The sequence below is a fragment of the Sciscionella sediminilitoris genome (assembly GCF_000737195.2).
Classification (GTDB): domain Bacteria; phylum Actinomycetota; class Actinomycetes; order Mycobacteriales; family Pseudonocardiaceae; genus Sciscionella; species Sciscionella sediminilitoris.
The window spans coordinates 56,156-112,675 of the sequence record NZ_JALM01000009.1; the positions used below are offsets into that span (position 1 = coordinate 56,156).

52 protein-coding genes (2 of these 52 only partly in view) are annotated in these 56,520 nt (G+C 68.9%); 31 read left to right on the forward strand and 21 right to left on the reverse strand.

From position 1 onward, the window contains the following. The 4 genes from AD72_RS03565 to AD72_RS03580 all read right to left on the reverse strand — a co-directional run. Positions 1-462, reverse strand: partial view of a 2-hydroxy-3-oxopropionate reductase gene (locus AD72_RS03565; RefSeq protein ID WP_031464919.1) — the 5' portion only. Its footprint begins 426 nt before the window's first position; 462 of the gene's 888 nt are visible here — the first part of the coding sequence; it begins with the start codon at positions 460-462; its stop codon lies off the left edge, out of view. Positions 463-482: 20 nt separating this feature from the next. Further along, entirely contained in the window at positions 483-1,289 is an 807-nt protein-coding gene (locus AD72_RS03570) for a hydroxypyruvate isomerase family protein (RefSeq protein ID WP_031464920.1), read from the reverse strand. Positions 1,290-1,378: 89 nt separating this feature from the next. Then, on the reverse strand, positions 1,379-2,959 hold the full coding sequence (gene aceB, locus AD72_RS03575; protein WP_031464921.1) for a malate synthase A: 1,581 nt from the start codon (positions 2,957-2,959) through the stop codon (positions 1,379-1,381). Between the two features lie 89 nt (positions 2,960-3,048). Then, positions 3,049-4,491, reverse strand: coding sequence for an FAD-binding oxidoreductase (locus tag AD72_RS03580; protein WP_082468763.1), 1,443 nt, complete (start codon positions 4,489-4,491; stop codon positions 3,049-3,051). A 105-nt stretch (positions 4,492-4,596) separates the two neighbouring features. Here AD72_RS03580 and AD72_RS03585 point away from each other — a divergent pair, with 105 nt between their 5' ends. Continuing rightward, on the forward strand, positions 4,597-5,487 hold the full coding sequence (locus AD72_RS03585; protein WP_031464923.1) for a LysR family transcriptional regulator: 891 nt from the start codon (positions 4,597-4,599) through the stop codon (positions 5,485-5,487). On the opposite strand, the gene AD72_RS03590 is transcribed toward AD72_RS03585, so the two are convergent. After that, the gene (locus tag AD72_RS03590; protein WP_031464924.1) at positions 5,488-7,473 is read right to left on the reverse strand and encodes an alpha/beta hydrolase family protein; all 1,986 of its coding nucleotides are present in this window, start codon (positions 7,471-7,473) and stop codon (positions 5,488-5,490) included. A gap of 177 nt (positions 7,474-7,650) precedes the next feature. On the opposite strand from AD72_RS03590, the gene AD72_RS03595 reads away from it, so the two are divergent. The 7 genes from AD72_RS03595 to AD72_RS03625 all read left to right on the forward strand — a co-directional run bounded on the left by AD72_RS03595 (position 7,651) and on the right by AD72_RS03625 (position 19,009). After that, a complete protein-coding gene (locus AD72_RS03595) occupies positions 7,651-9,738 on the forward strand; it encodes a prolyl oligopeptidase family serine peptidase (RefSeq protein ID WP_031464925.1) in 2,088 nt (695 codons plus the stop codon). 58 nt (positions 9,739-9,796) lie between these two features. Continuing rightward, complete coding sequence (locus AD72_RS03600) at positions 9,797-10,675, forward strand: hypothetical protein (protein WP_031464926.1); 879 nt, start codon at positions 9,797-9,799, stop codon at positions 10,673-10,675. Next, positions 10,675-12,453, forward strand: coding sequence for a GMC family oxidoreductase N-terminal domain-containing protein (locus tag AD72_RS03605; RefSeq protein ID WP_031464927.1), 1,779 nt, complete (start codon positions 10,675-10,677; stop codon positions 12,451-12,453). The genes AD72_RS03600 and AD72_RS03605 overlap by 1 nt, the downstream gene beginning before the upstream one ends. A gap of 17 nt (positions 12,454-12,470) precedes the next feature. Beyond that, on the forward strand, positions 12,471-14,000 hold the full coding sequence (locus AD72_RS03610; protein ID WP_031464928.1) for an acyl-CoA synthetase: 1,530 nt from the start codon (positions 12,471-12,473) through the stop codon (positions 13,998-14,000). Between the two features lie 115 nt (positions 14,001-14,115). Next, complete coding sequence (locus AD72_RS03615; protein ID WP_051897835.1) at positions 14,116-15,726, forward strand: sigma-54-dependent Fis family transcriptional regulator; 1,611 nt, start codon at positions 14,116-14,118, stop codon at positions 15,724-15,726. A 121-nt stretch (positions 15,727-15,847) separates the two neighbouring features. Beyond that, complete coding sequence (locus AD72_RS03620; RefSeq protein WP_031464930.1) at positions 15,848-17,719, forward strand: FAD-dependent oxidoreductase; 1,872 nt, start codon at positions 15,848-15,850, stop codon at positions 17,717-17,719. 33 nt (positions 17,720-17,752) lie between these two features. Then, on the forward strand, positions 17,753-19,009 hold the full coding sequence (locus AD72_RS03625; protein ID WP_031464931.1) for a hypothetical protein: 1,257 nt from the start codon (positions 17,753-17,755) through the stop codon (positions 19,007-19,009). 42 nt (positions 19,010-19,051) lie between these two features. Here AD72_RS03625 and AD72_RS03630 read toward each other — a convergent pair whose 3' ends face one another. Beyond that, positions 19,052-19,648: a TetR/AcrR family transcriptional regulator gene (locus AD72_RS03630; RefSeq protein ID WP_031464932.1), complete on the reverse strand. Its 597-nt coding sequence runs from the start codon at positions 19,646-19,648 to the stop codon at positions 19,052-19,054. Between the two features lie 75 nt (positions 19,649-19,723). Here AD72_RS03630 and AD72_RS03635 point away from each other — a divergent pair, with 75 nt between their 5' ends. Continuing rightward, complete coding sequence (locus tag AD72_RS03635; protein WP_031464933.1) at positions 19,724-21,220, forward strand: carboxylesterase/lipase family protein; 1,497 nt, start codon at positions 19,724-19,726, stop codon at positions 21,218-21,220. Here AD72_RS03635 and AD72_RS03640 read toward each other — a convergent pair. Further along, positions 21,157-21,630, reverse strand: a complete 474-nt coding sequence (locus tag AD72_RS03640; RefSeq protein WP_231644721.1) for an amidohydrolase family protein — start codon at positions 21,628-21,630, stop codon at positions 21,157-21,159. The two genes, AD72_RS03635 and AD72_RS03640, sit on opposite strands and share 64 nt — an antisense overlap. Positions 21,631-21,650: 20 nt before the next feature. Between AD72_RS03640 and AD72_RS03645 the strand changes: the two genes are divergently transcribed. Then, on the forward strand, positions 21,651-22,580 hold the full coding sequence (locus tag AD72_RS03645; RefSeq protein WP_031464935.1) for a LysR family transcriptional regulator: 930 nt from the start codon (positions 21,651-21,653) through the stop codon (positions 22,578-22,580). Here the strand turns inward: AD72_RS03645 and AD72_RS03650 are convergent. The 3 genes from AD72_RS03650 to AD72_RS03660 form a co-directional block, all read right to left on the reverse strand. After that, on the reverse strand, positions 22,573-24,039 hold the full coding sequence (locus tag AD72_RS03650) for an aldehyde dehydrogenase family protein (RefSeq protein WP_231644722.1): 1,467 nt from the start codon (positions 24,037-24,039) through the stop codon (positions 22,573-22,575). The genes AD72_RS03645 and AD72_RS03650 overlap by 8 nt on opposite strands. Positions 24,040-24,065: 26 nt before the next feature. Then, complete coding sequence (locus AD72_RS03655) at positions 24,066-25,079, reverse strand: amidohydrolase family protein (RefSeq protein ID WP_031464937.1); 1,014 nt, start codon at positions 25,077-25,079, stop codon at positions 24,066-24,068. Positions 25,080-25,153: 74 nt separating this feature from the next. Further along, positions 25,154-25,957 carry a GntR family transcriptional regulator gene (locus tag AD72_RS03660; RefSeq protein WP_037344755.1) on the reverse strand — a complete coding sequence of 268 codons (804 nt, stop codon included), beginning with the start codon at positions 25,955-25,957 and terminating at the stop codon, positions 25,154-25,156. A 171-nt stretch (positions 25,958-26,128) separates the two neighbouring features. Here AD72_RS03660 and AD72_RS03665 point away from each other — a divergent pair, with 171 nt between their 5' ends. The 3 genes from AD72_RS03665 to AD72_RS03675 are packed head-to-tail and all read left to right on the forward strand — an operon-like array spanning position 26,129 to position 30,118. Continuing rightward, a complete protein-coding gene (locus AD72_RS03665) occupies positions 26,129-27,145 on the forward strand; it encodes an N-acetylglucosamine kinase (protein WP_156365034.1) in 1,017 nt (338 codons plus the stop codon). After that, entirely contained in the window at positions 27,132-28,058 is a 927-nt protein-coding gene (locus AD72_RS03670; RefSeq protein ID WP_156365035.1) for a DMT family transporter, read from the forward strand. The genes AD72_RS03665 and AD72_RS03670 overlap by 14 nt, the downstream gene beginning before the upstream one ends. Before the next feature lie 5 nt (positions 28,059-28,063). Further along, positions 28,064-30,118 (forward strand): glycoside hydrolase family 36 protein, encoded by a 2,055-nt coding sequence (locus AD72_RS03675; RefSeq protein ID WP_231644729.1) that lies wholly within the window; start codon positions 28,064-28,066, stop codon positions 30,116-30,118. On the opposite strand, the gene AD72_RS03680 is transcribed toward AD72_RS03675, so the two are convergent. After that, complete coding sequence (locus AD72_RS03680; protein WP_037344758.1) at positions 30,078-30,542, reverse strand: hypothetical protein; 465 nt, start codon at positions 30,540-30,542, stop codon at positions 30,078-30,080. The two genes, AD72_RS03675 and AD72_RS03680, sit on opposite strands and share 41 nt — an antisense overlap. 80 nt (positions 30,543-30,622) lie before the next feature. Continuing rightward, entirely contained in the window at positions 30,623-31,465 is an 843-nt protein-coding gene (locus AD72_RS03685) for an alpha/beta fold hydrolase (protein ID WP_031464943.1), read from the reverse strand. Between the two features lie 105 nt (positions 31,466-31,570). Between AD72_RS03685 and AD72_RS03690 the strand changes: the two genes are divergently transcribed. After that, positions 31,571-32,143, forward strand: a complete 573-nt coding sequence (locus AD72_RS03690) for a TetR/AcrR family transcriptional regulator (RefSeq protein WP_343123694.1) — start codon at positions 31,571-31,573, stop codon at positions 32,141-32,143. Between the two features lie 25 nt (positions 32,144-32,168). Here the strand turns inward: AD72_RS03690 and AD72_RS03695 are convergent, their stop codons facing one another. Further along, the gene (locus AD72_RS03695) at positions 32,169-32,621 is read right to left on the reverse strand and encodes an Lrp/AsnC family transcriptional regulator (protein WP_031464945.1); all 453 of its coding nucleotides are present in this window, start codon (positions 32,619-32,621) and stop codon (positions 32,169-32,171) included. An 81-nt stretch (positions 32,622-32,702) separates the two neighbouring features. On the opposite strand from AD72_RS03695, the gene AD72_RS03700 reads away from it, so the two are divergent. Further along, complete coding sequence (locus AD72_RS03700; RefSeq protein ID WP_031464946.1) at positions 32,703-34,130, forward strand: pyridoxal phosphate-dependent decarboxylase family protein; 1,428 nt, start codon at positions 32,703-32,705, stop codon at positions 34,128-34,130. Here AD72_RS03700 and AD72_RS03705 read toward each other — a convergent pair. Then, on the reverse strand, positions 34,127-34,708 hold the full coding sequence (locus tag AD72_RS03705) for a TetR/AcrR family transcriptional regulator (protein WP_031464947.1): 582 nt from the start codon (positions 34,706-34,708) through the stop codon (positions 34,127-34,129). The two genes, AD72_RS03700 and AD72_RS03705, sit on opposite strands and share 4 nt — an antisense overlap. Positions 34,709-34,842: 134 nt before the next feature. On the opposite strand from AD72_RS03705, the gene AD72_RS03710 reads away from it, so the two are divergent. Next, positions 34,843-35,694, forward strand: a complete 852-nt coding sequence (locus tag AD72_RS03710; protein ID WP_031464948.1) for an NAD(P)H-binding protein — start codon at positions 34,843-34,845, stop codon at positions 35,692-35,694. Here the strand turns inward: AD72_RS03710 and AD72_RS03715 are convergent. Together AD72_RS03715 and AD72_RS03720 are read right to left on the reverse strand one after the other, a co-directional pair. After that, positions 35,691-36,356 carry a TenA family protein gene (locus AD72_RS03715; protein WP_031464949.1) on the reverse strand — a complete coding sequence of 222 codons (666 nt, stop codon included), beginning with the start codon at positions 36,354-36,356 and terminating at the stop codon, positions 35,691-35,693. The two genes, AD72_RS03710 and AD72_RS03715, sit on opposite strands and share 4 nt — an antisense overlap. 7 nt (positions 36,357-36,363) lie before the next feature. Next, positions 36,364-37,539, reverse strand: a complete 1,176-nt coding sequence (locus AD72_RS03720) for an MFS transporter (RefSeq protein WP_031464950.1) — start codon at positions 37,537-37,539, stop codon at positions 36,364-36,366. Between the two features lie 84 nt (positions 37,540-37,623). On the opposite strand from AD72_RS03720, the gene AD72_RS03725 reads away from it, so the two are divergent. After that, positions 37,624-38,061 carry a winged helix-turn-helix transcriptional regulator gene (locus AD72_RS03725; protein ID WP_031464951.1) on the forward strand — a complete coding sequence of 146 codons (438 nt, stop codon included), beginning with the start codon at positions 37,624-37,626 and terminating at the stop codon, positions 38,059-38,061. A gap of 86 nt (positions 38,062-38,147) precedes the next feature. Beyond that, entirely contained in the window at positions 38,148-39,086 is a 939-nt protein-coding gene (locus AD72_RS03730; protein ID WP_031464952.1) for a LysR substrate-binding domain-containing protein, read from the forward strand. A 6-nt stretch (positions 39,087-39,092) separates the two neighbouring features. Here AD72_RS03730 and AD72_RS03735 read toward each other — a convergent pair whose 3' ends face one another. Further along, the gene (locus tag AD72_RS03735) at positions 39,093-40,334 is read right to left on the reverse strand and encodes an MFS transporter (RefSeq protein ID WP_051897837.1); all 1,242 of its coding nucleotides are present in this window, start codon (positions 40,332-40,334) and stop codon (positions 39,093-39,095) included. A 204-nt stretch (positions 40,335-40,538) separates the two neighbouring features. Here AD72_RS03735 and AD72_RS03740 point away from each other — a divergent pair, with 204 nt between their 5' ends. Genes AD72_RS03740 through AD72_RS03765 form a run of 6 tightly spaced genes read left to right on the forward strand, consistent with a single transcriptional unit; the run spans position 40,539 to position 45,670 of the window. Next, a complete protein-coding gene (locus tag AD72_RS03740; protein ID WP_051897839.1) occupies positions 40,539-40,931 on the forward strand; it encodes a hypothetical protein in 393 nt (130 codons plus the stop codon). Between the two features lie 25 nt (positions 40,932-40,956). Further along, positions 40,957-42,162, forward strand: coding sequence for an aromatic ring-hydroxylating oxygenase subunit alpha (locus AD72_RS03745; RefSeq protein WP_031464955.1), 1,206 nt, complete (start codon positions 40,957-40,959; stop codon positions 42,160-42,162). Further along, complete coding sequence (locus AD72_RS03750) at positions 42,159-42,485, forward strand: non-heme iron oxygenase ferredoxin subunit (RefSeq protein WP_031464956.1); 327 nt, start codon at positions 42,159-42,161, stop codon at positions 42,483-42,485. Before AD72_RS03745 ends, AD72_RS03750 begins: the two co-directional genes overlap by 4 nt. After that, positions 42,478-43,638 (forward strand): NAD(P)/FAD-dependent oxidoreductase, encoded by a 1,161-nt coding sequence (locus tag AD72_RS03755; protein ID WP_051897841.1) that lies wholly within the window; start codon positions 42,478-42,480, stop codon positions 43,636-43,638. Before AD72_RS03750 ends, AD72_RS03755 begins: the two co-directional genes overlap by 8 nt. Further along, on the forward strand, positions 43,635-44,171 hold the full coding sequence (locus tag AD72_RS03760; protein WP_031464958.1) for a peptidylprolyl isomerase: 537 nt from the start codon (positions 43,635-43,637) through the stop codon (positions 44,169-44,171). Before AD72_RS03755 ends, AD72_RS03760 begins: the two co-directional genes overlap by 4 nt. After that, complete coding sequence (locus AD72_RS03765) at positions 44,168-45,670, forward strand: FAD-binding oxidoreductase (protein ID WP_031464959.1); 1,503 nt, start codon at positions 44,168-44,170, stop codon at positions 45,668-45,670. The genes AD72_RS03760 and AD72_RS03765 overlap by 4 nt, the downstream gene beginning before the upstream one ends. On the opposite strand, the gene AD72_RS03770 is transcribed toward AD72_RS03765, so the two are convergent. Continuing rightward, on the reverse strand, positions 45,667-46,338 hold the full coding sequence (locus tag AD72_RS03770; protein WP_031464960.1) for a DNA alkylation repair protein: 672 nt from the start codon (positions 46,336-46,338) through the stop codon (positions 45,667-45,669). The genes AD72_RS03765 and AD72_RS03770 overlap by 4 nt on opposite strands. Before the next feature lie 47 nt (positions 46,339-46,385). Here AD72_RS03770 and AD72_RS03775 point away from each other — a divergent pair, with 47 nt between their 5' ends. Then, positions 46,386-47,225 carry an LLM class F420-dependent oxidoreductase gene (locus AD72_RS03775; protein WP_031464961.1) on the forward strand — a complete coding sequence of 280 codons (840 nt, stop codon included), beginning with the start codon at positions 46,386-46,388 and terminating at the stop codon, positions 47,223-47,225. A 6-nt stretch (positions 47,226-47,231) separates the two neighbouring features. Here AD72_RS03775 and AD72_RS03780 read toward each other — a convergent pair whose 3' ends face one another. Both AD72_RS03780 and AD72_RS03785 read right to left on the reverse strand, forming a co-directional pair. Further along, a complete protein-coding gene (locus tag AD72_RS03780) occupies positions 47,232-48,590 on the reverse strand; it encodes a TIGR01777 family oxidoreductase (protein WP_031464962.1) in 1,359 nt (452 codons plus the stop codon). A 4-nt stretch (positions 48,591-48,594) separates the two neighbouring features. Further along, complete coding sequence (locus tag AD72_RS03785) at positions 48,595-49,077, reverse strand: MarR family winged helix-turn-helix transcriptional regulator (protein WP_031464963.1); 483 nt, start codon at positions 49,075-49,077, stop codon at positions 48,595-48,597. Between the two features lie 172 nt (positions 49,078-49,249). Here AD72_RS03785 and AD72_RS03790 point away from each other — a divergent pair, with 172 nt between their 5' ends. Together AD72_RS03790 and AD72_RS03795 are read left to right on the forward strand one after the other, a co-directional pair. Then, a complete protein-coding gene (locus tag AD72_RS03790; protein WP_051897843.1) occupies positions 49,250-50,449 on the forward strand; it encodes an FAD-dependent oxidoreductase in 1,200 nt (399 codons plus the stop codon). Between the two features lie 37 nt (positions 50,450-50,486). Further along, on the forward strand, positions 50,487-51,854 hold the full coding sequence (locus tag AD72_RS03795; protein ID WP_031464965.1) for a cryptochrome/photolyase family protein: 1,368 nt from the start codon (positions 50,487-50,489) through the stop codon (positions 51,852-51,854). A gap of 22 nt (positions 51,855-51,876) precedes the next feature. On the opposite strand, the gene AD72_RS03800 is transcribed toward AD72_RS03795, so the two are convergent. Next, positions 51,877-53,094, reverse strand: coding sequence for an SAM-dependent methyltransferase (locus AD72_RS03800; protein ID WP_037344763.1), 1,218 nt, complete (start codon positions 53,092-53,094; stop codon positions 51,877-51,879). A 124-nt stretch (positions 53,095-53,218) separates the two neighbouring features. Here AD72_RS03800 and AD72_RS03805 point away from each other — a divergent pair, with 124 nt between their 5' ends. The 4 genes in view from AD72_RS03805 to AD72_RS03820 are tightly spaced (at most 1 nt apart) and all read left to right on the forward strand, a layout consistent with a single transcriptional unit that may run on beyond the window. Then, positions 53,219-53,863, forward strand: coding sequence for an alpha/beta family hydrolase (locus AD72_RS03805; protein WP_231644723.1), 645 nt, complete (start codon positions 53,219-53,221; stop codon positions 53,861-53,863). Further along, positions 53,854-55,122, forward strand: coding sequence for an NAD(P)/FAD-dependent oxidoreductase (locus AD72_RS03810; RefSeq protein WP_031464968.1), 1,269 nt, complete (start codon positions 53,854-53,856; stop codon positions 55,120-55,122). The genes AD72_RS03805 and AD72_RS03810 overlap by 10 nt, the downstream gene beginning before the upstream one ends. Next, positions 55,119-55,862 carry a DUF1365 domain-containing protein gene (locus AD72_RS03815; RefSeq protein WP_031464969.1) on the forward strand — a complete coding sequence of 248 codons (744 nt, stop codon included), beginning with the start codon at positions 55,119-55,121 and terminating at the stop codon, positions 55,860-55,862. Before AD72_RS03810 ends, AD72_RS03815 begins: the two co-directional genes overlap by 4 nt. Position 55,863: 1 nt before the next feature. Then, positions 55,864-56,520 carry the 5' portion of an SAM-dependent methyltransferase gene (locus tag AD72_RS03820; RefSeq protein WP_031464970.1) on the forward strand. Its footprint extends 546 nt past the window's final position, so only the first 657 of its 1,203 coding nucleotides appear in the window; the start codon lies at positions 55,864-55,866; its stop codon lies beyond the right edge, outside the window.

Below are 56,520 nucleotides of genomic sequence, written 5' to 3' on the forward strand. Positions count from 1 at the left end.
GACCGTCTCCAGTACCGGGCGGGCGGCCTCGACATCCGCTTCCGCGCCGCCGACCATGATCGACAGCGCCCCGTCGATCGCGCCCTGCTCGCCGCCGCTGACCGGGGCGTCCACCACCCGCACCCCGGAGCGCGCGCCCGCCTCGGCCAGTTCCCTGCTGACATCCGGGCGGATGGTGCTGCAGTCGATGAGCAGGGTGCCGTCCTTCGCGTTGGCCAGCACCCCGTCCGGGCCCTGCACCACCTCGGCCACATCCGGGGAATCGGGCAGCATGGTCAGCACGATGTCCGCCTCCCGTACCGCCTCGGCGACCGAACCCGCGGCCTGCCCGCCCTGTTCGGCGAGCTTGCGCACCGCGGCCTCGCTGCGGTTGTAGCCCAGTACCCGGTAACCGGCCCCGGCCAGGTTGGCGGCCATCGGCGCGCCCATGATGCCGAGTCCGATGAATCCCACAGTGGTCATAACGCTGCATCTCCTCGCTGTCAGTGCTCGGGCAACCAGCCGAAGCTATCGGCGCTCGGCCCGGAAGGCGAGTACTCCAAACCGATCCGGCCCCGGTACCCCGCTTCGCCGAGCAGTCGCAGGTGTTTCTCGATCGCCAGTTCCCCGGTGCCCGGCTGGTGCCGTCCCGGGGCGTCGGCCAGCTGCACATGGCCGATCCGCGTGGAATGCTCGGCGATCACCTGTTCCACATCGTCCCCGTTGACCGCGAGGTGGTAGAGATCGGCGAGCAGCCGCGCGTTCTCGATTCCCGCCTGCGCGAGGCGGTCCAGCACCGCGACCGCGTCCGCCGCGGTGCGCAGTGGGTAGGCGTCCACGCCGGAAACCGGTTCGAGCACGACGGTTCCGCCGATCGGTTCGACCGCGCGCGCCGCCGCCTGCAGGTTCACCAGCGCCAGATCGTCCTGTACCTCCGGATCCGCGCCCTCGGCACGGTTGCCGTAGAGCGCGTTGAACACCCGGCAGCCGGTCGCCGCGCCGATCCGCGCGACCTGTTCGGTGTTGGCCAGGAACTCCGCACCGCGACCGGGAACCGACAGCACGCCCCGGTCCCCGGCGGGCATGTCCCCCGCGAAGAAGTTCAGCCCGGTCAGCTCGGTGCCCGCCGCGCGCAAGGCCTCGAGGAACGCGTCCACCTCGGCCTCGGCGGCGACCGGTTCGCGGAACGGCCACCAGAACTCCACCGCGGAGAACCCTGCCCGCTTCGCCGCGGCCGGCCGCTCGAGCAGCGGCAGCTCGGTGAACAGGATGGAGCAGTTCACGGCGAACCGGTCACGATCGATCCCCATCGCGCACGCCCTTTCAGATCGCCATTTTCGTATTGCGGAATCAAGATTCTGTGATTCGAAACAACGATAGGGCGTGTGCGGGTGAGCCGTCAACCGATCCGCTGGTAGGCGGGCAAGGTCAGGAAGTCGGCGAAGTCCTCGGCAAGGGCCACCTCGCCGAAGATCTCCACCGCGGTCGCCAGCCGGTCCCCGGGGATTTCCGCGGCCAGTTCCGCCCTGGTCTCCGCCAGGATCTCGCGCACCAGTCCGGCGGTGAGCACCGCACCGGTGTCCAGCCGGGTGCCGTTGTGCACCCACTGCCAGAGCTGCGAACGGGAGATCTCCGCGGTGGCCGCGTCCTCCATGAGGTTGTGGATCGCGGCCGCGCCGTTGCCGCCGAGCCAGGACGCGATGTAGCGCACCCCGACATCCACCGCGGAACGCACGCCACGCTCGGTCGCCTGCCCCGGAGTCGCCGCGACATCCAGCAGTTCCTCCGCGGTGACCTCGACATCCTCGCGCAACCGGTCCAGCTGGTTGGGCCGGTCGCCGAGCACCGCACCGAACTCCGCGGCACAGATCTCCACCAGGTCGGGATGGGCGACCCAGGAACCGTCGAATCCGGCCGTGGCCTCCCTGCGCTTGTCCTCGTGCACCTTGCCCAGTGCCCGCTCGGTGACGGCTGGATCGCGCCGGTTCGGGATGAAGGCGGCCATCCCGCCGATCGCGTGGGCGCCGCGCCGGTGACAGGTGCGCACCAGCAGTTCGGTGTAGGCGCGCATGAACGGCGCGGTCATGGTGACCCCGTCCCGGTCCGGGAGCACGAATCGTTCGCCCGCGTCCCGGAAGTACTTGATCACGCTGAACAGATAGTCCCACCGGCCCGCGTTCAGCCCGGAGGCGTACTCGCGCAGTTCGTACAGGATCTCGTCCATCTCGAAGGCCGCGGGAATCGTTTCGATCAGCACCGTGGCCCGCACGCTCCCGCGCGGGATGCCGAGCGCGGCCTCCGCGTGCGCGAACACCTCGGCCCAGAGCCGGGCCTCGCGGTGGCTTTCCATCTTCGGCAGGTAGAAGTACGGGCCGCTGCCGTGTTCGAGCAGGTAGGCGGCATTGTGGAAGAAGTAGAGGCCGAAGTCGACCAGCGCACCGACCGCGGACCGGCCGCCGATCTCGATATTGCGCTCATCGAGGTGCCAGCCGCGTGGCCGCACCACGATGGCCGGTCGCTGCTGCCCCTCGTGCAGTGCGTAGTGCTTGCCCTCCGGGCTGTCGTAGGTGATCTCCCCGCGCACGGCGTCGTACAGATTGCGCTGCCCGCCGAGCACGTTCGCCCAGTGCGGGGTGTTCGAATCCTCCAGATCGGCCAGCCACACCTTGGCTCCCGAGTTGAGCGCGTTCACCGTCATCTTCCGGTCCGTGGGCCCGGTGATCTCCACCCGCCGGTCGCGCAGGGCGGGCGGGGCGGGTGCCACCTGCCACTGTCCCTCGCGGATGCTCCTGGTCTCCTCGAGCCAGTCCAGCCGCCCGGTCTCGGCGACCTGCGCCCGCCGCCGCGCCCGCGCCGCCAGCAGTTCCGCGCGGGTCCCGGCGAAGGCCTCGTGCAGTTCGGCCAGGAAACGCAGCGCCTCCGGGCTCCGGATCTCCTCGGTTGCCTCGACTTCGGCTCCCACCACGCGAACATCGGACACGATCGACACCTCACCTAGTAATTCTGCATAGCGGACAGTGATTTCTACTATGCGAAAATACTCCGCTCGCCGGGTGGGCGCCAACCAGGTCAGTCCACCGGGATGCTCAGCGGGTGGTGGAACACGTTGCGCGGGTCGTAGGCGCGCTTGATCTCCTTGAGCCGCCCGAAGTTCGCGCCGTAGTAGCTGGCGAACAGGTCGCGGCCGTTGTCCGCCTCGTGCCGGTCGTCATCGCCGATGTAGCCGCCGGTGGTCACCGGGTAGAACAGCTCGTAGCAGTCGTTGAGCCAGGGCAGCCGGGCCGTTCCCGCGTCGGAGGCCTCGTTGTCGTCGTCCTCGCTCTCGATCCACACCGACATGCCCATCAGCCAGGGGCAGCCCCGGTTCTTGATCGCGGTGTCCTCGGCATCGCGATCGTGCTCCGGGTCCATGGCGAGCAGCTGCACCCGGACCCCGGTGGTGGGCTGGGTGGCGGCCAGTTCGCCGAACGCGTGGATGAACTCGGGGCCGAACTTCTCCGGCACGAACCCGGCCTTGATCTTCATGAACCGGGAGTGCTCCTGGCCTTCGCGGTGGATGTTCTCCAGCCGCTGGTACCAGGGTGCCGAGGTCTGGCGCAGCCCCAGATCCCGGACGGATTCGAGGAACGACATCGGCTCGATCACCTCGGTCGTCGGAGCGGGCAGCTTCGCTTTCAGGTCGGCGATCGCCGCCTCGCGCTCCTGCGGGCTGTCGGTCATGATCGAACCGGCCACCTCGAGATAGCCGAGCCACACGATCACCATCGGGTTCACGGTCACCGGCGCGGCGAGGGTGTAGTCCTGGATCGCGGTGAACACGCTGTCGAAATCGATATCGCTGAGCGCGTACCGCAGTTCGAAGTTCGCCGGTGCCTTCGGTGCCGGGTTCAGGGTGATCCACAGTTTGGTGATCACACCGAAGGAGCCGGTTCCGTTGCCGCGCAACGCCCAGTACAGATCCGGGTTCTCCACCGCGTTCGCGATGCGCACCGTGCCATCGGCGGTGACCACTTCGAACTGGCGGACCCGGTCGGTGAGGATGCCGAAGGTGCGCGCGTAGTGGCCGTAGCCGCCGCACTGCGCCTGGCCGCCCACCCCGACGCTGACGCAGGAACCCATCGGCGCCATGAGGCCGCCGTTTTCGTACGCCGCAAGATAAAGCTGGCCGAGCAGCGCACCGCCCTCGACCACCGCGGTGCGGCCCTGGACGTCGATGTCGATCCGGTTCATCTTGATCATGTCGATGACCAGGGCGTGCCCGTCCGGGCCGCCGAGGCTGCCGCCCTCGAAGGAATGCCCGCCCGAGCGAATCGCGATCTGGTCCACCCCGGCCTCGGCGGCCAGCCGCAGAATCTGCTGTACCTCGGCGGTGGTGCGCGGCTGTACCACGCCCGCCGGGCTGTACCGGGTGAGAATGTTCCACGCCGCCTTGGCCTCGGCGTAGTTCTCCTCGCCCTCGAATGCCGTTTCCAGTTCCGGCATATGTTCCCGCAGCAGCGCTCGCATTCCCATTTTCTGCTCCCTTCTCGCTGGCCCCGCTTCCAGTGTGGGCGCGAGCTGAGCAAAAACCTAATGAATGTCGACAACCTAGAAGATAAAGTCGGCTAATCTAGTGTTATGCCCGAAGCGATTCCGTTCACCCTCGCCCAGCTGCAGTATTTCGTCGCGGTGGCGGAGACCGGCACGATGACCGATGCCGCGCACCGGGTGAGCACCACGCAGCCCGCCCTGTCCACCGCGATGTCCCGGCTGGAGCGCCAGCTCGGCTGCCAGTTGTTCGTCCGGCATCACGCCAAGGGGGTTTCGGTGACCGCGGCCGGTCAGGAGCTGCTGGTGCTGGCGCGCGGGGTGCTGCGCCAGGCGGAGGAGCTGGCGGTCAGCAGCCGCCAGTTGCAGACCGGTCTTTCCGGAACCCTGCGCGTGGGGTGTTTCCCCACGCTGATGCCGGCCTTCCTGCCGCCGGTGCTGCACGCGCTGCGCGCAGAGCATCCGGAGCTCACCGTCGCCGTGCACGAGGCCGATACCGCGGACCTCATGACGGCACTGCGCGAGGGCGGGGTGGAAGTGGCCGTGGCCTACGGACTGGGGATCGGGGAGCAGGTCGAGTTCCGCCCGGTCACCCGGCAGCGGCCCTATGTGCTCGTCCCCGAGGATGATCCGGTGGCCCGGCAGAAGAAGGTCCGCCTCGGGAAACTCGCCGCGCGGCCGCTGGTGCTGCTGGACCTTCCCGAACCGCGCTCGTTCGTGGAGCAGGCGCTGCACCTGGTGATCGACAAGGTGCCGGATGTCCTGCGCACCACCAGTCAGGACGGGGTGCGCGCGCTGGTCGCGGCCGGGCTCGGGTTCAGCATCATGAATCAGCGCAGCGCGGACACTACCGGGGTGTGCGCCGTGGAGATCGAGGACCGCCTCGATCCGGTGGCGATCGGGCTGGCCACGCCCTCCGGGGTCACGCAGACGCGGCGCGCCCGGGTCTTCACCGAGCGGTTCGCCGCGCTGCACGGCTGATCAGTGTCCGTTCGGCGGCATGTGTTCGGTGAACCAGCCGAGGATCCGGGTGAGCAGATCGGTGACCGCGGGATAGGCGCGCACCCCGTGTCCCTCGCCCGGGTACACGACCAGTGCCGATTCCACGCCCCGGTCGAGCAGCGCATGGTGGAACTCCAGCGCCTGGCCGGGCGGGGTGCACCGATCCCTGGCCCCGGCCACGTTCAGGCAAGGGGTGCGGACCTTGCTGGCCTGCAGCACCGGGCTGCGGGTGTGCGCGGATGATCCGGGCTGTTCCGGGTCCGCGCGCAGGAAGGCATTGCCCCAGCCGTTGATGTTGCTGGTGAACGACTGGCTGTACCAGTCGGTGACCGGGGCGATGGGCACCGCGGCCGCGAACCGCTGATCCTGGGTGACCAGCCAGGAGGACATGAAGCCGCCGTAGCTTCCGCCGATCAGGCCGACACGTTCCGGATCGGCGATACCCTGTTCGGCCAGCCAGTCGATACCCGCGAGGAAATCACCGGTATCGGCCCCGCCCATGTCCCCGACGACCTGCTCGGCGAACTTCTGCCCGCGGCCGCCGCTGCCCCGCGGGTTCGGGTTGAGCACCGCGTAACCGTGCGCGACCAGCAGCGGCACCCACGGATAGTTGAGCGACCAGGTGTTGCGGAATGCCCAGATGGGCCCGCCGTGCACGTTCACCACCAGCGGATGCGGTCCCTCGCCCCGCGGGGTGCAGAGCATGCCGTCGATCTCCAGCCCATCGGCGGCCCGCCAGGTGACCGGCCGGGCGGTACCGGCGACCGAGGACAGGTAGTCGGTGCCCGGACCGGCCACCGAACCGAGCACCGTGTCCGTTGAGCCATCGGTGCTGATCAGTTCCTGGGGCAGGGCATAGGATTCGCGGATCGTGACGACCCGGCCGTCCGCGGTGAACGTGCCGTCCGGATAGAACCAGCTTCCCCCGCACGCGTCTCCGGTGGCGAACACCTCGGTCACCGTTTCGGTCGGCACCTCCGCGATTCCGGCGACCGAGTCCATCCGCCGCAGCCCGAGGAAACCGAGCCGCCGCTCGTCGAGCCACTGCAGCCGGGTGACATCCGTGCCCGCCGTGTCGATGCGGTGCCGCGCCCCGGTTTCCAGTTCGATGACCGAGAGCTCGCCCGCGAGGATCCAGCGGTCACTGCACACCGCCTCGGCGATCGCGGCGTAGCGGCCGTCCGGGGAACCCGCCGGAAGGCCGAGCTGCACCTCGCTGCGCAGCAGTTCCCTGCTCGTCCCGGTGGCCGGGTCGATGTGGTGCAGCGCGGCGCCGTACCAGGAATCCTCGCTCGGGTCGTCCGAGGCGATCGCGAGCACCCCGGCGGGGCCCGCCCAGCCCGCTTCCCAGCAGTTCAGCCCGTCCGGGGAAATCCGCCGCACCGCACCGGTCTCCACGGTGTAGAGCCACAGGCCGCGCCAGGCGTCCTCGGTTGCGCCGGTGTCCACTTCCGGTAACCAGTCCGCGGCGGGGGCATCGGTCGCCGTGGTGATCGTCCCGGAGCCCTGGCCACCGGAAAGGTCGGCGCCGAGCCCGGCGACCCCGAGCAGAATGTGCCGCCCGTCCGGGGACCAGTGCGCGTACTCCACCGTTCCGGGCACCGTCGGCGTGCCGACCGCTTCACCGAAGTCGTTGTCCCGCAACAGGAACAGCTGGAACTCGCCGGGTGTGGCGCGGTCGGCGAGGAAGGCGAGCGCCGAGCCGTCCGGGGCGAACCTCGCGGAGCGAGCCGATCCGGTTCCCGCGGAGACCGGCCGGAGCTCGCCGTCGCCGGTGTAGATCCCGGTGCGCGGATGGCCGGCGAGCCGATCGAACACCAGGCCGGTCACCGCGACCCGCGTCCCGTCCCGGGAGACCTCGGGCTCGCGCAGCGCGTGCGGCCGCCCGAACGCGGGCTCGTGCAGCCGCCGCAGATGCTCGGCGACCGCGGCAAACTCGGTGGTGTCTCGCAGATCGGCTTTCATGTGATCCCTCTCGGCACGGTGCGGGTGGGATCCACCTTCGCCGATCGGGCCCGCTGTGCGCCACCGACAGGTGTCTGCTGCCCACCGCGCGGGGTTCGACAATCGTCGCGCCGGCTCCCCGAAGCATCCGGCGACTGTCGCTGGCCGTGACCGCCGGCAGCTGCCTACCGTGCTGGTATGGCGTGGAACGGACGGCGAACGATACCCGAGGAACGACTGGAATACCCGGCGGCACGGACGGTCGATGCGCGGGAAGAGCTTCCCGGCGCCGAGTTCCCCGATCCGTATCGCTGGCTGGAGGACGAATCGGCGGAAGCACGGGACTGGCAGCAGGCGCAGAACGCGCTGACCGACCGGATCATCGAGAGCTGGCCACACCTGGACGCGTTGCGCGCCTCGGTGGATCACTGCGTTGCCGATGGCACCGGTTCACCGAACTGGATGGTCGATCCGGTGCCGTGTTTCGCGGGCGGGCGCTGGTTCCGTCTGGACCGGGTTCCCGAACCGGACTACCCGGACCGCGCGGTGCTGGTGGTCTCCGATGCGCCCAGTGGTCCGGGGCGGGTGCTGTACGACCCGAACCCCGAGGCCGGGCAGGTGTCCTGGTTCGCGCCTTCCCCGGACGGCCGGATCGTCGCGTTCGCCGTCTGCACGCAGGGTTCCGAACTCGGCGAGATCCGGTTGCTCGAGGTCGGAACGGGGCAGCGCCTGGCCGACCGGATACCGCACCGCACCATGGGGCCATTGGTCACCCCGCAATGGCTGCCGGACAGCACCGGGTTCTTCTACACCGCGGGCGACACCGCCGCCGAGACCTTCGCGTTCCACGTGTACTTCCACCGGGTCGGCGCGGAACCGGCGGCTGAGCCCGAACCGGTCGATGTCGAGCACGGTCCGGTCGTGCAGGTCGCCGCGGACGGTGCACACGCCGTGCTGACCGGGGTCTGGCCGCTGCCGCGGTACGTCTGCGAACTGCCGGAACGGAAGTGGCGCCCGTTCGTGCGGGGACTCGATGCCACGGTGGCCGGTCTGATCGACGGGGACCGCTATGTCGCGGTCACCAATCACGAGGCGCCGCGCGGCCGGGTCATCGCGATCCCGTTCGACAGTCCCGATCCCGGGGATCCGGGCACCTGGCGGGAGCTGGTCGCCGAATCGACGCGGGTGCTCGGCCATGTCCGGCTGATCGGTGACCGCCTCGTGGTGACCGGCTCCGTGGACGCCGAGGCCCGCGCCTGGGTGTTCGACCGCGGTGGCCGAGAGTTGGAGGAGATACCGCTTCCCGGGGCCGGTGCGCTTCCCGCCGATGTGCTGCCGAATGCCGCCATGGCACCCGAAGGGCACCCGGAGGAGTTCGTTTTCCTGTTCTCCACCCCGACGACATCCCCGGGCCTGTACCGCTACCGCCCGGGATCGGGGCGCTTGCAGACCTTGCGCGAGCCCCGGGTCACGCTGCCCGGGGCGGGCGTTTCGCTGCGCTGGGCCCGATCCGCGGACGGTACCGCGGTGCCGTATCACCTGGTGCTCCCGGCGAACGCCGAAGGACCGGTGCCCACGCTCATCACCGCCTACGGTGGCGGCGGGGTCGCCTGGCCCGCCCAGTTTCCCGGCCCGGTCGCCGCCTTCCTCGCGGCCGGTGGCGCGCTGGCCATCTCGCACCAGCGCGGCGGCGGGGACCTCGGCTCCGACTGGGCCGAGGCCGGGCGCCGCACGCACAAACAGAACAGCCTCGACGATCTCTACTCGATCGCCGAGCACCTCATCGAATCCGGTGTCACCACCGCGGAACGGCTCGCCATGACCGGGTGGAGCAATGGCGGATTCCTGGCGGGCGCCGCGATCACCCAGCGCCCCGAACTGTGGGCCGCGGTCGTGCCGCAGTGCCCGCTGCTGGACATCATCGGCGCGCATCGCCACCCCTACGGGAAGTTCGCCGTCTGCGCGGAATACGGCGATCTGGACGATCCCGGGGAGGTGGCCCGGCTCGCGCGGATGTCGCCGTATCAGCTCGTCGAGGACCAGGGCGTGGCCTATCCCGCCGTCTACGTGCATGCCGGGGACGCCGATATCGCCTGCCCACCGGGGCCGATCCGCAAATTCATCGCGCGCATGCAGGCCGCGGACGGGAACACCGCCCCCGCGCTGCTGCGGGTCTGGGACCGGGTCGGGCACGGGGTGGCCTCGGGCCGCACGGAAAGCGTCACCCACGCCACGCACTGGCTGGCCTTCCTCATGCGAGTGCTGGGGATGGTCCCCCGGCAGTGAACGGCGACTGTTTCAACTTGGAACAGTCACCGGCGCGGCCGCATCGGATACTCGGCCGATGGACGAGGCACGGACCTGGGACCGGCGGGGATTTCTGACCCGGATCGGGTTGTTCGGCGCGGCCGGTGCCGGCGGGTTGTTGGCCGCACCCGCCGCAGCCGCTCCGCGCGGCCCGATCGAGGATGTCGTCGGGCTGCTGCGGCCGGTGCTCGACGAGCTCGCACGGGACACCATGACGGGACTGTCGGTGTTCGTGTGCCCCGGACCGGACGCGCACTCGCTCGCACAGGGAACCCGGCGCGGCGAACCGGGGGCGGTGGAGGCGGGAACACCGCGGTTCCTGCTGGACGCGCTGAACAAGTTCATGCCGCTGCCGGACGAGTTGCTGCGCCCGGCGGTGGCCGCACTGGTGACGGCGCTCTCGGACGCGGGCGTGCACCTGCCGATCCTGGACGGCCTGCCGAACGTGGTGGCCACCCTGGACAAGGCGCTGGCGAAACTGTTGCAGAACAATGCGACCGTTCCGCTTCCGGTGGTCGCGGCCGCGCTGCTGAATCTGGTGGCGACCGGGGTGAAACCGGCCGCGGCCACGGGACCGCTCGGTTCACCGTTCTCCCGGCTTTCCTTCGCGGAGAAGGCCACGGTGTTCTCGGTGATCGAGGCCCCGCTGCCGGATCTGGTCGCGGTGCTGGATGTGAACCTGCCGCAGCCGTTCAAGGCCTCCCTTTCCGGGCTGCTGAAGTTCCTCGGCGGGGCGCTGCTGGAGTTCGCCGCGTTCGGCTCGTACAGCGAGTTCGCCGTGTTCGATCCGGTGCACCGGAGGCTCACCGCGCGCCCGGTCGGCTGGACGCTTTCCGGATATCAGCCGGACGGACCGGTCGAGGGCTGGGACGAATTCCTCGGCTATTACCAGGGACGGCAGGAGGTACGTGGCTGATGCGGGATGTGATCGTGGTCGGGGCGGGAGCCGGTGGACCGGTGGTGGCCAAGGAACTGGCCGCGAAAGGGCTCGATGTGCTGCTGCTGGAGGCCGGGCCGAGACACGCGGACCCGCGCGCGGAGTGGACGAGTTTCGAGAACGATGCGAACAATCCGCTCACCGGGTTTCTCCGGCTCGGCCCCACGGACCGGACCCGGCCCGCGTGGTTCCGGGAGCTGCCGCAGAATTCGTTCGTATGGCAGGTTTCCGGGGTCGGCGGGACGACGCAGCATTTCTACGGGAATTATCCCCGGCCGTATCCCGGCGTGTTCGCGGACTACACCGGAGCGGACGCGGGGGCCTACGACACGAAACACCGCTTCCCGTTCGGATTCCGCGAACTACTGCCGTATCTGGAATGGGTCGAGGCCACCGCACCGGTCGCCACGGCCGCCATGGGACACAAGGAACAGACCTTCTTCCGGGGCTGCGAATCCCTCGGCCTTCCGGTGCAGACCACCAAAACCACCCGCGAAGCCTCGTATCGCCCGCAGCAGAACGCGGTACTGCAACCACACGGAACGGCGGGCCGCAGCACGGACACCGAACTGCTGCGCTATCCACAGGCGACCGGATGCACGTTCTGCGGCTACTGTTTCCAGGGCTGCATGCGCCCGGTCGGTGCGCCGCGCAACCAGTACGCGAAACGGTCCACCGACAATTCGTATGTGCCGATGGCGCTGACCGCCGATGCGTGGGCGCGGGGCGGGAAACCGATCACGCTGATCGCCGATGCCTACGTCACCCGGATCCACGCGGAGACCAGGAAAGGCACACTGACCGCGAACGGGGTCACCTGGAAGGACAACACCACCGAGACCGAGCACCGCGAGGACGCCCGCGTGGTCGTGCTCGCCGGTGGCTGTGTGGAGAACCCGAGACTGTGGCTCAACAGCGGGCTGCCGAACCCGAACGACTGGGTCGGGCGCGGGGTCACGGACCATTTCCTCGACTGGGTGGTCGGGGTGTTCGACGATCCGGTCGGCAATCCGAAAGGCGTCGGTTCGGCCGCGCGCGCCGATTTCCCCGCGAAGGGCGGACTGGAGAACGTCGGTGTGCCACCGGCCCTGCACGCGTTCGCGATGAACTTCTCGGACAGCGGTATCCACGGGCAGTATGCGAACGGGCGCGGCCCGGCCGGACCCTGGGACGGTCCCGCGGGCCGGCTGACCGGGCCGATGCTGAAGGACCTCATGGCCGGGCGACTGGAGAATCTGCTGTCCGTCGTGGTCCTCACCGATGACGATGTGCAGCCGGAGAACCGCGTGGTCCGCTCCGGGCTCCCGCTCGGCGATGAACACGGCCCGGTGCCGAAGGTGCAGATGTGGGGCCGTCAGCGCACCAGGCGCACCCTGGAGAACCGGGAATTCCTCGCCCGCAAGGCCGCCGAGGTGATCCGCGGTGCCGGAGCGAAGCGGGTCTACCGGATCGACTGGGCGCCCCTGCTGCTGCACATTCAGTCCTCGATGCGCATGGGTGAATCCGAGAAGGATTCCGTGCTGGACGCCGATGCGCAGTCCCGCGCGGTCCGGGGCCTGTACATCGCCGACACCTCCGCGCTGGCGAATGCGCTCGGCGGCCCGAACCCGACCCTGACCACCCAGGCTCTGGCCACCCGTACCGCCGAGAAGATCTTCGCGGAGCACTTCGGCGGAGATCCCTGGGTGTACGCTGAGAACCCTGTCGTGTCAACCGATCCCCGCATCACGGTCCGGCTCGGTCAACTCGGACTCTGAGCCGGGTGGAGGTGGGTATGTACCTGACCCAGACCCTGCACCGCGCGGTTCAGCAGGCCCCCGATCGTCCGGCGACGGTGTTCTCCGGGCGCACCCGCTCGAGCGCCGAATGCGCGAACCGGGTGGCGAGGCTGGCCGGGGGACTGCGGGCGCTCGGCGTCGCCTCCGGTGACCGGGTGGGGATTCTGGCGCTGAATTCCGACCGGTACCACGAGTGCCTGCTCGCGATACCGTGGGCGGGCGCGGTGCTCAACCCGCTGAACATCCGCTGGAGCGTGGCGGAACTGTCGTACGCGCTGCGCGATTCGCGCACCGGGGTGCTGATCGTGGACGACCGGTTCGCCCCGCTGGTCCCGGTGCTGCGCGCGGAGTGCCCGCAGCTGTCGGTGGTGATCCACGCGGGCGAACACGAGGTGCCGCAGGGCCTGCTCGACTACGAACAGCTCATCGCCGAGACCGCGCCCGCCGAGGATGCGCGCCGTGGCGGGGATGATCCGCTCGGCGTGTTCTACACCGGTGGCACCACCGGAACTCCCAAAGGCGTGCTGCTTTCCCACCGCAATCTGCTCACCTCGGCGCTCGGTTCGCTGGCCACCGGGGATTTCCTCACCCCGGAAGGCAGGCTGCTGCACAGCGCGCCCATGTTCCACCTCGCCGACCTCGCCATCTGGACCGCGGGACAGCTCATCGGCTCGACCCATGTCATCGTTCCCGCGTTCAGCCCGGAAGCGGTACTCGCGGCGATCGGTACCCACGGGGTGACCGATCTGCTGCTCGTGCCGACCATGATCGAACTGCTGGTGAACGCTCCCGGGCTCGCCGGGCACGACCTTTCCGGGGTGCGCCACATCGGCTACGGTGCCTCGCCGATCGCGGAGACCGTGCTGCAGCGCGCCCGCGAGGCTTTCCCGAACGCGGGGTTCACCCAGGCGTACGGCATGACCGAACTGTCCCCGGTCGCCACCCTGCTGCGCCCCGGCGACCACGAGGTTCCCGAACTGCGCCGCAGTGCGGGACGGGCGGCACCCCATGGCGAGGTCCGGGTGGCCGATCCGGAGGGCAACGAGGTCGCGCGCGGCACGGTCGGGGAGATCCTCGCGCGCGGGGAGCACGTCATGCTCGGCTACTGGAACCAGCCCGAAGCGACCGCCGAGGCACTGCGCGGTGGGTGGATGCACACCGGGGACGCGGGCTATATGGACGAGCACGGCTACGTGTTCGTCGTGGACCGGATCAAGGACATGATCGTCACCGGCGGCGAGAACGTCTACTCCGCCGAGGTCGAGAACGCGCTCGCCGCCCATCCCGCGGTCGCCTCCTGCGCGGTGATCGGGCTGCCCGATGCGCGCTGGGGCGAACGCGTGCACGCCGTGGTCGTCCGCCAGGATGGGCACGACGCGGGCGAATCCGAGCTGCGGGAACACTGCCGCACCCTGATCGCCGGGTACAAACTCCCGCAGAGCATCGAATTCACCGGAGAACTCCCGCTGTCCGGGGCGGGCAAAATCCTCAAACGCGAACTCCGGAACCGGTATCGCACGGCATGATCCGCATCCCCCGTTCGGGTATGGGAACGGCACTCTCTTCGGCGTATCGTCCACCGACAACACAGCACGATTCGTGTCATAACGGTCACCGATGTCCGTTGGGAGGGTTGTCGCCGTGGGTTCGCAGTCGGAGATCGCCCTGGCCTGGCATCGCTCGAAACAGTACGGCGTCGATCCGGAACGCGCGCTGAACAACATCGCCATCGCCGAGGTCGACCGCTCCAGCCGGCTGCTGCACGCCGCGGCTCCCGTGCTCGAAGCATTGACCGAACAGTTGGAGGGCACCAGATTCGGGCTGGCCCTGACCGACCGGGATTGCCGGATCGTGTACCGCTGGCTTGCCGATCCGAGCATGGACCGGGCGATCTCCTCGATCGGATTCGTGCACGGCGCCCAGCTGGACGAGGAACGCATCGGGGCCAATGCCTTCGGCACCGCACACGAACTGCACCGGGCCGTCCGGATCCACGGCGGCGAGCATTACGCCGAACCACTGCGCGCGTTCTCCTGTTACGGCCATCCCATCAAGCATCCGCTCACCGGCCGGGTGGAAGGCGTACTCGACATCACCGGCGCGGCCGCGGACAGCAACCCGCTGTTCGCGCCGCTGATCGCCCGCGCGGTCGCCGACATCCGGACCAGGATCCTCGAAGGGGCACAGGCCAGCAGGCGGCGGCTGTTCGAGGCTTTCCAATGCGCCACCGCACGCCAGCACTCCCCGGTCGCCGTGCTCGGCGGGGACGTCGTGCTCGTCAACCGCAGTTGCCTCGACCAGCTCGGTGTCGCCGGGCCCGCGCTGTTACGGGTCGCGGCGGACGAACTGCCCCGCGATCGCGGTATCGAGCGGCCCCTGTATCTGCCCGATGGTGCCGCGCTGACCGTCACCATGTGCCGCATCGACGGCACCGAGGACGGGGTGCTCTACCGGATCGGAAAGCCGCGCCCGCAACAGATTTCGCACCCGGCGGCGGAACCGGAAGCGGCGGAGACCGTCTTCGTCACCGGTGAGCCGGGCACCGGTCGCAGTCATACCGCGGAGAAACTGGCCGGGACCGTGCTCGCCGGGAATGGCGAACCGCTGCGGCTCTCCCCGGCCGATGCCATCCTCGGCGCGGTACCGGAATGGCACGGCGGACTCCGGAAAGCCTTGCGCGAGAACAGGACGATCATCGTCGAAGACGTGCACCTGTTCCCGGAGCAACACCTCGCACTGCTGCGGTCGATCGTCGGTGACCGTCGTGGCCGGATCATCTGCACCGCCTGCCGCGACGAGGATCTCGCGGGAGCGGTCGCGGTGCTCGCGGCGCGGTGCTCCCGGCGGATCATCCTGAAACCGTTGCGCGAACGCATCGCCGAGCTTCCCGCGCTGGCCGCGCCGATGCTGGCCGAGCGCTTCGGCACACCCGCGCCGGTGTTCACCGACCGGGCCATGGAAATACTGCGATCACGTTCCTGGCAGGGAAATCTGGCCGAGCTCCGTGCGCTGACCGAGCGACTGCCCGCACTGTCGCCGGGGACCGGGATCACCCCGGAACACCTGCCCGCCGAATACCGGATCGGTACCACGCGGCAATTCGGCGGAATGGACCTCGCCGAGCGCAATGCCATCATCGCCGCACTCGAACAGGCCGAGGGCAACAAACAACAGGCGGCCCAACTGCTCGGCATCGGCCGGACCACGCTGTACCGGCACATGCGCACCCTCGGGATCCCCGACCTTTCCTGACCCGGTGCACGGGGAAGTGCGCCCACTGAAGCGATCCAGCGTTTCAAGATGGAACACGGACCGGAGAGTGCTCCGTGCCATTCTCGGAATCGGCTGCGGTTCGGCGATTTCAGGAGGCACGATGGCCAGCGCGGATGAGCGGAAAACGGGCGGTGACTCGGAACGGGGCATCTCCTCGCGGCGTTCGGTGCTGCAGGCCGCGGGTGTGGCCGGTCTCGGTGTCCTGCTGGCATCGGCCACCGGGGTTCCGGCCTCGGCGGCCGCGGCGAAAGGGCGCAGGGTGGCGGTGTTCGGTGCCGGTCCCGGTGGCATGAGTGTCGCGCACGAACTGGCCGAGCGCGGTTTCCAGGTGGATGTCTACGATCGGTTTTCGCGGCTCGGTGGCGGGGTTCGCTCGTACGTGACACCGGGCGGGGGTACCGCGGGCCGCCCGGCGCTGCCCAATACGAGCGGCGGCCACTTCTTCCTTCCCGGTTATGCGGCCATGCCGGACCTGCTCGGCCGGATCCCGACCGGCGACGGGCGCACGGTCCTCGACCGGCTCGCCTTTTCCTCGCAGGGGATGCTCGGCGGCCGGATCGGTGTCAACGGCGCGCTCATCGGGCTGGGGATACCGACTTCCCTGGAGCGGATCGGGGAATTCAACCCCGCGCAGATCGTGCAGACCATTCAGGGAACCCTGCAGCTGCTCGGCGGTTTCCGGCTCTCGGATATTCCGCACCTGGCGAGCAAGATCGCCGCCTGGGTCACCAGCGGAACACTGCGCAGGGAGAACCAGCTGGAGTACATCGACCTGGAATACGGCTTCTTCCGCAGCGAACTGCTTTCCCCGACCGCGCACACGCTCATCCGGGACCTCGCGACCACGGTCTCGGTGGATTCCCCGACCCGCGGGATCAATTCCCTGGTGTATCTCACCGCCATCATCGACCAGATCATCAACATGCTCGCCGGGCGGCGCACGTATCCGAAGTCCCCGGAGAAGGTGCTCGACATCCTCACCGACGGCCCGGAAACCGAGGTGTGGTTCGACCCGTGGGCACGGTATCTGCGCGGCCTCGGCACCCGGTTCCACATGCGGCGCACCCTGACCCGGCTCGGTGTCGAGAACGGACGGATCGCCGGTGCGGAGATCACGGATGAGCGCGGCCGCACCGAACGGGTCGATGCGGACTGGTACGTGCTGGCGATGCCACCGGACCGGATGCGCCCGCTGCTGAGCAGGGAACTGCTCGCCGCCGATCCCGGGCTGGCGAACGTGCGAAAGCTGGATCCCGCGGTGGAATCCGGGTTCGAGATCTTCTTCCGCGATCCGGTCGGTTTCGAGGGTGGCCAGGTCACCAACCGCAACGGTGACCAAGAGTGGCTGCTCACGCTCGTCGGGCTCTCCGAGATCTGGGGTATCGACCTTCGCGAGTTCGGTGACGGACAGGCGAAGGGGATGCTGTCCGTGGAGTTCAACAATCATCCCTACTTCGACACACCGGGAATCCTGTACGGAAAACCGCTCAAGGACCTGAACTACGCACAGGCCTTCGACGAGATCCGCGCCCATATCGAACGGGGGATCCCGGACGGGAAAGCCTTGCTGGACAAGGACAATCTCCTCGGCTGGCGCCCGCACCCGACACTGTCCTGGACGGGGAGATCGGGCTGGACCGTGCCCGATCACCGCACCGCATCCGCGCCCGGAACGACCAAGTACTTTCCCGATCAGGTGCGCAGGATCCCCAACCTGTTCCTGGCCGGTGGCAGCACCAAGACCGCGATCGGCGGGGACAACATGGACTCGGCCGCCCTTTCCGCGAAGCTGGCCACCAACTGGATCATCGAGGCCGCCGGGGTGCGTGAACCGCACACCGAGCTGCCGTTCTATGGCCCGCCGCCCGAACTCGAGGCCGCACGCCGGGACGACGACCGCCGTTTCCGCGCGGGCCTTCCGCACGCCTTCGATCTCGTCGCCCCGGCCAGGATGCCGCCGCCGCGGGGCTGAGAAACCCGCTTCATCGCGAGAAAAGGAGAGGACATGACGATTCGCACCAGGCTCGGCCGAAGGCGTGCCGTACGCCCGCCGAGGCTGCTCGCCGTCCTGGCCGCCGTACTGCTCGCCGTCTCACTGGGCAGTGTTCCGGCATCGGCGGCCGGAGAGCAGGCCATTCCGGAGTGGCAGAAATACGAACCGAAGGGATACGACACCTCCCCGCTCCCGAAGGAGAAACAGGCCAGGGTGGCTACGCCGGAGGATACCGCGCTCGACAAACTGAACGGCGAGATCGTCGTCTCCTGGTGGAAGCTCAAGAATCCCAAGGATCCGAAGCGCTCGCTGTTCGTGCTCGAAGCCGAGCCCGGGTGGAAGCAGCCGAGGCAGATCGGGCAACAGGGAACCTATGTCTGGGCCATCGCGGACGAGGCCAACGAGGAACAACCGCAGTTCCCGTTCCTGAACGGGATCATTTCCTTCAAGCGGGGGCTGCCGTTCGGTGGCTCTCCGGGAACCGCGACGATCGACGGTAAGCCGGGAATTCGCGGGAACAACCTCAGCTTCGACCACGATCCCGCGGCGAACACCTGGCATGTGCAGGGGCAGTCGCCGAACAATTCGGCGAACTTCACCGTCGATCAGGTCGTCCCGGGATCGGTCGGTTCCTATTACCCGCCCGATGGGCACACCACCGGGCCGACGAATGTGGACGCGGTGGCGAACGGCCGGGTGCACGGGAGCTTGACGCTCAACGGACGCAAGATCGATCTGGACGGCTGGCGGACCAATTACTGGCGGATGAACATGTTCCCGAGCGTGTTCGACAGCCAGCTCAACCCGGTGACCTCCTGGCGCGGCTGGGAATGGAACATGGTCCTGGAACCCGACGGCGGGGCGAGCCAGTATTACGCCATGATGGATCCGAGCGGCCGGATGCACGACGGCTATCTCGTCGACGCCCGCCCATCGGGGACCCGGGTCTGCTCGCGGATCACCATGAAATTCGGCGACTACCACTGGGGCCGGTCGATGTTCGGGGACATCTCGCCGCCGTTCCAGCGCTACACCATTCCGGGATGGATCAAGGTGAAATGCGCACCGGGTGAGAAGGTGCAGATGGAGAAGACCTTCTACCCGGACTCGCGGGACTACGTCGACGCCGGGCTGCTGACCGCGACCGAGATGCCGATGCACACCGTTCCCGGTTCGTTCGGCACCTACGAACACATGCGGTATTCCACCTACCGCGCGCAGAAATTCGCCGAGCGGAACCAGCCAGCGCAGGCTCAGCAGAGCCAGTAGGGGAGCCGGAACACCTGGACCGCGCTGAACGCCCGGGCACGATCACAGGGCGAACAGCCGGTCCAGGTGTGCATCGATGGCGGAAAGGGCTCCCTCTGGCCGCACGACGCCGAGCTCGAGCAGGGTGGTGAATCCGGTGAGGGCGAGCAGCAGATCGGTCTCGGCAACGGGATCGCGGTGAGCCTCGATGTGCCCATCGGCGATCGCGGTGCGGATCAGCTCCTCGAGCCCGGCGCGCGCATGCCGGAGATCAACGCCGGCCTGCTCGCGTAGTTCGCGGTCGTGCAGTGCCTCCAGCACATAGGCGGCGCTCATCCGGCTGGTAGCGCGGGAATCGGACTGCAACGGCAGTAGCTCGGTGAGCATCAGCCGCAGGAGATCGCGAGGGTGCGGTTCCCCGCCGAGCCGGTGCAGCCGGTTCTGCACGCGCAGCGCGCGCTGTTCGGCGGCGAAGTCCATGGCGAAGGTGAGCATCGCGGTCCGGGAACCGAAGTAGTGCTGCAGCTGCCCGAGGGAGATCCCTGCCTCCTGCGCGACCTCGCGCATCGTGGCCTTGGCGACTCCCTGCTGGTCCACGACCCGCCACAGCGCACGGGCGATCGCCTCGCGGCGCTGGCGGTGATCGACCTGCTTCGGCATCCGAACTCTCTCCCGTGGTTCCAATACATGTGACATAATACAGTTGACTTGGAACCTCGGCGAGGGGAGTGGGGCATGTCCGGTTCGGGGCAACCGCCCAGGGTGCGCACGGCCGATGGGATGGTGCAGGGCCGGTGGCGGCCGGGGCTCGCCGAGTTCCGCGGCATCCCCTACGCCCAGCCCCCGGTCGGCGCGCTGCGCTTCACCGCGCCCGTCCCGCCGGTGCCCTGGGATGGCACCAGGCAGGCCACGGAGTTCGGTGCCCCGCCGCCGCAGTCCGGCCCGGTGCAGGTGGCGGCGGAGCGGGACCCGGACTGGCTGAGCCTCAACATCGGCACCCCGGATCCCGGTGCGGCCGGTCTTCCGGTGCTGGTGTGGATCCCCGGCGGCGCCTACATCACGGCGGTGAGCGGTGATCCGATGTATGACCCCGCCGAATTGTGCGCGGCGGGGATCGTCGTGGTGAGCCTGAACTACCGGGTGGGCATCGAGGGGTTCGCGCAGCTGGACGGTGCCCCGGCCAATCGGGGATTGCTGGACCAGCTGGCCGCGCTGGAATGGGTGCAGCAGAACATCGCGCGGTTCGGCGGTGATCCCGGCCGGGTCACGGTCGCCGGACAGTCCGCGGGTGCCGGATCGGTCGCCGCGCTGCTGACCAGGAAGCGGGCGCGGCAACTGTTCCGCAGGGCCATGACCCATTCGGTACCGGGCAGCCATGCCGTGCCCGCCCTCGCGGAGCGCGTCGCCCGCACGTTCGCGGACCGGCTCGGGGCGGCGCCCACCGCGGCCGCGCTCGGCGAGTTCGATCCCTGGCGGCTGGCCGCGGAACTCACCGCCTTCAACACCGAGCTCTCCGCCGATCGCGCGCGCTGGGGCCGGATGGCGCAGGCCGGGGTGGCCGTCTGCCCGGTGCTCGATGGCGAGGTTCTTCCGGAAACCCCGTGGTCCGCACTCGCCGGTGGGCGGGCGGACGGCATCGAACTGTTCGCCGGGCACACCCGAGAGGAGTTCCGGCTGTTCTCCGTGATGGCCGGGCGGGCCGGGACCTTCACCGAGCAGGAAACGCGGACCGCGCTGGAGGGTCTGGCCCCGCAACCGGGCGGCGCGCGGGCCTACCGCGCGGCCTATCCGCGCGCGGGTGCCGAGGAACTGCTGGAGACCGTGTTCTCCGATGCCCTGTTCCGGATGCCGTCGGTGCACCTCGCCGAGGCGAACGCGAAGGCGGGCGGCGACTCCTTCCTGTTCGAACTGGGCCTTGCCGCGCCCGGGCTGGGCGGCGTGCTCGGCGCGTGCCACAGCCTCGATGTCCCGCTCGCCTTCGGCACCCTGGACAGTCCCACCGGCAGCCAGGTGTTCGGCGCGCAGCCGGGCCCCGAGATCCGCAAGGTTTCCCGGGAACTGCGGCAGGCCTGGGCCCGCTTCGTCACCGATGGTGACCCCGGATGGCCCGCGTATCACCCCGACCGGCGGCTCACCCGCGTACTGGACACCGATTCCCGGACCGTTCCCTATCCCGAGGAGGAATCCCGCCGGATCTGGGCGGAGCATTTCCCGGTCCCGTTCGGATCCTGATCGGCTAGGCAGGTCACGGCGAATCCGTCCATGTGCAGCTCGTCGGCGCAGCGCGTGATCTCGGCGAGCGCGGCCCGCGGGTCATCGGTCGGCAGCGCGGCGAGCAGACCGAACCGGGCGGGGTGAGCGGCGACGTAGTCGTTGGACTCCCGCAGCGCATCGAGAGTTTCGGGGATAGTGCTGAGCAATCGCATCGCGACGCCCGCGCGGTCCATGTAGTCCAGTGTTCCCGCCATACGCCAGTGGCGGGGCTGCGGTGCGAGGAACCGTTCCGCGCGCATCGCCTGCCACCGGGCCCGCCGTTCCCGGGCCGTGGTCGGCGGGGTGAAGTGCGCGTGCACATCGCGTAATCCGGTCGCACCTCCGAGGATGATCCGCACGCCGTTCCCAAGGAAGCAAATCCGTTCCATGCCGGATATAGACTGGCCCTATGTCCACGGAGTCCGAGCCGGCGAAGCTGCACAGCCTGGACAACAATCACCTGCACGCCTTGCATGCGCTGCTGACCGAGCGCACGGTCACCGGTGCGGCGCAGCGTCTCGGTCGTACCCAGCCGACCTTGTCCGCGGTATTGGCCCGGCTGCGCAGGCACTTCTCCGATGATCTGCTGACCAGGTCCGGGAATCACTATCAGCTCACCCCGTTCGCGGCCCAGCTGCTCCCGCTCACCAATATCGCCGTGGCCGCGGTCGAACGGGTCTTCTCCGCCGAATCGAGTTTCGATCCGGCGGGCTCCGAGCGGGTTTTCACCATCGTTTCCTCGGACTACGGAATCAGTGTCATCGGCGCGCCTCTGGTGGCACTGCTGGAAAAACGGGCACCGCGGGCCAGTGTGCGCTTCGAGCCGGTCACCCCGGAGGTGCTCAGCAGGGATCCGGAGTTCTACCGGAGCGTGGACGGCGTGTTCATGCCGCACGGATATCTCGATCTCCCGCGGTCGATGGATCTGTTCCGGGACCGGTGGGTCTGTGTGGCGGCCGCGGACAACCCGGCGATCGGGGACCGGCTGAGCATGGCCGAGCTGCACAACCTGCCGTGGGTGGCGACCTTCGGTGATCCGCTGGGGCGCGCGCCCGCGTGGCGGCAGATGGAACTGCTCGGCGTCACACCCCGGGTGTGCGCCACCGCGGATTCCTTCCTGAGCATGCTGCAACTCGTCCGCCGCACCGGTGGGCTCGCGCTGGTGCAGCACAAGCTCGCCGCCGGGATGGCCGAGGCATTGGGGGTCCGGATACTGCCCTGCCCGTTCGACGCGGTGCCCATCGTCGAAGCGTTCTGGTGGCATCCGATGCACGATCCGGACTCCGCTCATGCCTGGCTGCGTGGCTTGCTCACCGAGGCGCGCGCCGAGCTCAGCTGACCTCGACCGACGGCGCCCAGCGCGGAATGCCGGCGGTGCCGGAGGGCAACCGCAGGCTCTTGCTGTACCCGAACTCCTGCAGCGTCTCCAGGGCGTGTTCGCGGCCGTAACCGCTCGCGCCGACCCCGCCGAACGGGGTTCCGGTGAACGCGCGGTTGTAGTGGTTGACGAACACCATACCGGCGCGCAGTGCCCGGCCGACCCGCATGGCGCGCTCCGCATCGCGGGTGAAAACCCCTGCCACGAGCCCGAATTCGGTGCCGTTGGCGATGCGCAGCGCCTCGGCCTCGTCGTGGAAGGGGATCAGGCACACCACCGGGCCGAAGATCTCCTCCCTGGCGATCCGCATGTCCGGGGTGACGCCGGTGAACAGGGTCGGTGGCGCGTAGTACCCCTCGGCGAGCGCGGTATCGGTGGGTAATGGTGCCTGTGCCGCGATTTCCGCGCCTTCGGCCACTCCGATCTCCAGGTAGTCCAGCACCCGCTGCCGTTGCGCCGGGGTGACGAGCGGCCCGACGTGGGTGCGCGTGTCCGCGCCGTCGCCGACCCGCAGGCGGCGCACGGCGGCGGCGTAGCGCTGGGCGAACTCCGCATACCGATCGGCGTGCACGAGGACGCGGGAGGCGGCGGTGCAGGCTTCGCCCTGGTTGAAGAATCCCCCTTCGAGGGCCCAGGGCAGCGCCGAATCCAGGTCGGCGTCCGCGAAGATCAGCAACGCGTTCTTGCCGCCGAGCTCCAGCAGGGCAGGAGTCAGGTTGTCCGCGGCCGTTTTCAGCACCGCCGTTCCGGTCGCGGGTGCGCCGGTGAAGGAGATCTTCCCGACCAGTTCGTGCCCGGCGAGCGCCGCGCCGATCTTCCCGGTTCCCGGGACGACGTGCACGACATCGTCCGGGAGCACCGACCGGGCCAGCTCCACCATCCGCAGCACGGAAAGCGGCGCCTGCTCGGGCGGCTTGAGCACCACGGCGTTTCCGGCCGCGAGCGCGGGGGCGAGTTTGCCCGCGGTGTGCAGCGGCGGCCAGTTGAACGGCACGATCGCGCCGATGACGCCGTAGGGCTCCAGCACGGTGACATCCAGGATGCTGCCCGCGTCCCGCACCTGGCCGGGCATCGCCTCGCACAGCCCGGCGAAGAGTTCGAAGATCGCGATGGCGGCCTCCAGGTCGAATTCCCGCGCCTGAGTGACCGGCTTGCCGTTGTCCCGGGATTCCAGTGCCGCGATCTCGTCGGCGTGTTCGCGCACCGCCGCGGCGATCTGCCACAGCCAGCGGCCGCGCTCCCGTGGTGTGCGGGCCTTCCAGTCGAAATGTGCCTCGTGCGCGGCGCGGACCGCCCCGTCCACCTGCGCCACTCCGGCGCCCTGGACCTCCGCGGTGGGCTGACCGGTCGCCGGATTGTCCACAGTGAACACATCGGCCGGGTCCGCGGAGGACCACGGGGTACGGATCGTGGATGGCATGAGCATCGAACTCCTTCCCTGGTTGATCAGAAATGGGGCAGCAGGCCTAGTTCCGCCGCGTTCCCGCCGCCGATAGCCGCGGCGAGCTCCGGATCGGGTACCGCATCCGCCAGCCACCGCACCGGATCCTCGATGCCCATGTCGAACGGATAGTCCGAGCCGAGCAGCACCCGGTCCGGGCCTGCCGCGCGGATCAGGGCATGCAGGGACTCCGGGGTGTACACCAGCGAGTCGAACCACATCCGGGGCGGATAGCTGCTCGGCCGTTCGCGGCACCCGGCCGCTTCGGGGCGGTGACGCCAGGCATGATCGGCGCGCGCGAGGCTGGTGGGCAGATAGCCGCCGCCGTGCGCGATCAGTAGCCGCAGCCGGGGAAACCGGTCCAGCACACCGCCGAAGATCAGGTGCGTGATGGCGACCGTGTGCTCTACCGGCTGACCGACCGAATTGGCCAGATACCAGCGATCGAGGCGCGCATCGAGCGTGCATCCCCAGGGGTGGAGGAAGAGTACGGCACCGAGTTCTTCGGCGCGTGCCCACAGCGGATCCAGCGCGGGGTCGGAGAGTTCCACGGTGCCGCCGTCCGGCAGGGGAGCGTGTGAGGAGATCTCGACGCCACGCAGTCCGTTGCCGAGCGCGTGCTCCAGTGCGGCGACCGCGGTCCCGGGATGACGCAGCGGCGCCACCCCGAGGCCGCACAGTCGCTCCGGATGAGCGGCGCAATGGTCCCGGATGCCGTCATGGGTGGCCTGGGCGAGCTCCCAGGCCAGCACCGGATCCGCCCAGGAGTGGTACTGCGTCGGCGAGACCGAGACGAGCTGGACGTCGACCCCGGCAGCGTTCATCGCCGCGATGCGTGCGTCCGGATCGGTGAGCAGCTCCCGGTTCTCGGTGAACCGGCGCGCGCTCACCTCGGCCGAGGCGCGGCCCGCGCGCAGTTCCTCGAGCTCCGTGTACGCCCGGTGTTCCGGACGGTCTCGCACCAGGGACTGGATTTCGGGTAACCAGGCATGCGCATGCACATCGACGGTCCGGGACATGCGTCCATGGTCGAGCCGGCAGCGCCGGTCAGGGAAGCGCGATCTCCCGATGGGCGGTATAGAGCAGGACTATGTCACGGAGTCTGCGCCTGAACGGCCTGGTTGGTGATCGAGGCCCGGAACCGGTAGCGGTCGCCCCGGTAGACCTGGACGGTCAGCTCGATCGGCCGGTCCGCCTGGTTGAAGGTCAGCTGGGTGGCCACGAGCATCGGCATGGTCTCCCCGGTCTCGAGCAGCTCCCGCTCCGAAGGTGTGGGATGCCGTGCCTCGGCGGAATAGTCGGCGACCCGCGGCAGTTGCGGCGGATCGGCGGCGCGCAGCGTGGCGTACAGCGAGGCGGTGCTGAAATCGGTCTCGGCGAGCGCGGGACAGACCGCGAGCGGCAGCCGGTTGTGTTCGAGTACCACCAGCAGCCCGTCCAGCAGCCGTAACCGGAGTAGGTCGAAGAGTTCGGCGCCCGGGGCGATGCGCAGCTGCTCGGCCTCGGCCACGGTCGCCGGGCGGACCGAGGAGCGCAGGATCTGGCTGCTCGTCTTGAGGCCGTGCGCCTGCGCGTAGTCCGCGAAGCCCTGGATCTGCGGGGCGGAGATGGTGGGCTGTGCCGGTTCGGTGACGCTTTCCTCGATATCGGCGATGAACCAGCCGCGGGACGAGGTCGGGCACACGATGCCGCGCGATTCGAGTTCGGCGAGCGCGGCGCGCAGGGTCACCCGGGACACGCCGTACCGGGTCGCCAGGGCCCGCTCGGAAGGCAGCCGGTCACCGGCGCGCGGGGCGGTGGCGTGCAGGTCGTCGAGCAGGCGGGCGGCGGTGCGCTCGTAGAGCGGCAGCGCGTCGTCGGCGAACAGGCCGCGTGGCATCGACGTCCTCTCGGGCATACCAGAAGCATACCGGTTCGCCTCGTGAGTTCGCGGTGATCGCGCCAGCTCATCCCCTGCGACGGTTACCAAACTGATCCAGATGCATACCAAACGTTGACCGTTGACAAGCCAATTAAATACCAATATGTTCAGCCGACAGACCGTTGGGAGCGGACAAAGGAGTTCACCGTGGGCGAGGAGGTGGCCGTGTATCTCGGCGTCGACGGTGGGGGAACCAAGACCGCCTACTGCCTGGTCACCGAGACCGGCGCGGTGCTCGCACAGTGGCAGGGGCCGTCTGCCGACTACTTCTCGGCGGGAATCGATCTGGTCGCCCGGGTGCTCACCGAAGGAGTCGCCGAGGTGTGCTCGGCCGCGGACCTCAAACCCGGCGACATCCGGCACGCCTTCTTCGGTTTGCCCACCTACGGCGAATCGAGCGGCGATCTGCCCGCCCTGAACGCGGCGGCCCGCACCGCGCTCGGGCACGACCGCTACGACTGCGGCAACGACATGGTCTGCAGCTGGGCCGGTTCGCTCGGCGGCGCCGACGGGATCAACGTGGTCAGTGGCACCGGTTCCATCGCCTACGGGGAGCGCGCGGGAACCGGCGCCCGGGTCGGCGGCTGGAGCGAACTGTTCGGCGATGAGGGCTCCGCCTACTGGATCGGGAACCGCGGGCTGGCCGGTTTCACACGGTGCAGCGACGGGCGGTCACCGGTCGGCCCGCTGTACGCGCTGGTGCGCGAACACCTGGGGCTCACCGAGGATCTGGACCTGATCGGCCTGGTGCTCAACCAGTGGCGGGGCAACCGCAGCAGGATCGCCGCGCTGAGCAGGCTCGTGGTCACCGCGGCGGGCCAGGGCGATCCGCAGGCCCGCGCCATTCTCGCCGAGGCGGCCCGGGAACTGGCCGAGATCGTGGACACGGCCCGGAAACGCCTCGGTTACCGGGACGGGCAACCGGTGCCGGTCTCCTATTCGGGCGGGGTGTTCAACGCGGGCCCGGAGATCCTGGACGCATTCGCGCACGAACTCGCGAACCGGTACGCGGGCTACGAACTCCGCGAACCCCGCTATGCCCCGCATTTCGGTGCCGCACTCTACGCGGCCAAGCGCACTGGTGCCCCGCTCGGCGAGATCGCGCTCGCCCGCCTGCGGTCCGCATCCGTGACAGCACTGGGAGAAGATGATGACAAGCAATAGAAGCTGGATCCTCTACTCGGCGCTCGTGGTCGTCGTCTGGGGTGTCTGGGGCGCCCTTTCCGATCTGCCGACCAATCTGTACGACTATCCGGATCAGATGGTCTACGTGATCTGGGCGCTGACCATGCTCATCCCGTGCGTGTTCGGGCTGCGCGGGAAACGCTTCGACCGGCGCCCCATCGCCGCGGTCTACGGCCTGATCGTCGGGCTCACCGGGGCCGGCGGGCAGCTGCTGCTGTTCCACACGCTCACCATCGGGCCCGCGTACCTGGTCTTCCCGATCACCGCGCTCTCCCCGGCGGTCACCGCGCTGATGGCGATCGCGTTCCTGCGCGAACGGCTCACCAAGATCGCGGTCATCGGGCTGATCGCGGCGATCGCCTCACTGGTGCTGTTCAACATCTCCGGCGGGGACGGGGACGCGAGCGCGGGCACCTGGCTGCTGCTCTCGATCGGCATCCTGATCGCCTGGGGTGTGCAGGCCTTCTTCATGAAGAAAGCGGCCTCGGTCGGGGTGAACGACGGCACCACCTTCGCGTACATGACGATCAGCGGGCTGCTGCTGATCCCGGTCGCGATCGCCATGATGGGCGGAATTCCCGGCGGTTTCCCGTGGCAGGCGCCCACGATCACCGCGGTGACCCAGGTGCTCAACGCGATCGGCGCGCTGTTCCTGGTGATGGCGATGAGCCGGGGGCGGGCCACGATCGTGGCGCCCTCCACCAACGCCCTCTACCCGGTGTTCACCGCGATCGTCTCGCTGGTGATCTACCAGAAGGTGCCCTCGATCTATTCGGTGATCGGGATTGTGCTCGCGATCGGCGGATCGGCGCTGATGATCTACAGCGATGAGCGCAGGAACGCGAATTCGGTATCTGGCCTCGACAGTGTCGACGAGAGGAGTCTGACGTGACCGGTATGGATCGGCGAACCATCCTGAAACTGGCCCTCGGTGGTGCCGGTTTGGCCATGGCAGGGGGATTCGGCACGGCGCAGTTCGCCGGGGCCACGGGCCGCTCCGAGCTGCTCGGGGTCGGCGATGATTCCATCACCGTGGAATTCGACGACACCCTGCGCAGCCGGGTGCGGATGGCGGGCGAGCCGGTGACCGGTTTCGACGCCGGTGAGGCGCTGCTGCTCGGCGACACCGCCGTCGAGGCGTTCCGGTACACCGGCCGGGAGAGCCGGAACACCTGGCATCCCCGGCACGGCGCCGGGATGCAGGTGATCCTGCACGGCGAGGCGGAGCAGGGCGTGCGCAAGACCGTGGAACTGACCTCGTTCCGGCGCCTTTCCGGCATGGTCATCATGAAAGTGAGCTATACCAACGTTTCCGGTGCGCCGCTGACGGTCACCGGATGGCGCAACGGGGCACACGAACTGCTGGCCGCGCCCGGCGGGTTCTACCTGTTCTCCGGCGCCACGCACGAGGACCGCCGGGACTGGGTGCGGCCGATGACCGAGGGGTTCTTCCAGGAGAACTCCCTGGGCATGGTCGCCTCCGACTACGGCGGCGGCACCCCGCTGGCCACGGTGTGGCGCAAGGGCGCCGGGCTCTCGGTCGGGCACGTGGAACCGGTCCCGCGGATGCTGCGGATGCCGACCAGGCGGACCACCACGGGCGCCACGATCGCGATCGAGGGGGACAGCGCGCGCACCCTGAAACCGGGGCAGCGGCTGAGCACCGACACCACGTTCCTCATCACCCATCCCCGCGATCACTATGTGCCGCTCGAGCGCTATCGCCGCTATATGTCCGATGTGGACCAGCGCGCGCCCCGGGTCGGCGCGCCCGCGTTCGAGGCCATCTGGTGCGCCTGGGGCTATGAGCGCGATTTCACCGTCGAGCAGGTCGTCGCAACCCTGCCCAAGGCCAAGGATGTGGGCCTGGACTGGGCGGTGCTCGACGACGGCTGGCAGACCAATGTGGGCGACTGGGAACTCGATCCGAAGAAATTCCCGCGCGGGGAAGCGGATATGCGTTCCTTCACCAAGCGGATCAAGGACAAGGGACTGCGGCCGCGGCTGTGGTGGGCCCCGATCGCGGCGCATCCTTCGAGCAAGCTGTTCGCGCAGCGCCCGGACATGTTGCTGCTGAACGAAAAGGGCGAGAAACAGAAGGTGTCCTGGTGGGACTCCTACACGCTGTGCCCCGCCTATCCTCCGGTGATCGACTACTTCGTGCGCCAGGCGAGGAAGTTCATCCGGGACTGGGGTTATGCGGGAATCAAGATCGACGGACAGCACCTCAACGCCGTGCTTCCCTGCCACAATCCGGCGCACGGGCACGCGCGGCCGGAGGAATCGACCGAGGGACTGGCGCGGTTCTGGAAACTGGTGCACGAGGCGGTACACCGGGCCGAGCCGGATGCCGTGGTCGAACTGTGCCCGTGCGGCACGGCTTTCGCGTTCCACAATCTGCCCTATGTGGACCAGTATCCGGCCTCGGATCCCGAGTCCTCGTTCCAGGTGCGCAGCAAGGGCAAGTCGATGAAGGCCCTGATGGGACCGGGCAGCAGCTATGCCGGGGACCACGTCGAGCTCAGCGACGGCGGGGACGATTTCGCGTCCAGCTACGGTGTCGGCGCGATCCTGTCCACCAAGTTCACCTATCCGCCGCGCTCGGCGAAGGACCCGTACGCGCTCACCCCGGAGAAGGAACAGCTCTGGCGCAAATGGGTGGCGCTGTACAAGAAGAACATGCTGTCCACCGGCGAATACCGCGGCGAACTCTACGACATCGGCTTCGACAAACCGGAAACCCATGTCGTGGCCAAGGATTCGACGCTGCACTACGCCTTCTACGCACCCTCCTGGGAGGGCACCGTGGAACTGCGCGGGCTCGGGCCCGGCCGGTACCGGCTGACCGACCCGTTCCACGGCGGTTCGCTCGGCACCGTGGACGCCGCGCACAACACCGTGCGGTTGAAGTTCACGAAATTCCAGCTGATCGAGGCCCAGCGGCTGGGGTAGCGGCCGTAGCCGGGTGGCGGACCAGGACGAAGACCGCGAGCACGCAGCCGATCGCCTCGGAGGCCAGTGAGGCGAGGCCGGGCACCGAAACCCAGTCGCCGATGTAGTTGTACAGCGCGGGCAGGCCGACCGTTCTGGACAGTACATAGGCCAGGGCAGCCAGCCCGGTGGTGAGCGCGGTCAACGTCCAGGCCGCCGATGAGTCACGCAGGAACAACGCCGCGATCAGCACCAGATCGGCGAGGATCAGCAGCAGGAAAAGCGCTGCCACATAAGGTGTTTCGCGTAGCTCGGGTGCCACGACCGGAATGTGCGCGAGCGCCGAGACGAGCAGCATGATCATGACCGGCCAGCGCAGCGGGGAACCGTACCGCCGCAGCCAGAACGCGGACACTGCCGTACCGGAAACGGAGTGGCCAGCCATGAAGCACCTCCTTCGAGTGCCCCTGTGGCTCAACGATACGACGACTCGGGGGTGCCGTCCACGGACGGCACCCCACGCGGTCAGTCCTGTACGAACCGCAGCAGCAGCTCGTTCACCTCGGCGGCGTGTGTCCACAGCATCCCGTGCGGCGCGCCCTCGATCTCGGCGTACTCGGCCTCCGGGAAGGCGGCGTGGAACGGCCGTCCGGTGGCGTCGATCGGCAGGATGTTGTCCGCCGTGCCGTGCGCGATCAGGGTGGGCTTGCCGCTGGCCCGCACCGCGGCCACATCCGCGCGGAAGTCCTCGAGCCAGGTCGGGACCACGGCGTACGCGGCGACCGGTGCACTGCCCGTCGCGGTGTTCCAGTTCGCGGTGACGACTTCCGGCGAGATGCGGGAACCCAGATTCTCGTCGAGGTTGTAGAAGTCCTTGTAGAACTGGGTGAACCAGGCGTAGCGGTCGGCATAGGCGGCCGCGGAGATGCCGTCGAACACCGACTGCGGGACCCCGGTCGGATTGTCCGCCGTCTCGAGCAGGAACGGTTCGAGCGAGGCGAGGAACGCGAGCTTGGCGACCCGCTCGTGCCCGTGGTTGTGCACGTACCGGGCGAGCTCGCCGGTGCCCATGGAGAACCCGACGAGGATCACCTCGCGCAGATCCAGGGTTTCCAGCAGGGTGTTCAGGTCCGCGGCGAAGGTGTCGTAGTCGTAGCCGGTGCCGACCTTGCTCGACCGGCCGAAACCGCGCCGGTCGTAGGTGATCACCCGGTACCCGGCGGCGATCAGCTCCCGGGACTGCAGCTCCCAGCTGCTGCCGTCAAGGGGGTAGCCGTGGATGAGCACGACCGGCTGTCCGCTGCCGTGATCCTCGTAGTAGAGCTCGGTCGTGGTGCTGTTCTCGGTGCCGACCTCGATGTGACCCATGATCCGGATGCCTCCTCGATTCCTGGAGAACGGTCGTTCTCCGTATGTTTGCTAGAGTAGAGAACGAACGTTCTCCGCGCAAGGGGCGGGCGTCGAGAAGATTGGGTGAGTGACGTGATCGACAAGGACACCGCCCGGGACGAGGTGGTCCGGGCCGCCGATGAGCTGTTCTACGCGCGCGGCGTGCAGGCCGTAGGCATGGACGCGGTGCGGGAGCGCTCCGGAGTCTCGCTCAAGCGGATCTACTCGCTGTTCGCCTCGAAGGACGAACTCATCGTTGCCGTGCTGCGCCACCGCGTCGGCGTGTGGGACACCGGCCTCGCCGCGGCGGCCCGCAAGGCGAACACCCCGCGGGAGCGCATCCTGGCCATCTTCGACTTTCTGGACAGCTGGTTCCGCGAACCGGACTTCCGCGGCTGCGCGTTCATCAAGACCCACGGGGAGATGGGCGCCATCTCGACCGCGGTGGCGAAGGTGGTCCGGCAACAGAAAGAGACGTTCCAGGAGTACGTTGCCACGCTCGTGGCCGAGGCGGGAGAACCGCCCGAACTGGCCCCACAGCTGGCGATCCTCGCCGAGGGGGCGCAGGTCACCGCGGCCATCTCGGGCAAGCCCGATGCCGCGGGGCACGCGCGCGCGGCGGCCGAGGCGCTGCTCGGCGCGGATGCTGCTCACTAAGGACGGCGCTCAATAAGGACGCCGCTCAATAAAAGAAACCTGGCGTCGACTTGACGGTCTTCATGGTGAACTGCGATGTGGTGCGCGCGATCCCGGGCAGCTGGGTCAGTTTCGCCATGTAGACCTGCTCGTAGGCCTCGATATCGCGGACCGCGATGTGCAGCAGGTAATCGGGTGAGCCGAACATCCGCTGACAGGCCACCACTTCCTCCAGTTCCTGCACGGCCGCTTCGAAGGCCTCGACCGTTTCCCCGCGCTGCTCGGCCATTTCCACGTGCAGCAGGACGTGCAGTCCCTTGCCGAGTTCCTTCGGTTCGATACTGGCGTGGTAGCCGGTGATCACCCCCGCCTCCTCCAGCGCGCGAACCCGGCGCAGGCACGGGGAAGGGGAGAGGCCCACCCGTTCGGCGAGTTCGTTGTTCGCCAGCCGGCCGTCCGCACGCAGTTGGTCCAGGATTGCGTGATCGATCTGATCCATGACACAACATGCTACAAAAGGGCGGGTTCGCCAGCATTTTCGCAATCGGGTACCGGTCTCGGCCGCCTAGCATTTCCGGGTATGGCCATCGAATCCACACCGAGCCCGCTCGTCTTCGGCCCCGAGACGCGCGCCAGGGCAGGCGAACTGCTGACCCGTTTCCTGGACGACTACGAACGTTCCCTGCCCGAGCGTCCGCTGCTTCCCGCCCTGGACCGGGACGTGCTCGCCGAGCTGCTGACCGAACCGGTTCCCGAGGAGGGAATCGGGGTGGACGGCTTCTTCACCGAGCTGTACGAGCGCGTGCTGCCCAATTCCACGGCGGTGGCCCATCCGCGGTTTCTCGCCTATGTGCAGGGACCGCCGAACAGTGTCGGCCCCTATGCCGATGCCATCGCGGCCACCCTGAACCAGAACTGCAACTTCTGGCAGCTTTCCCCCGCGGCCAGCGTGATCGAACGATCGGTGGTGCGCTGGCTGAGCGGGCTGTTCGACCTGGGCGCCGCCGCGGGCGGGATCCTCACCAGCGGCGGATCGGTCGCCACGCTGAACGCGCTGACCGCGGCCCTCGTCGCGCGCCGCCCGGACTTCCGGCGGCGGGGACTGCAGGACCGGGACCGGCCACCGCTGGTGGTGTACACCTCGCAGGAGGCGCACCGGTGCGTGGACAAGGCCGCCGCGATCCTCGGGCTCGGGCTGGACAATGTGCGCCACATTCCCACCGATGAACACTTCCGGATGCGCGCCGATCTGCTCGAGGAGGCGGTGCGTGCCGATCGCGCGGCCGGGCGGGAACCGTGCTGCGTCGTGGCCACCGCGGGCACGGTGACGAGCGGATCGGTCGACCCGATCGATGAAATCGCCGATGTGGCAGGGAAGCACGAGCTGTGGCTGCACGTCGACGGTGCCTACGGCGCGCTGTTCGTGCTCGCCGAGCAGACGAGGGACCTGTTCGCCGGCTGCTCGCGCGCCGATTCGATCGCGCTGGATCCGCACAAGATGCTGTTCGCCCCGTACGAGGTCGGCTGCCTGCTGGTGCGCGACGCGGAATCCCTGCGCGCGGCCTATTCCTTTTCCGCGGCGTATCTGACCGTCGAGCCCGATCCGCTGATGATCGATTTCATGGACTACGGGCCGCAATTGTCCCGGGGGTTCAAGGCGTTCAAGGTGTGGGCGGCGCTGCGTACCTTCGGGGCGGGCGCGTTCCGCGATGCGGCAAGGAGCTGCCTGGAACTCGCCGCTCATCTGGGTCGGCGGGTCGCGGCCGAGCCGGGCCTGGAACTGCTCAACCCGGTCACGCTCACCGCGGTGTGCCTGCGGATCGACGGTCGCACCGATGCCGAACACACCGCGATCCTGAGCGAGCTGATCACCGGGGGAACCGCGCTGCTCGGGCCGGCCCGGCTCGGCGAACGGACCGGGATCCGCGCCTGCGTGACCAATCACCGCACCACGAAAGCGGATATCGACCTCGTCGTGGACCGCCTCGCCGCCTACGCGCGATCCTAGGGCGCGTGGATTCCGTCGAGCAGGTAGGTGGTCCGGCGGTCGTAGTCCGCGCGTCGCGGGCGGGTTCCGTGTTTCAGGGCGAGCGCGCTGTCGTGCAGCAGCACCTGGAGGTCTTCGGCGGTGAACTCCGGCCGTAGCGCGCCGCAGGACTGCCCCGCCGTGACGAGTTCCTCGTGGATCTCGGTGCCCGCGTGGCAGATCGCCATGAGGTTCTCCGAGTCGGGGTAGACCTGCAGCATCGTGTCCACCAGTGCGGGCTGCCGGTATTGCAGATCGCGGACCGCGGTCACGTAGTACCGCAGCCGCTCACCGGGTTCCCCGATGGACCGGGTGCGGTCCATGATGGCGTACAGCTCGGTGGCGACCACTTCTTCGATCACGGCTTCGATGAGGCCGATCCGGCCGCCGAACCGGTTGAAGATCGTGCCCTTGCTCACCCCGGCCACTTTGGCGACCTCTTCCAGCGGCACGGTCAGCCCCCTGCCGTGGAAGGCATCGATCGCCGCACGCCTGATCTGCTCGGCATTGCGCTCGGCATCGGCGCGCAGCCGAGGTTCCGGAGCTGTCGCACCGGCCATGCCCGTCACCGCCTCTCGAACCTCTCGAACGTCCGCCACAACTTGACTCACCGAGTCAGTTTACCTACAGTAGTCGGCGGGGGCGAACTTGACCAGAGCGGTCAACTTATCGATGTGCAGGAAGGACCACGGACATGATCGTTGTCACCGGAGCTACCGGAGGGCTAGGGAGCGCGACCGTCGACCACCTCCTCGAGCGGGTACCCGCCGAGCGGATCGGGGTCAGCGTCCGCGATGTCGGCAAGGCGCGGAACCTGGCCGACCGGGGAGTGCGCGTGCGGCAGGGATCCTACGACGATCCGGCCGGGCTGCGGGACGCGTTCGAGGGCGCCGAGCAGGTGCTGCTGGTGTCCGGCAACGACCCGACGGCCGATATCGCCGCCCAGCACCGCAATGCCATCGAAGCCGCGGTCGCGGCAGGCACGCAGCGCATCCTCTACACGAGCCAGCAGGGTGCCGTTCCCGGCAATCCGTACCCGCCGACGGAATTCCATCTCGCCACCGAAGCGGTCCTCGCCGAGTCCGGGGTCGCCTGGACCGCGCTGCGCAACGCCGCCTACGGCCCGCTGGAGCAGGTGCTCGGCCCGTGGCAGCGGACCGGGGTGATCGCCCAGCCGGAAGACGGTCCCGTTCCCTACGTCGACCGTGCCGAGGTGGCCGAGGGCATCGCGGCCCTGCTCGCCGGGGACCGCTCCATCGACGGCCCGGTCGACCTCACCGCGGCGAAGGCGATCACCTTCGCCGATGCCGCCGCGATCGCCACCGAGCTCACCGGCCGCACCATCGAGCGCGTGGTCCTGGACGACGAGCCGTGGGTCGCCGACCAGATCGCCGCCGGTGTCCCGGAACAGATGGCCCGGCTGCTGCTGAGCTTTTACCAGGGCAGCAGGGAGGGCTACCTCGCCGAGGCCAGCCCGGTGCTGACCGAACTGCTCGGCCGCGAGCCGAGCAGCGTCGCCGACCGGCTCGCCGCGGACCTGGCTTAGGGCTGGACGGCGTCGAAGAATTCGCGTTCCAGTGTGGTCGCCCGGCAGAACAGCTCCCGGCATCCCCGGGCGGCCTCCTCGGTGAGTCCGGGACCGAGCCGGTCGAGCTCGGCGCGCAGCCAGTTCACCCAGGCGGTGAATTCCGGGCCACGGTGCAGTTCGATCCACTCCGCGCAGATGGCGTTCGGCGGCGGGGTTTCCGGGGCGCGCTCGGCCCAGTCGGAGTAGAGCCATTCGGCAACGGTCAGCACGATGAGGCAGCTCGGATAGTCCAGGCTCGCCCGTGCCCGGTCCATCAGCCGGTTGAACGCCTCGGTGACCGGATGCAGTACCGGGGCTTCGCGATCGGCCTCCGGCACCCCGAGTGCGGTGAAACTGCGCTGGAAGTAGGTGTTCTCCCCGCCGCCGATGACCCCGAGCTGGCGGGCGAGCACCATCCGGCCGTCCACGGTGTCCGCACTGGCCACCGCGGCACCGAGCAGTGCGACGAACCGGTCCACGAACTGGTAGTCCTGCACCAGATAGCGGCGCAGCACCGGTTCGGCGAGCTCGCCGGTGTACAGGCCGGCTACGAAGGGATGGGTGACCGCCGCGGTCCAGTCGGGTTCGGCCGCCGCCCGCAACCACTCGGAGAAGGTGCCGTGCTGTGCATCGAAGGACATGCCGTCATTACACCAGTGCGGGTTCCTCGTCCCGGGCCTGCCGTCGTGCGCTCACCGCGATGATCAGCGCGCAGGCCGCGAATCCGGCGCCGAGGATGCCGGTGCCCAGCCAGCCGTGCGCGGTGTACACGGCGGTGGTCGTGGCCGCGCCGAGGGCGGAGCCGAGCGAGTAGAACACCATGTAGCCGCCGAGTACCCCGCTGGTGCGATCCGGATACGCGGTGGTGAGCACGTGCTGATTGCTCACCTGCACGGCCTGCACCGCGAAGTCGAGCAGCACGATTCCGGCGCCGAGCAGCCACAGCGACCAGGGCAGCTGCGCGATCGCCGCCCAGGACAGGATGAGCAGACTCAGCGCTGCGACGGTGACCCGGGTGGTCCGGCCCGCGTCCGCCCAGCGGCCCGCCCGTACCGCGCCGAGCGCACCGGCGAGCCCCGCGATGCCGAACAGCCCGATCTGCGCATCGCTGAGCTCCCAGGGCCGCGCGGCCAACGGCAGCGACAGCCCGCTCCACAGGGCGCCGAACGAGGCGAACAGGAAGAACGCGATGAGCCCGCGGGTCAGGAAAAGCCGCTGCCCGAACAGTCCGCCGAGTGCGCCGAGCGCCGATCGGTATCCCCCGGCGACGCGGGGAGGCCGTTCGGCGGGCAGCAGCAGGAGAACGAGTGCCGCGAGCCCGAGAGCGAGCACCGCGAGCACGGCGTAGCCGGTGCGCCAGCCGGACAGTTGCGCCAGCGTTCCGGTGACCACCCGCGCGCCGAGAATGCCTGTCACGACACCGGAGGTCACCACTCCGATGTTGCGCCCGCGATCGTCGGGTGAGGAGACCGAGGCCGTGTAGGCGACCGTCGTCTGCACCACGACCGCGAACAGTCCCGCCGTTGCGAGGCCCGCGAACGCCTGCCAGGCAACCGAAGCCGTGGCCGTCAGGAGTGCGCCGAACGCGGTGAGTGCCAGCTGCGCGGCGATCAGCAACCGCCGCTCGGTCACATCGCCGAGCGGCACCAGCAGCACCAGTCCGGCCAGATAGCCGAGCTGACCCGCCGCGACGATCCACCCGGCCAAGTCCGGTGCCAGACCGAGATCCCGGCCCATCGGCCCCAGAACCGGTTGCGCGGCATAGACGTTCGCCACCGCCACTCCGCACACCACCGCGAGCAGCAACCGCCGCCGGCCGTCCATGATCACCCGCCAATCAGTAGCATTTTGCAACCGATTTGAGCGTACGGCATAATGGTTTCAATCTGCAACTCATTGGGAGGTGTCATGAACGTCCCGGACTGGACCGACCCCGACTGCCCGGTCGCCCGCACCCTCGACCTCATCGGCGACCGGTGGAGCCTGCTGGTCATCCGGGACGCCATGGACGGGGCGCGCTCGTTCACCGAATTCCAGCGGCGCACCGGAATCGCGCGCAACATCCTCACCGACCGGTTGCGCAAACTCATCGCACACGGCTTCCTCGCGCAGCACACCGCGGAATCCGGGCGCCGCAAGGAATATGCGCTCACCGAGGCCGGTCGCGACCTCTTCCCGGTCATCCTCAGCCTGCGGCAGTGGGGCGAACGGCACGCCTTCGCGCCCGGCGAGGCCCATTCCACGCTCGTCGATCGGCACGGCGAACCGGTGCCCGAGTTCGTACCGAGCGGCGCGGACGGAACCGTGCTGGGCGCCGAAACCACGCGGGTGCGCAAGATCGGTTAGCGCGCGGGCACGCTTCGCATTCTCTTCTCCGTATGCCCGGCTGGCTATACGGTGGCAGCGTCAATGTTGACCGGAAGGAGCACGGCGTGCGCCCCTACGATCTGCTCGATGGCCGGCTGAAGTTGCGACACCTCGTGCTGCTCACCGCGGTGGCCGAGCACGGCAGGGTGGTGAAGGCCGCCGAGCACCTTCACCTCACGCAACCCGTGGTCACCAGGGGGATCCACGAATTGGAGGCCGCACTCGGGGTGACCCTGTTCGAGCGGGGCGCCCGCGGGATGACGCCGACAACGGCGGGCACCGTGTTCGTGGCGCACGCCCGCGCGGTGCTGCTCGAACTGCGCAGGGCGGGCCAGCATCTCGGGGAGCTCGGCGAGGGCGCACTCGGCACGGTGACCATCGGAACCCATCTGGCCGGTTCGAATCTGCTGTTGCCGCGCGCCATCTCCCGGTTGAAGACCGAACGTCCGAACGCGACGGTCGTCGTGCGGGAAGCGACCCCGGACCTGCTGCTCGCCGATCTGATCTCCGGCGAGATCGACATGATGATCGGCAGGCTGACCTCGCCGGACAATCCGCGCGTCCAGCAGTATCCGCTGTACCGCGAACCCATCAGACTGGTCGTGCGCACCGAACATCCCGCCTGTGCCATGGAATCGCCCGAGCTCGGGGATCTGCTCGACTACCCGTGGATCGTCCCGGTCAGGCAGACCACCCTGCGCCAGGAACTCGAGGAGGTCTTCGCCAATCAGGGTCTCCCGCTGCCCGTCGACCGGACCGAGTGCACCTCGATGCCGACCATGCGAACCCTGCTGCTCGGTGCGGATGTGATCGCCGCGCTGCCCTCGCTCATCACCAGGGACGAGGAACGCCTCGTCGCGCTGCCGACACCGTTGGCGACCGGGCGCACCGTCGGGGTCACCGTGGTGCCGGGGGCCACCCGGGCACCGATCGCGCGGCTGATGCTGAGCCAGCTCGAGGTCGTGGCGGGCGAACTCCGTCAGGAGCTGCATTCCCAGGTGTGAGCCCGCTCAGCGCCGTTCCCCGGTCTTCCCGGGCAGGGGAACGGGTTCCGGATTACGCGGTTTGCGCGCGGCGAACAGGCCGATCCCCGCGGTGGCCGCGCTGACCACACCGAGGAACAGCCAGCCCGCGTGGAATCCGCTCGCCGTGCTGATCAGGCCGAAGACATAGGGCAGGACGAACCCGCCGATCGCCGCGATGGTGAGCATGAGGCCGAACGCGGTGGCGATGTTCTCCGCCGAAACATTCGTTCCGCTCGCGGGCAGGGTCTGCCAGACCGCCGAGCCGAGCCCGAAGAAGAACCCGATACCGAAAGCGGCCAGGCTGAACCAGATCGAACCGGCCGTGGTCACCGCGATCAGCGAGATTCCCTCGGCCACGGCCGCGATGCAGACCAGGCCGTAGCGATTGGCCAGCCGATCGCTGAGCCAGCCGCCCGCGATGCTGCCCGGGATACCGGCCAGTCCGGGCAGCGCCCCGGCGACCGCCGCCTCCCCGGGGCGCAGATAGCCGAGCGTGTCCGCATAGGTGGTGATCAGTTGCGCGGCGGCGAAGAAACCGCCGTAGGCGCCGAGGAATCCGGCACCGTACAGCCACAGTGCGCGGTTGCCGATGGTCTCGGCGAGGTTGCGGCGGCTCAGGTGCACGCCGCCGAGCCGCCCGGCGTGCGGTGGGGTGCGGAACGCCCACGCGGTGGCGATGGCGAGCAGACAGCCGAGTATTCCGGCGATCGCGATCCCGCCGCGCCAGCCGAGCAGCTGGATCACCCACGTCCAGGCGTAGGTGCCGAGCGCCGCGCCGATGTCGAACCCGGCTGCGGAGAGACCGAGCGCGAGGGCGAGCTGCCGTTCCCGGAACCAGACGCTGACCGCGCCCACCCCGACGGCGGCGTACACCGAGGCGCCGATCCCCGCGGCGATCCTGGCCAGCTGCAGCATGAGTTCGTTCACCGCCACCGCGGAGGCCACCGTGGCCAGCCCTTCGAGCGCCAGCCCGGCGACGAGGGCGCCCCGCATCCCGATCCGCGTGGCCAGCAGCCCGCCCGGGATGTGGCAGATGCCGTATCCGGCGACGAAAACCGAGATCAGCAAGGTCAGCGAGGGAAGGTCGAGCCGTAGTTCGGCGCCGATCCCGGTGAAGGCCGAGGACACGACGAACCAGTTCAGGGTCATGACGAGAAAACCACCGCCCACCAGGGCGAGCATGAGCCAGCGGCGGCGTTCGCCGGGCTCGGTTTCCGGAGCTGTCACGATGACCTCCAGGGTGTGGAATCCGTTCCGGAAAGCGTTGTCCGTGCGCTTCCCGGAAACAAATACCTATTCGCCCCGCGGGTATGCCGGAATGCCTATGGAATGACCCAGTGCGCCCGCTGACCAGTAGCTATGCCCGGATGGTGATAGCCGGTCCCGGTTAGGTATTTGAGCGCTCCCTTCGGCTCGGCGAGGCTGAACGGCATGGCGTTCCGAGCGACGAAGCAGGAAAGCGGATCGGGTGTGCTGCCACCGGAGTTCGCGGATCTCGAACCGTATCTGGCGGACTGGTCCTTGCCGACCCAGCGGTTACGCAATGACAAGCGGGTGGCCTCGACGATCGAGGAACTCGACGGGTTCTACAACCTGATGCTCCCGCGGGTGCCGGAGATCGCGGACTATGTCGACTTGTTTCCACTGCACGCCATGCCCGCCGCCGCGGTACGGCTGCTGGATCTCGCCCGCATGCTGATGGAGATCGCCCCCGCGGTCGAGGTGATGCGCTCGCCCGATGTGGTCAGCGAGTTCCCGCGGGACCGGCTGGTGATCCACGAAACCGCCTGCCAGTACGGAATCGCGGACGAGCGGCAAGCGTGAGCCGGGACAAGGAGGACCGATTTCGATGAGCACCGCGCAACAGCCCGCCCTCACCGGGGCGGAGAAACCGTGGCATGCGCGCTATCCGTTTCTGGGGACCGGGCCGGTCGGGGTCACGGAATACCTTTCCGAAAAAGCGTTCGACGAGGAGAAGGACGGCATTTTCGGGCGGTACTGGCTGCTGGTCGGGCACACCTCGCAGCTGCCGGACAAGGGGGACTATTTCGAGGCGCGCATCGATGCGCTCTCGGCTTCCCTGATCGTCCTCCGCGACCGGTCCGGAGAAGTGCGGGCACTGCGCAATGCCTGCAGGCACCGGGGGAGCAAGGTCATCTCCGGCGCGGGTAACGCACGGTTCCTGAGCTGCCCGTTCCACGGGTGGACCTACGGTCTCGACGGCTCCCTCAAGGGAATTCCGGACAACGAACAGTTCCACGACCTCGATCCCGCATGCCACGGGCTGCGCACGGTGCACTGCGAAACCTGGAACGGGTTCGTCTTCGTGAATCTCGCCGGGCAGCCGGATCGCTCACTGCTCGAACAGCTGGGCGGATTCGCCGAGGAATACGCCCGCTATCCCTTCGAGAGCATGGTCTGCGGCGGCCGGTGGTCGGCCACCCTGGATGTGAACTGGCGGGTGTTCCAGGACCAGTTCCAGGAGGGTTATCACGTCGCCGTGGTGCACACCGGGACCTTTCCGGAAGTGTTCAACGGCAGGCTGAATCCGAACAGCAGGCCTTCGGATTTCACCGTGCACGGGCTGAACAGGCGGATCTCGTTCGCCGCCAATCCGGAGTACGTCCCGACGCCGGTGGAACGGCTCGCCGGGCAGCTGGGCAGTACCTTCGGCGCGGGCGCGCGCACCGAGGGAAGCAATCCCGCGGGAATCGAGAACTGGGCCTTCGATGTCAACGGGGTGTTCCCGAACACCCTGCTGGATCCGGCGAACGGCTTCTTCTTCGGCCACCAGTTCTGGCCGCTGTCCCCGGGAAGGACGCGCTGGGAAGGATTTCTGTACGTGACGCCCGCGGCGAAGCCGAGCGAACTGATCAGCCAGGAACAGACCTACATCCTGATCCGGGACGCGTGGCGGGAGGACATGGAACTGGCCGAGACGATTCACCGGTCGATCGCCTCCGGCGCGGTCGGGGAATTCCATTTCTCCGACCCGGAGATCGCCTGCAGGCACAGCCATTACGCGGTGAACGAAGCGCTGGGGAGGAACGGTTGACCATCCTGTGCCGACTCGCCGATTTCGACGAGGAATATCCGATCGTGCGCGCGGTCGTCGACGGGTTCCCGCCCCTTGCCGTGTACCGGATCGGTGCGGACGAGGTGTTCTGCACCGCGGACACGTGCACCCACGCGCAGGCCTCGCTCGCGGAAGGGGAACTGGACGGCTACACGGTGGAATGCCCGTTCCACGGCGGCGCCTTCGATGTGCGCGACGGTGAACCGGTCGCGCGGCCGTGCCTGACCCCCATCCGGACCTATCCGGTCCGCCTGGACGGTGACGCGGTCGTGCTGCTCGACGGGGAGCGCGGTGATGGCTGAGCCGATCCGGCGCGTGCTCGTGGTCGGAGCGGGCGCCGCGGGCCTGCGTGTCTGCGAGCGGCTGCGCGCCGAGGGGTACACCGGGGAACTCGTGCTCGCCGGGGCCGAGCCGGAGATTCCCTACGACCGGCCGAAATTGTCCAAGGAGGTGCTCTCGAGCGGACGCGATCGGGTCGACCTTCGCCTGATCACCCAACCGGACTGGGAAGCGCTCGATCTGGAGCTCGCACTCGGCCGGGCGGCGCGCGGACTGGACACTGCCGGGCGCGCGGTGGAGTTCGCCGACGGACGCAGGATCACCGCCGACCGGGTCGTGCTCGCCTGCGGTGCCGTGCCACGGAGCTTCCCGCCGGACCTGGTGCCCGGTCCGCGGGTGAGCGTGCTGCGTTCGCTCGCCGAGGCCGAGGCACTGCACGCGGTGCTGCGCGAGCAACCGCGGCTGGCGGTGATCGGCGGCGGATTCATCGGCGCCGAGGTGGCCGCGACCGCGAGCGCCATGGGCGCTGCCGTGACCATCGTGGAGGAACAGCCGCTGCCGCTCGCGGCGGCCCTGGGTACCGCATTCGCCAGGCGGATCGCCGAATGGCAGCGTGCCGCGGGAATCGAGCTGTGCACCGGTACCCGGGTGCTCGGCACCGAAAGCACCGAACACGGTGTCCGGCTGCGGCTCGGGGACGGCCGGGAGCTCATTGCGGATCACGTGCTGCTCGCGACCGGGTCGGTGCCCGCCACCGGCTGGCTCGCGGATTCCCCGCTGATACTGCGCGACGGGGTGCGCTGCGATACGTGGCTGCGGACGGAGAATCCCGGCGTGTTCGCCTGTGGTGACATGGCGAACGTCGCGGGAACCCGGAGCGAGCACTGGACCGCCGCGCTGGAACAGGCAGAAGTGCTCGCCGGGACACTGCTGCACGGTGCCACCACGAGCTATCGGCCGAGCGGGTACTTCTGGTCCCAGCTGCACGGGCACGTTCTCCAGTCCGCGGGCCGGACCGGGGACACCGTGGAACTCGCCGAAGGCGCGGACGGCGTGCTCGCGACGCACACCGAAGGCGGCTCCCCGGTCGGGGTGACCGCCATCGACGCGGCGCGCCGGTTCAACCGGGCGCGCCGGGAGCTCGGCACCGCATCCCTTGCCGGGGTGACCCGATGACCGATGCCGTGGTGCGCACGACGCGCGGTCCGATCCAGCTGAACCTGTTCGCGGAACTGGCGCCCAAGACCGTGGCCCGGTTCATCGCCGTTGCCACCGGGACGGTGCCGTACTCCGGGGACGCCGTGGCCGCCGACGGTGGCAGGCGGCTCTACAACGGCCTGCCGCTGTACCGGGTGGACGCCGGGTTCATCACCCACACCGCCCTTCCCCCGACGCGCGGCGACGGATACGCCGCACCACCGGAAGCCGCCGAGAAACCGGGGCGTGGATTCGGCGCGGCCTATCTCGCCGGTCTGACCCGCAGCACGGAATTCGCCAGGCTCTTCATCACCACCGCGCCGACCCCCTGGCTCAACGGGCACCACGCGCTGCTCGGGGAGGTCGCCGATGCGCGCAGCCGTGCGGTCGTGGATGCCATCGGCCACGCGGGCGAATCCATCCTTTCCGTTGATCTCAACCGCGTTGACCTCGACCGTGTTGACCCGAATCGCATCGATCCGAACCACTTCGACGAAGGAGCGACACCGTGACCGTCGAGAGTTTCCTGACCGCGGCCTGCCGGGAGATCGGGCAGGAGTGGGTGCACACCGGCGCGGACACCCGCGGGGACTACGGGGTCAGCGAACTCCCCGGCGGGGACCGTGTCCCGGCCGCGGTGGTGCGCCCCGGTTCCACCGCCGAGGTACAGGCACTGGTGCGGCTGGCGAACGAGCACCGGACACCGCTGCACCCGATCAGTACCGGGCGCAATATCGGCCTCGGTGCCGCGGTCGCCGTGCGGGAGGGCACCGTGCTCGTCGACCTCGGCGCCAGGATGAACCGGATCCTGGAGTTCGACGAGACCCTGCAGTACGTCGTCGTGGAACCGGGGGTGAGCTATCGGCAGCTGTACGCGGCCATCCAGGACAGTGGCGCGCCGCTGATGTGTGACACCACTTCCGGGCCCGCGGACGGGAGCCCGCTGGGCAACACCATGGACAAGGGTGCCGGATACACCCCGGCCGCCGATCACTTCGGGAACAGCTGCGGGCTGGAGGTGGTGCTCGGCGACGCACGGATCCTGCGCACCGGGGACGGCGCGGTGCCCGGTTCGCGGACCTGGCATCTGGCCAAGTACGGCCTCGGGCCGTTCCTGGACGGGCTTTTCCTGCAGTCCAACTATGGAATCGTGACCCGGATGGGAATCTGGCTCATGCGGCGGCCACCGATCATCCGTTCGTTCTTCTTCACTTTCCCCGAGGACGAGGACCTCGCCGAGATCGCGGACCTCGCCAGGGATCTCCGGTTCGACGGCACCGTGCCGACCGCGATCAAGGCCACCGGCGACCTGTACGCGCTCGCCGCGCAGATCCCGTATCCGTACGAAAGCACCGGAGCGGGCGGATTCCTCCCGGATGCCGTGCGGCGTCGGCTGCACCGGGAACACGGCATCGGCGCCTGGATCGTCAGCGGTGCGGTGTACGGCGCGGGCGAACAGGATATCGCCGCACGGCTGGGGAAGGTCCGCGAGGCATTCCTCGCCTCCGGGAAAGCGAGCCATATCCCGCACGAGGAAGCCGTGCAGCGCCCGATCCTGAAGATCCACACGGACACCTACAGCGGGGTGCCGACCGATGAGGAGCAGAAGATGGCCGGGTGGAAAGGCGGCGGCATCGCCTCGCTGACCCCCTCGACCCCGCTGCTCGGCCAGGTCGCGGCGAGCCATCAGCGCCAGTCACGGGAGATCCTCAACCGGAACGGACTGGACGCCTGTATCGACTACATTCTCGCGGGCCGGGCCTCGCGGGCGCTGCACAGCGTACTCTTCGACCGCGCCGATCCCGGGGAACGCGATCGGGCCGCGCGGGCCTGCCGGGAACTGCGCGAGCACTACGCCGGGATCGGGTACCCCATCGGGCGGGCCCCGGCCGATATGCAGCAGGACGAGATGGCCGCGCGCGATCCGGTGTTCCGCGCGGTTCTCGGGGAACTCAAACAGGTTCTCGATCCGGGCGGCGTGCTTTCCCCTGGGCGGTACGGGATCGGTTAGAGCTCCTGCTTGCGGCGGACCATTTCGGTGATCCAGACGGGGGCGAAGGGTGAGGTGCAGCCCGGCGAGGTCGGGTAGTCCTCGAGCACCCGCAGTCGCTCACCGATCTCGATCGCCCGCTCCCGGTGTTCGGCGTGCTCGATGCCGATCTGCGCGAGGCAGTTGTTCATCTCCCACTGCAGGCGCTCCGGCGCGTCGGCGAGTCCGGCCTCGATGGTGTCCAGCAGCCCGGCCAGGTCGAGGCCGTCGGGTTTCTTCGCCACGCGTTCGGCGGTCAGTGCCCAGCCCGCCGCGGCGATCACCGGGTCCGGATCGCCGGTCCAGGCCAGGCGCAGTTCCTCGGCGTGCGGGCTCTTCTTGACCGCGTAGTTCACCAGCCAGTCGTGCACCTTGGGAGTGCGGGCGGAGCGCAGCATGGCGTCCAGTTCGGCGCGTTCGAAGGCCTTCGGGCGGCAGATCAGCAGGGCCAGCAGCCGTGCCGCGCTGTCCCCGGTTTCCCAGAGTTCGCGGGCGAGTGCCTGCTGGGTTTTCAGCCGTTTCGCGAGCGCGCGCAGTTTGCCGAGGTTCACGCCGTGATCGTCACCGTGTTTCTCGTTCACGGCGCGTACCTTCGGATCCTCGAGCCCGGCCAGTTCGGCGCGTACCTCGGTCACGGTCGGTTCGACCACCTCGGTCTCCCTCGATCACCTGTCGGATTCGGCCTAGGATCGATGATATGCGTTTCGCCTTCAAAACCTCGCCGCAGAACACCACGTGGTCGGAGATGCTCGCCGTCTGGCAGGCGGCCGATGATATCGAGATCTTCGAGTCCGGTTGGAATTTCGACCATTTCTACCCGATTTTCTCCGATCCGACCGGTCCCTGTCTCGAAGGCTGGGTGACGCTGACCGCGCTCGCCCAGGCCACCAAGCGGCTGCGGTTCGGCACCCTGGTCACCGGCATCCACTACCGGCACCCCGCGGTGCTCGCGAACATGGCCGCCACCCTGGACATCGTCTCGAACGGGCGGCTCGAACTCGGGATCGGCGCCGGGTGGAACGAGGAGGAGTCCGGCGCCTACGGCATGGAACTGGGCACCGCCAAACAGCGCAGCGACCGCTTCGAGGAAGGCTGCGAGGTGCTGGTCAGCCTGCTCACCAAGGAGACGACGAGCTTCGAGGGCGAGTACTACCAGCTGACCGAGGCGCGCAACGAACCCAAGGGGGTACAGCGCCCGCACCCGCCGATCTGCATCGGCGGCAACGGGGAGAAGCGAACCCTGCGCACCACCGCGAAATACGCCCAGCACTGGAACTACCTCGGTGCTTCGCCCGAGGAGTTCGCCCGCAAACGCGAGGTGCTGCACCAGCACTGCGCCGAGCTCGGCAGGGACCCCAAGGAGATCACCCTGTCCAGCCATGTGCGGCTCGGCGAGGACGACGACTTCGCCAAGGTGGCCGCGGATGCCGCCGCGCTCGGTGAACAGGGGCTCGACCTGGCCATCATCTACCTGCCGCCGCCGCACCGCCCCGCGATCCTGGAACCGCTCGCCGAGGAACTCGCCAAGCTCGGCTGAGCTCGTTCAGCGCGGCCGGGAAGCCGCTCCGGCCCGGCCGAGCAGGTGGCCGAGCTCGGTTTCCAGGTGCGGCCGGCGGAACTGGTGACCGGCGCGGGCCAGTATGGCGGGTTCGACGCGCTGGTCGGCGAGTGCGAGTTCGTCCGCGCCCCGGCTGCCGAGCAGCAGCCGTGGCCCGAACGCCGGGATCGGCAGCAGGGCCGGGCGGTGCAGCACCCGCCCCAGCGTGCTGGTGTAGTCCGTATTGCGCACCGGGTTCGGCGCGACCGCGTTGACCGGCCCGCTCAGGGTGTCGTCGAGCACGGCGCGCCGATAGATGTCGAGCAGGTCGTCGAGGCCGATCCAGGACAGCCACTGCTCACCGCTGCCGAGACGCCCGCCGAGACCCACGGCGAACAGCGGGTACAGCAGACCGAGTGTGCCGCCGCGCGGGGTCTGCACGATGCCGGTGCGGACCTGCACGGTGCGCATTCCGGCTTCGGCGGCGGGAATCGCGGCGGCTTCCCAGTCCGCGACGAGATCGGCGAGCACGCCGGAACCGCGCTCGCTGGTTTCGCTGAGCCGCTCGTCACCCCCATCGGGTCCGTAGTAACCGATCGCGGAAGCGGACACGAACACATCCGGTCCCTGCGGTGTGTTCGCAGCGCATTCGGCGAGCCGCCTCGTCGGGCCGACCCGGCTCTCGCGTACCGCCCGCAGATGGGCCTCGGTGAACCGCCCCGCGATCGAGACACCGGCCAGATGGATCACCGCGTCCACCCCGGCCAGCAGCCCGGGGGCGGGGCTGTGCGGGTGCCATGCGCGTTCCCCTGCCGAGCGCGGGCGGCGGCGCACCAGGCGGATCACCCGGTGTCCTCCGGTGGAGAGCAGGGCGCACAGCGCGGATCCGACCAATCCTCCCGAACCGGTGACCGCCACGGTCAGTGGTGTGGGGTGCCAGGCGCGGGCGCGGGACTGTGCGGCGAGTTCCGCGGCCAACTGACGGTGCCGGTAGGCGAACATCGAGCGCAGCACGGCGGCGGGCACGGCGGATTCGATGGTGTCCCGCATCCGCGTGGTCGTGGCCGTCTCGGCGATGAACTCGTGGGTGTGCCGCCACGTTAGCGCGGTTGCCAGTGGCGGGTTCGCCAATCGGTCCACGAATCGGTGCGGCGGGTCGTATCCGTCTGCCTGGTGCCTGGCGTGCCAGCGCAGCCCGCCGGGGAAACCGAGCACGGTCCTGCCGTTCCGCAGCGAGGTCGTCTCCTCGAGCACCCGCACTGGTTGCCACGGCGGCATCAGCCGCGTGATGGCCCCGCTTCGCGCGTGCCAGTCGAACACATCCCCGATCGGTGCTTCGAGCACGCTGTCGTAGCGCAGTCCCATGGGATCACTCCTGTCCTGCCGTGTCCGGGTCCGCGGTCTGGCCGGGTGCGGCGTAGGCGTGCATGACGGCGGCGGCCTGCTGGAGGAACCGCAGCACCGTTTCGGCTTCGGATTCCTCGAGCCGGCTGATGACCTCGGTGAGCGCGTCGAGCATGGGGGCGAGTAGCGCGCGCACCTCGGTACGACCGTCCGTGGTCGGGGTGAGCGTTACCCGCCGCCGATCCGCCGGATCCGGTTCGCGCACGAGGTGCCCGGCGGCCACGAGCCGATCCACCAGCACTGCGGCCGAGGCCGAACGGATGCCGAGCCGGTCACCGAGTTCGACGGTGCCTATCGGTTCCTCGATCGAAGCCACATAGTCCAAGGCCTGCACATCCGTCACCCGCAATCCCAGTCCCCGCGCGAGGGTGGCCTGCATTTCGCGGCCGGTCTGCAGCACTCGCCGCAGTTCCAGACCGATAGCCCGTCCGGTATGAGCATCTACCACCCCGCGATGGTAGCTAGAAAACCTAGCCTAGGAGTAGCATACCCGATATGACTAGAAGTTCTAGTGGAATTTCGGAGCCGGGTGGCGTGCTCCCCGGAGATGAGGGGGCCGGTGATCAGGCGTGAGCGGCAGACGGCCCTCGTGCGTGATCGTCGGTGGTGGCCCCGGCGGAATGGTGCTGGCTCATCTGCTCGCCCGCGGCGGGGCGTCGGTGACCGTGCTGGAGGAACACCGGGATTTCGATCGGGATTTCCGCGGTGACTCGCTCCATCCGTATACCCTCGAACTGTTCGAGCAGCTGGGGCTCATCGACGAATTGCTGGCGCTCCCGCATCACCGGGCGAGGTTTTTCCGGTTCAACACACCGGCTGGTGCGATCACCACGGCCGACTACGGCAAACTGCCCACCCGATTCAATTACGTGGCCTTGCTTCCGCAGGCGCGGTTCCTGGATTTCCTGGCCGCCGAAGTCACGCGGTCGGCCGGATCGGTGCGCACCGGCTGCCGGGTCACCGATCTCTGTCATGACGGCGCGGGGAGGGTCAGCGGGGTCGTGTACCGCGATGGAGCGGACAAGCACCGGCTGGCGGCCGATCTGGTGGTCGCCACCGATGGGCGATTCTCGAAGGTGCGCCGTGCCGCGGGTATGGAAGCGGTATCGCTCGGCGCACGCACGGACCTGTTGTGGTTCCGCCTCCCGAAACACGATTCCGACCCGCCGGAAGCGGCTCTCGACCTGTTCTTCGACAGGGACCACTATCTGGCACTGCTGGCCGGACCCGCCGGATGGCAGATCGGCTACAGCCTGCCGAAAGGTGGCTATCCGGCCGCTCGCCAGGCCGGTGTCACCCCGATCCGGGAATTTCTCGCCGAGCGGATCCCCTGGTTGGCCGACCGGGTGCACCTACTGGAGAGCTTTTCCCAGACCACCTTGTTGTCGGTGGACATCGCCCGGCTGCGGCAGTGGTGGCAGCCGGGTTTGCTGCTGCTCGGCGACGCGGCGCACGTGATCTCCCCGGTCGGCGGGAACGGGATCCTCATGGCCATCCAGGACGCGGTCGCTGCCGCGAACCATCTCGCGCCCGCCCTGCGCGAGCCCGGACCGGTGTCCAATGCGGTGCTGGCCGCGGTCCAAGCCGAACGCGAGCCGGCCATCCGGGCCGTGCAGGCCAGGCAGGTTCGCACCGAACAACGTGTCGCCACCGCCCGGGAAAAGGGCAGACCCATCACCCCGCCGTGGCTGCTTCGCTTGCTGACCGCCCTGCCCGGTGCCCGGCGGCGCGCCGCCGATTCGAACGCCTACGGACCGCACCCGCCGGTGCTCGAAACCGGATGGCCGGGCCGGGACTTCTGCCAAGGCGATGCCCGATGAGGACGTCTCTCGAACCGTGCCCAAGGAGCGCCTGATCATGCCCGTCCACACCGCGATCGTCCTGTTCACCCGCGACCTGCGGATCGAGGACAACCCGGTGCTCGCAGCGGCCGCCGCGAACGCGGAGTATGTGCTTCCCCTTTTCGTGCAAGACGTACGCCTGCACGCCACCGGATTCGCCGCGCAGCGCCGCAGTGAATTCCTCGCCTCGGCGCTCGGCGATCTCGATGAACGACTGCGTGGCCGCGGTGCCGCGCTGCTCATCAGACACGGCGAGGTGGTGACCGAGGTTTGCCGGCTCGCCGAGCAGACCGGAGCGGCCGAGGTGCACCTCGCCGCCGATGTCTCCGCGTTTGCCGCGCGCCGCGAACGGGCCCTCGCCGCCGCCCTGGAACGGCAGCGCCGGAAGCTGGTCCGCCACGAGGCGGTGCACAATGTCATCGCCCCGGGCACGGTCACCCCGCAAGGCAGCGACCACTTCGCGGTCTTCACCCCCTACTACCGGCGCTGGGCGGATGCCCCGTGGCGCGGACAGGCGGCCGCACCGCGCGGGCTGCGGTTGCCGCCCGGTATCGAGCTGTCGCCGCAAGCGGGCAAGGGCCGGTCCGTGCGCTGGCCGGGCGGTGAAACGCCTGCCCGCGGGCGTGCCGAGCGGTGGCTGCGCCAGGGCATCGACGAGTACCAGGGCCGCCACGACGACCTCGCCGCCGATGCCACCTCGAGGCTTTCCCCGGACCTGCACTTCGGCTGCCTTTCCGCGCGTGAACTCGCCGAGGAGGCTGCCGCGCGGGACACCGCGGGTGCGGCGGCGTTCCTGCGGCAGCTGGCCTGGCGCGACTTCCATCATCAGGTGCTCGCCGCCCGGCCCGCCGCCGCGCACCGCGACTACCGGCCGCGTGGTGACGCCTGGCGTGATGATCGGCAAGCATTGGATGCGTGGCGGGAAGGCCAGACCGGCATCCCCATCGTGGACGCCGGGATGCGCCAGCTGTCCAGGGAAGGCTGGATGCACAACCGGGCACGGCTGATCGTCGCCAGTTTCCTGACCAAGACCCTGTATCTCGACTGGCGCCACGGTGCGGCGCATTTCACCGAACACCTGCTGGACGCGGACATCGCCAACAATCAGCTCAACTGGCAGTGGGTCGCGGGTACCGGCACCGATACCCGCCCCAACCGGGTGCTCAACCCGTTGCGTCAGGCCGAACGCTACGACCCGGGTGCCGACTACACCCGCCGTTGGGTTCCCGAACTGGCCGGACTGAAGGATCCGGGGGACGTCCACCGGCCCTGGCGCCTCGGCGGACCGGCGCTGCGCAAGCTCGGCTACCCGCCACCGGTCACCGATCTCGAGACCGCACGGTTGCGCTTCCTGGAACAGCGGAAACCGTCCCGGAACCGGTGATCCCGGGGCGTCGGCGCGGCGCTCAGGACCGGCGGGTGGCGAGGATCCGGTCGACCCCCATCCGGCCGGTCTCGAAGGCCAGTGCGGCGCCCGCGAGGTAGAGCCGCCATACCCGGGCGTAGCGTTCGCCGGTCAGCGCGGCGACCTCGGTGTAGCGGCGTTCGAACAGCTCGCTCCACGCCCCGATGGTGCGCACGTAGTGCTCGCGCAGTGCCAGGACGGCACGGATCTCGAGCCCGGCCACCTCGAGATGCGCGAGTGTCGCGGGCAGCGGCCGCATGGTCATATCGGGCGCGATATAGGACTCGATGAACGCGCCTCCGCCCGGCGCCCGTGTGCCGTGGGACATCTGCTGCAGCCACAGCCGTGCGCCGGGGCGAAGGGAACCGGACAGCGCCGAGGCGAAGTCCGGATAGTGCCGTTCACCGACATGCTCACCCATTTCGATCGATGCCACCGCGTCGAATTCGCCGCGCCGGTCGAGATCCCGGTAGTCCAGAGTGCGGACCTCCACGAGCCGGTCGAGCCCCTCGCGTCGCGCGCGGTCGCGGATGAAGCGGGCCTGCTGCTCGGCGAGTGTGATGCCGAGCGAGTGCACGCCGTATTCGCGTGCGGCATGCAGCACCAGCGAGCCCCAGCCGCAGCCGACGTCGAGCAATCGGGCCCCCGGTGCGAGTTCCAGTTCGCGGCAGACCAGGTCGAGTTTCGCCCGCTGGGCCTGTTCGAGGGTGTCCCGCTCGCCGCGCCAGAGCCCGCACGAGTACGCCATGCTCGGATCCAGTACGAGCTCGTAGAAATCGTTGCCCCGGTCGTAGTGGTGCGCGATCACCGCACGGTCCCGGTTCCTGCTGTGCGGCTTGCCGTGCGGGCGGGCCTCCTCGCGTGGCGGGCGCGGTCGCGGGCCGAGGGCACCGAGCCGGGCGATCGATCCCGCTGCGGCCAGGACCCGGTGCGGCCGCAACGCTCGGCCGCGGTCCACGGTGGTGAGGGGCCAGCACCTGCGGAGTCCCTCGGTGAGGTCGCCCGCCACATCGAGTTCCCCGGTGACATAGGCTCTCGCGAGCCCGAGTTCGCCCGGTGCCCAGAGCAGGTGACGCAGCGCCGTCGGGGAGCGCAGCACCGCGACCGGGTCTTCGCCGGGTCCCGCGGTGCTCCCGTCCCAAGCGCGCAGTCCGACCGGCAGCGGGGCACCGAGCAGCTCCTCGAACAGGTTCGCCAGCCGTCCGGCGATCGTCGCCATGGGTACCCCTTCCGTTGTCCGGTTCCTTATCCCCCTGTTCGGAACGACCGGCGGCCCGGACGGTGTGATCTGTCTCGCGGCATCCGGGCCCATCCGCCTACCGGATCTGCTCCGAATGACGGGTGTGAGCGAAACGGAGACACCGTGCCCGAGCCTGCGGTGGATCACCGGACCTGGCCGATCCGCCGCCGTCGTGCTGTTGTTGCACGGCGGCCGGGTCATGAGCGGCCGCCGAGTCAGTCGGTGTGCGCTCGCCCATCTGCGCATGCTCGCGCTCGGCCGCCGGATCGGCAGGGAGCGGGTGAGCTGCGGACTGGCCATCGGGGTACTGCGTAACCGCTACCGGGGATGGAACGAACCGGGGCGGGACGCGATCGCCGATGCGCGCTGGGCGATCGGCGAAGCGCGGCGGCGACATCCGGAGATCCCCCTGATCCTCGTCGGGCATTCGATGGGCGGCCGGGTCGCGCTGCGGCTGGCGGGTGCGCCCGGGGTGCGTGCCGTGTGTGCGCTCGCACCGTGGATCGAACCGGGTGAGCCGAGTACACAGCTGGCCGGTTGCCGTGTGCTGATCGCGCACGGCAACCGGGACAGCTGGACGGACCCGGCTGCCTCGCAGCGATACGCGCAGCACGCCGGGGTTCCCTGGATCGTGATACCGGGCAGCGGGCACGCCATGCTGCGCCGCGGCCGATGGTGGCTCACGGTCATCCGGCATTTCATCGAGGATGCGATCACTTCGGCAGCAGAACGACTGGAGTGCGGATGACCCGGGAACGAGTCGCCGTGATCGGCAGCGGGATCGCCGGGCTGACCGCCGCTTACCTCCTGCGCGAGCGCTATGCGGTGACCCTCTTCGAACGCGAGCCGAGGCTCGGCGGGCACGCGCACACCCACCGGTTCCGCGAGGGCTCGGCCACGGTGGCGGTGGACAGCGGGTTCATCGTGCACAACACCCGTACCTACCCGAACCTGGTGCGGCTCTTCGGTGAACTCGGGATCCGTACCGTGCCGAGCGAGATGTCGCTGAGCGTGCGGTGCCACGGCTGTGGGCTGGAATACGCGGGAGGCAAAGGCATCGCCGGGCTGTTCGCCCAGCCGGGAAACCTGTTCCGCCCGCGGTTCCTGCGGATGCTCGCCACCGTTCCCCGGTTCCACCGGGCGGCGCTGCGGCTGCTCGACGACCCGCTGGCCCCGGAAACCACGCTGGACGAGTTTCTCCGCGCCGGCCGGTTTCCCCGGTACTTCACCGATCATTTGCTGCTGCCGCTGATCTCGGCTGTGTGGTCGGCGAATCTCACCGATGCGGGCCGCTATCCCGCGCGCTACCTGTTCACCTTCCTGCGGCACCATGGGCTGCTCTCGGTGGGTGGTGCACCGGCCTGGCGCACCGTGGTCGGCGGTTCCGGCGAGTATGTCGCCCGGATCGCCGCGCGCGTTCCCGTCGTGCACCGGGGCAGACCGGTGCACGCGGTGCACCGGGAGGCGAACGGTGTGCGGATCGTCGCTGCCGGGGGTGTGGTGCATGAGGCCGAGCGAGTGGTCATCGCCACCCATCCGGACCAGGCGCTCGAACTGCTTGCCGAGCCGAGCGAAGCCGAGCAACGGGTGCTCGGTGCGTTCGGCTACGTGAGCAACGAGACCTGGCTGCACAACGATCAGAGCGTGCTGCCCTGCCGCCCGGCAGCACGCGGAAGTTGGAACTACCGCAAGCCTGGTTGCCGCTCGGATCCGGGCCAGGTGCTGGTGAGTTACGACTTGACTCGCCTGATGCGGCTGCCAGCCGAACACCGGTACGTGGTCACGCTCAACGCGACCGAGGGAGTCGATCCCGATGCCGTGCACGAGAAGATGGTGTACGAGCACCCGATCTACACGCCGGAATCCGTTGCCGCGCAAGCGAAGCTGTCGACCCTCAACGACGGGAGGACGGCGTTCGCCGGTGCTTATCACGGTTGGGGTTTTCACGAGGACGGTTGTGTGGCCGGGGTGCGCGCCGCCGAATCCTTCGGGGTGTGCTGGCGATGAGCGCGGCTCTGTATGCCGTGCGCGTCCGGCATGTCCGGGCCGATCGGATACGCACGATGTTTGGCCACGATTTCTATCTGTGGCTGGTGGATCTGGACCGGATTCCGCGGCCGCCGCGATGGCTGCGGCCGTTCGCCCGGTTCGACGCGCGCGATCACGGGACAGGTGATCCGGTCGCCGGTGATCAGGGCACGGCCATCCGCGCGGAGCTCGAAGAATGGCTTGCCGTCAGAGGAATTCCCGCACCGGCCGGGCGGATCACGATGCTCGCCTCGGCACGGGTTCTCGGCTATGTGTTCAATCCGCTGAGCGTGTTCTGGTGCCACGATGCGGCAGGCTCGGTGACCCATGTCGTGGCCGAGGTGCACAACACCTACCGGGAGCGGCACCGGTATCTGCTGTATCCCGATGCGCGTGGGCAGGCCACGGCCGCGAAGACCTTCTACGTCTCGCCGTTTCTCGCCATGGGCGGGCATTACCGGATGCGCCTGCCCGAACCGGACGAAACGCTACGCCTTTCCGTGGTGCTCGAGCAGCACGGACACCGCCCGCTGGTCGCCACCATGGATGGCAGGCGCCTTCCCGGGGGGAACCGCGCACTGCTGCGGATGCTGCTCCGTCATCCGCTCGCCCCACTGCACGTATCGGCGGCGATCCGCCGTCGCGGCATCGCGCTGTGGTTGCGCGGAATCCCGAGAACACCGCGGGGCCCGGTCACCAGCACACCGAGGAGGCGATGAGATGCCAGCCGACTGGCCGGATATCGAGGAAGTACCGCATGCCCCGCTGCGCGCGGCGATCGCCCGGGTGCTGTTCCACCAGGCGGTGCGTACGCTTCCGGTGCGCGTCGTGTTCCCGGATGCGACGATGCTCGGTGGCGGTACGGCGGAAAGTCCGGTGCTGCGTGTGGTCCGCCCCGGCCGCTTCTACCACCGGCTCGGCGCCGAGGCCAAGATCGGGTTCGGTGAAGGCTATATGGCAGGCGATTGGACCAGCACCGACCTCGCGGGAGTGCTCGCCGTGTTCGCCGGCCGGATCAGTACGCTTGTTCCCCCTGCGCTGCAACGGTTCCGCAGACTCGCCGAACGGACGACCCCGAAAACCGACCGCAACACGGTCGAGGGGGCGCGCCGGAACATTCATCACCACTACGACTTGTCGAACGAACTGTTCGCGAGCTTCCTGGATGAGACCATGACCTACTCGGCCGCCTGGTTCGGTTCGCCGGATGAGTCGCTGGAATCCGCGCAGTTGCGCAAGATCGACGGGCTGTTGGACTATGCGGGAGTCGGTGCGGGCAGCCAGGTCCTGGAGATCGGCACCGGATGGGGATCACTCGCCGTCCGCGCGGCCGAACGCGGTGCCGAGGTCACCACGGTGACCGTTTCGGCCGAGCAA

Excerpts from the sequence above, each read along its gene's own strand:
- AD72_RS03650 (WP_231644722.1), bottom strand. The coding sequence starts at position 24,039 with ATGCCATCCACGATCCGTACCCCGTGGTCCTCCGCGGACCCGGCCGAT.
- AD72_RS03570 (WP_031464920.1), bottom strand. The coding sequence starts at position 1,289 with ATGGGGATCGATCGTGACCGGTTCGCCGTGAACTGCTCCATCCTGTTC.
- AD72_RS03675 (WP_231644729.1), top strand. The coding sequence starts at position 28,064 with ATGGATCGGCGAACCATCCTGAAACTGGCCCTCGGTGGTGCCGGTTTG.
- AD72_RS03790 (WP_051897843.1), top strand. The coding sequence starts at position 49,250 with ATGGTGCTGGCTCATCTGCTCGCCCGCGGCGGGGCGTCGGTGACCGTG.
- AD72_RS03815 (WP_031464969.1), top strand. The coding sequence starts at position 55,119 with ATGAGCGCGGCTCTGTATGCCGTGCGCGTCCGGCATGTCCGGGCCGAT.
- AD72_RS03610 (WP_031464928.1), top strand. The coding sequence starts at position 12,471 with ATGTACCTGACCCAGACCCTGCACCGCGCGGTTCAGCAGGCCCCCGAT.
- AD72_RS03795 (WP_031464965.1), top strand. The coding sequence starts at position 50,487 with ATGCCCGTCCACACCGCGATCGTCCTGTTCACCCGCGACCTGCGGATC.
- AD72_RS03655 (WP_031464937.1), bottom strand. The coding sequence starts at position 25,079 with ATGTCCCGGACCGTCGATGTGCATGCGCATGCCTGGTTACCCGAAATC.
- AD72_RS03595 (WP_031464925.1), top strand. The coding sequence starts at position 7,651 with ATGGCGTGGAACGGACGGCGAACGATACCCGAGGAACGACTGGAATAC.
- AD72_RS03645 (WP_031464935.1), top strand. The coding sequence starts at position 21,651 with ATGTCCACGGAGTCCGAGCCGGCGAAGCTGCACAGCCTGGACAACAAT.
- AD72_RS03685 (WP_031464943.1), bottom strand. The coding sequence starts at position 31,465 with ATGGGTCACATCGAGGTCGGCACCGAGAACAGCACCACGACCGAGCTC.
- AD72_RS03660 (WP_037344755.1), bottom strand. The coding sequence starts at position 25,957 with ATGCCCGAGAGGACGTCGATGCCACGCGGCCTGTTCGCCGACGACGCG.
- AD72_RS03760 (WP_031464958.1), top strand. The coding sequence starts at position 43,635 with ATGACCGATGCCGTGGTGCGCACGACGCGCGGTCCGATCCAGCTGAAC.
- AD72_RS03600 (WP_031464926.1), top strand. The coding sequence starts at position 9,797 with ATGGACGAGGCACGGACCTGGGACCGGCGGGGATTTCTGACCCGGATC.
- AD72_RS03800 (WP_037344763.1), bottom strand. The coding sequence starts at position 53,094 with ATGGCGACGATCGCCGGACGGCTGGCGAACCTGTTCGAGGAGCTGCTC.
- AD72_RS03700 (WP_031464946.1), top strand. The coding sequence starts at position 32,703 with ATGGCCATCGAATCCACACCGAGCCCGCTCGTCTTCGGCCCCGAGACG.
- AD72_RS03740 (WP_051897839.1), top strand. The coding sequence starts at position 40,539 with ATGGCGTTCCGAGCGACGAAGCAGGAAAGCGGATCGGGTGTGCTGCCA.
- AD72_RS03605 (WP_031464927.1), top strand. The coding sequence starts at position 10,675 with ATGCGGGATGTGATCGTGGTCGGGGCGGGAGCCGGTGGACCGGTGGTG.
- AD72_RS03755 (WP_051897841.1), top strand. The coding sequence starts at position 42,478 with ATGGCTGAGCCGATCCGGCGCGTGCTCGTGGTCGGAGCGGGCGCCGCG.
- AD72_RS03580 (WP_082468763.1), bottom strand. The coding sequence starts at position 4,491 with ATGGGAATGCGAGCGCTGCTGCGGGAACATATGCCGGAACTGGAAACG.
- AD72_RS03720 (WP_031464950.1), bottom strand. The coding sequence starts at position 37,539 with ATGGACGGCCGGCGGCGGTTGCTGCTCGCGGTGGTGTGCGGAGTGGCG.
- AD72_RS03670 (WP_156365035.1), top strand. The coding sequence starts at position 27,132 with ATGACAAGCAATAGAAGCTGGATCCTCTACTCGGCGCTCGTGGTCGTC.
- AD72_RS03635 (WP_031464933.1), top strand. The coding sequence starts at position 19,724 with ATGTCCGGTTCGGGGCAACCGCCCAGGGTGCGCACGGCCGATGGGATG.
- AD72_RS03620 (WP_031464930.1), top strand. The coding sequence starts at position 15,848 with ATGGCCAGCGCGGATGAGCGGAAAACGGGCGGTGACTCGGAACGGGGC.
- AD72_RS03745 (WP_031464955.1), top strand. The coding sequence starts at position 40,957 with ATGAGCACCGCGCAACAGCCCGCCCTCACCGGGGCGGAGAAACCGTGG.
- AD72_RS03775 (WP_031464961.1), top strand. The coding sequence starts at position 46,386 with ATGCGTTTCGCCTTCAAAACCTCGCCGCAGAACACCACGTGGTCGGAG.
- AD72_RS03780 (WP_031464962.1), bottom strand. The coding sequence starts at position 48,590 with ATGGGACTGCGCTACGACAGCGTGCTCGAAGCACCGATCGGGGATGTG.
- AD72_RS03705 (WP_031464947.1), bottom strand. The coding sequence starts at position 34,708 with ATGGCCGGTGCGACAGCTCCGGAACCTCGGCTGCGCGCCGATGCCGAG.
- AD72_RS03680 (WP_037344758.1), bottom strand. The coding sequence starts at position 30,542 with ATGGCTGGCCACTCCGTTTCCGGTACGGCAGTGTCCGCGTTCTGGCTG.
- AD72_RS03585 (WP_031464923.1), top strand. The coding sequence starts at position 4,597 with ATGCCCGAAGCGATTCCGTTCACCCTCGCCCAGCTGCAGTATTTCGTC.
- AD72_RS03695 (WP_031464945.1), bottom strand. The coding sequence starts at position 32,621 with ATGGATCAGATCGATCACGCAATCCTGGACCAACTGCGTGCGGACGGC.
- AD72_RS03590 (WP_031464924.1), bottom strand. The coding sequence starts at position 7,473 with ATGAAAGCCGATCTGCGAGACACCACCGAGTTTGCCGCGGTCGCCGAG.
- AD72_RS03710 (WP_031464948.1), top strand. The coding sequence starts at position 34,843 with ATGATCGTTGTCACCGGAGCTACCGGAGGGCTAGGGAGCGCGACCGTC.
- AD72_RS03715 (WP_031464949.1), bottom strand. The coding sequence starts at position 36,356 with ATGTCCTTCGATGCACAGCACGGCACCTTCTCCGAGTGGTTGCGGGCG.
- AD72_RS03725 (WP_031464951.1), top strand. The coding sequence starts at position 37,624 with ATGAACGTCCCGGACTGGACCGACCCCGACTGCCCGGTCGCCCGCACC.
- AD72_RS03630 (WP_031464932.1), bottom strand. The coding sequence starts at position 19,648 with ATGCCGAAGCAGGTCGATCACCGCCAGCGCCGCGAGGCGATCGCCCGT.
- AD72_RS03640 (WP_231644721.1), bottom strand. The coding sequence starts at position 21,630 with ATGGAACGGATTTGCTTCCTTGGGAACGGCGTGCGGATCATCCTCGGA.
- AD72_RS03625 (WP_031464931.1), top strand. The coding sequence starts at position 17,753 with ATGACGATTCGCACCAGGCTCGGCCGAAGGCGTGCCGTACGCCCGCCG.